The sequence below is a fragment of the Desulfovibrio legallii genome (assembly GCF_900102485.1).
Classification (GTDB): domain Bacteria; phylum Desulfobacterota; class Desulfovibrionia; order Desulfovibrionales; family Desulfovibrionaceae; genus Desulfovibrio; species Desulfovibrio legallii_A.
Window position 1 is genome coordinate 1 of record NZ_FNBX01000014.1, and the last position, 56,282, is coordinate 56,282.

Consider the following 56,282-nt stretch of genomic DNA (forward strand, 5'->3'; position numbering starts at 1 on the left):
CCTTGCGCATGATAACCGGCTGTTTATAAATGCAGTCTTTTGGATAATGCGTACAGGTGCGCCGTGGCGAGATTTACCGCCGGACTTCGGCGGCTGGAGCAACACGCACCGTCGCTTCATCCGCTGGCGTGACAAGGGAGTATGGGAGCGATTACTCGAAATTTTGATTGATGAGCCTGATTTTGAATGGCTGATGATCAACGCCAGCCATTGCAAGGTCCATCCCCATGCGGCAGGTGCAAAAGGTGGTAATCAGGACATGAGCCGCACAAAAGGGGGCTCAACACAAAATTGCATTTGGCCGTGGATGCGCATGGTATGCCGCTCAGGGCCATTGTTACACAAGGTACAGTGGCAGATTGTGCGCAAACAATTGCTTTAATTAGCTTGGTTACCGCAGAAAACCTTTTGGCTGACAATAGTTATGATACAGATACACGTCTTGATCAGGCTGAAAGGCAAGGAATGCTGCCGGTTATGCCTCCAAAAAAGAGTCGCAAAAAGCAGCGCTATTATGGCAAGGAACTTTATAAGGCGCGCACTTGATAGAAAATGCATTTCTTCATCTGAAGCGGTGGCGCGGAATAGCCACTAGGTACACAAAGAATACGGCATCATTTCTTGCCGTCGTCCACATCAGGTGTATCTTTCTATGGGCCTCTATCTCGTGACTACACTATCTAGAATATAGACCTGAAATGACACGTGAGCGGCTGTTGAAAATCGCTAAGGAAGGCGATGCGGCTGTTCAACAAGAAATGTACGATAAGCTGTGCAACAAACTAGAAATACATACTAAAACGGCCCAAAAACGGCTAGTAAGCCCACAGATGTTTCGATTAGAGGAAATCGCTTTGTTACTGCTCACGTCAGCAAAATTACAAGCTTACGGAAGACATCCAAGCTTCAAATGCAAAAATGCTTGAGAAGAACAAAAAATCCTTAACAGATGTAGATAAACAGCACCTTATGAATGCTTTTCAAAAGATGCGTGAAGTCATTGAAATGTCGATGCAGCAAATAGCAGAATACAATGAATCACAAATTTTGCCAGATACGGCCCCAAATCAGTTTCCTTAAAGCTCTATTTCACTACCATTTCGTTATTAAAAGATAATAACAAAAGGTGGATGAGTTCAAGCAAGGAGAAAATCCGTGGAAATATTTTGGGTAATTGCGATTGTTCTAGGCGTTTTCTTATTCTTCTACTCCGTGACTTGCGCTGCAAAAAAAAATGTTGATAGCGCGGATCTGCTAAAAGCGACAATTGATGAACTGAAAAAACTTGGCTTTACCCCTTCTCTGCAAGAAATTTTTATTGCGGACAAAACCTTTGAAGATCACCTTGCTAAGACAGGCAAATCTGATTGTCTGGTAAAAGTTTGTGGCATTGCCTGTGACAGCGAAGCTAAAAAAATAGCTACTATCTCTAGTGCGGGCTTGTCTATTCATGGCTTCGATGAATTGCTCTCATGCTCTACCATTATTGACAACGAAACGATGACAAGCACTTCTAGAGGCAGCCAAGTCGCTGGAGCCATTGTTGGTGGAGTACTACTTGGAGGTGTTGGTGCGTTAGTTGGCGCACTCACATCACAGAAAAAATCGCAGACCACAATAAAAAATGTCCAGATAAAGCTGGTGTTCAACAGTTTAGACAATCCAACATTTACACTCCCACTAATGCCTCCTCATCTTGCGAAAGATGCTGTGAGCAAAGCAACAAAGATTGAAGATTACTTTGCAGTAGTCCTTAGGCAGAATCAAAATGAAGAAGGAACGAAAAAGGACACTAAGATTTGCCCATTTTGCGCAGAAGAGGTAAAACTGGCCGCTATTGTCTGCAAACACTGCGGTAAAGATTTGCCAACAAAAGAGGCGTGACAGCTAATCCTTAGATTCAATGGAGAGGGCCCAGTAAAACCCGCATTGCCTTTGAACGTATACTTTTTGGAGCTCGTTCGCCGAAAAGTGCATATTTGTTCCCCTCAGAGGCTGAACCTTATCCAGTCGCAATAGGCGGGTTTGACCGACATTCAGCTCCTCTTAAGGCATCAGCGAGCCACTACGACAGACATTTACCTAAAAAGCGTATCGCCAGACATCAACCATTTGGCGGCTGTCATTGAAAATGCGGTTCAGCCAGCAGCTAGCCGTACGCACGAGGTTGAAGCCGACGGATAACTCTGGATGGCCATAACGCTTAAGGGCGGGTTGCTTCACTGCAACCCGCCCTTTTCTTGTACTCAATGACACTGACGACAACACTGTGCCCAACGCCAGATAAATTTTATCACCTCGGGAAGATAAACAAAGCCGGTACAATCCTTTTTTTGTCTTTGGAAATGCCCACAAACAAACAGCAGCAAAATTGATATAGCAACCAACTTTCGAGCAAAACGTAAAAACGTCTTGACGCAAACCACTGATTTTATGATATATTGTTGCAATATAATACTCAGTGTGCTATAGAAATTAGTGATCCATGAACGACATGGCAACCATAACCGGTCAGGAGGTAAAATCATGGCCACAAACTTTATTATGGCATTACAAATGCCAGACCACATCCAACAAACATTTAACTTTCTTTATGATGAGGATTATCCATATGACCATTGATTATTTCAAAATTTTAAAAACGGCTGAGACCTTCTATATGATATTCAACATTATTCACCAGAAAGGATGTAATCCATTAATTAACATTATAATTCCACTCGATATGAACGTAAACTTTGCAATTTGTCCGAACATATTGTCATTTATTGACTCATGGACGTGGTTTCAAGGCTTCATCACGGCGTTTTTGCAATAACACTTGTAATCCCTTAGCGCGAAAGCACTCAAAACTGGAAAACTGGAAAATTGGTGAAACTGACATGGCTGGCTGCGCTCACAACATGCAAAGGGCTGATAGAAAATTTATCAGCCCTTTGCATGTGCTTGCCTCTGGCGCAAAGTCACAAACATGTATACCATAGAAGGTGAAATCACTTTATTTGCTTCTCGTGTAAGGAAAATACTATGGCTGGCCAAATTATTTGCATCTCATGTATGCAGCGCATGGATCGTTTTCGCTACACCGCGATTCACCTCCTCTTATTTACCTCAATTTTATTTTACGGGTGTGCATCACAGGACTATCATCTAACAAAATTTAGGCCGACGACTCAAGATGAACAGTATCAATACTATTTATATGAATCTTTTGCAGATGCAGCATATCCAGTAGACTCTGACGATGCTGAAAAGATACGCCTTCAATGGCTAAAAAAATGGATTTCAGAGAACAACATTACAAATAAATTTGATATTACTTCTAGACGCACAGTTAAGAAGAGTTCTGGATTGTTTGGCGATATCTACGATATTTATTATGAAGTGAGAGTTCACAACGACATTAATTGAAAAATATAAAGGGTTTATCATGGCAAACATAGAAGATAGTAAATTGCTTTCAAAAAGAATTCATACTGAAGATAACAACTTCTTAGATGGTAGAAAATGTTTTCAGCTTGACAGAGATAGAATCATTCACTCACGCGCATTTCGGCGACTGATGCATAAGACTCAAATTTTTAACGCCAACAAAGGCGACCATTATCGCAACAGACTTACACACACCATTGAAGTTTCCCAAATTGCACGCACTATCGCCAGACTGTTAAGTGCAAATGAAGACCTTGTTGAAGCTATTGCATTGGGTCACGACCTTGGACACACCCCATTTGGTCATATTGGTGAAAGAACCATAAGAGAACTACTCGATAAAGAGACAGTACAAGATAGAACTTCCGAGTTCAAATTGGGCTTTAAACACAATTTTCAATCTGTGCATATTGTTGCTAACATTGAAGAACGCTGTGATGAATACAAAGGATTAAATCTCACAACTGCTACAAAAGAAGGTATTCTGAAGCATACAAGCATTAATCACCATGACTACAGCGATGTACTTTCAAAAGAAACATTATTTTTGGACAAAAATAATTCAATCACTATTGAAGGACAAATTGTAGCCATTGCAGATGAAATAGCGCAAGTGACACACGACATAGAAGACGGAATACGCAGCAATATAATTGACTTTAACGATTTCATAAAGTTGGAATTAGTGGCAAAATATGCAAAGACAAAACATTTTTTCAAAGGCGAATGTACAGAGTGCAAGAGATTTGAAGTCTCTTACAACAACAAAAATCGCATAATAAAAGGGCTAGTTGGATGTTTCATTAATGATGTTCATCAGAATTCCAACAAACTAATTTCAGAGTACCATAAAAACCATACAGAACCTGATTTTATGACAGAATCCAATATCTATCATGAAAAATGTGTATGTTTTTCAGATGAGTACACTAATGGAATTGAGGAAATATCAAAATTTAGAAATTCTGCAATTCTTTCATCCCAAGAGATATCACAATCTGATTCAAAGTCTGAATTTTTTATTAAACAAATATTCAATGCTTACAAAGCACACCCTATGCAATTACCAGATTACATTTTAAAAAGATTCACCGGCTTTGAAAAACGACCACAAAACCAACAAGAGCTAGGTAATTTTAGCCGAAACAAATTGTATCGATGCATCGCAGACCATATTGCCGGAATGACCGACCAATTTGCTTGTCGAGAGTACATTCGCTTGTATATGCCGGATGCCCAACTAATTGGCGGTTAATTTTCTCCACAGATCGAGCCAAAGTATGCATGACGGTATGCATGATAGTCGCGCACTCGCTAAAAACATACCCTTTTTGAACGCGAAAACGGCGTGTTGCAATCTAAAGCAACACGCCGTTTTTATTACGTATTAATGGCGGAGAGGGTGGGATTCGAACCCACGTAGGAGCTATTAACCCCTAACTCGATTTCGAGTCGAGCGCGTTACGGCCGCTTCGCTACCTCTCCGCAGGCTTACGGCATACGGGCAAGCCGAGGGCGTTGTATAGCCCATGCGGGGCGAAAAAGCAATGGCGCGGGGCGCGGGGCAGCGTCGTCCGCGGGGCGGGTCTGTCGCCGACCGGCTGTCGGCCGTTGGGCCGCCATTACACCGCATCCAGCAGAAAGTTGTCGCGGTGGATCACTTCCGGGTAGTGGGCGTCGCCCAGGATGGCGGCCACCTCGTGGCGCTTCAGGCCCATGATTTTTTTGAGGTCCGCGGCGCTGTAATTGCTCAGGCCCACGCCCAGGCTGCGGCCCTGGTGCAGCACGCGCACCAGCGCGCCTTGCTGAAAACTCCCTTCCACCCCATGCACGCCGCCGGGCAGCAGGCTGCCGCCCTGCTGGCGCAGGGCCCTGGCCGCGCCCGCATCCACCTGCACGCTGCCCGCCGGGTCGGATTGGTAGGCCAGCCAGAACTTGCGCCGGGGAATGGGCTGCCGCCCGGCCCGCACCCAGGTGCCGCAGGCCAGGGGGTCATAGCCCGCGGGCGTGGGGCAGACCCCGGCGGCCGCCAGCGCGCGGGAGATGACCTGGGGTTCGCGCCCCGGCAGAATATAGGTGGGCACGCCGATCTGCGCCGCACGCCGCGCGCCCAGGAGTTTGGAATACATGCCGCCCGTGCCCACTGAGGTTTTGCCGCCACAGAGCTGGGCCAGATCCAGGGCCGCCACGTCGTCGATGCGCTCCAGCACCGGCGCGTGGGGATTGCGCTCCGGATTGGCGGCCAGCACGCCCGGCGAAGAAGTGAGATTGATGCAGAGGTCCGCGCCCGTCAGGTTGGCCAGCAAACTGGCCAGGCAGTCGTTATCGCCGAACTTGAGCTCGCTGACGGAGACTGTGTCGTTTTCATTGACCACGGGCAGCACGCCCCAGTGCAGCAGCTCCGCAAAGGTATTGCTGGCGTTGAGGAAACGCTGCCGGGCGCGCAGGTCGTCGCGCGTGAGCAGCACTTGCGCCGTGGGCACCCCGTGGACGTAAAAAGCCTTGTCCCAGGCGCGCACCAGCTGCCCCTGCCCCACAGCGGCAGCGGCCTGCCTGGCGGCCAGGCCCACGGTTTCCACGGTCTGCCCGTGGGCTGCCAGGGCCGCACGACCCGCAGCCACCGCGCCGGAGGATACCAGCACCACGCGCCGCGGCTCCGTCTGCCCAGGCACGGGCAGGGCCCGCAGGGCCGCCAGCTGTGCGGCCAGACCGGTGAGCACTGCGGCGTTGAGCCCCTGGGCGTCGGTCAGCACGGCGCTGCCCACCTTGACCACCACCACCCTGGCCTGCGCAAGAATGCGGGCGCGTTCCTCCCGCCAGTCGTCAACGTGCGTCATGCGGCTTTCCTTTACGGGCGCTCCCAGCGCCGCGGGCGGGTCACTCCCTGGTGTAGATGACCTCAATTTCAGGAAATTCCTCATCCTCCACCTGCACAGGCTCCTGCGCGCGCACCAAAGGCGCGTGGGGTTCCGCGGCGTCGCGCAGTCGCCACAGCTCGGCCGTCAGGGGCTCCAGGCCCAGGCCATCGCGGGCGGAAATGAAAAAAATTTGCCGCCCGTCGGCCTTGGCACGGGCCTCCAGGGCCGCCAGCCGCTCCGGCGGGAGCAGGTCGATCTTGTTGACCACCTCCACCTGACGGCGCTGGGCCAGATCGGGATCAAAGCGGCGCAGCTCTTCATTGATAAGGCCGAAACCCGCCCAAGGGTCCGCGTCGTTGACGTCCTCGGCGCTGAGGATATGGACCAGGAAGCGGGTGCGCTCCACATGCTTGAGAAAGCGCAGGCCCAGGCCCTGGCCCTGGTGCGCGCCTTCGATCAGGCCGGGAATGTCGGCCAGCACCAGGCGCTTACCCGGATCGGCGTCGTCGATCATAACCCCCAGGTTGGGCGTGAGGGTGGTGAAGGGATAGGCGGCGATTTTGGGCCGGGCCGCGGAAACGCGGCTGATGAAGGTGGATTTGCCCGCATTGGGCAGGCCGATAAGCCCGGCGTCGGCCAGGATTTTCAGCTCCAGCCGCAACTGGCGGATTTCGCCCGGTTCGCCGGGCTGGGCAAAACGCGGGGCACGCATGGTGGAGGACTTGAAATGCTCGTTGCCCTTGCCGCCGCGGCCGCCCTGGGCCACAGTCACCACGGCCTGAGGGTCGCTGAGGTCGGCCAGCAGACGCTCGCCTTCCGCGTCCTCCACAAAAACCAGGGTGCCCACGGGCAGGTGCAGCGCCAGATCTTCGCCCTTGCGGCCGTCGCACTGGCTGCCCTGGCCGGGGCGGCCGTTCTGGGCCTCGTACAGACGCTTGAGGCGAAAGTCGTACAAAGAAAGCAGCCGACCGTCGGCCTTGAGCAGCACGCTGCCGCCATCGCCGCCGTTGCCGCCATCCGGGCCGCCGCGGGGCACGAATTTCTCGCGCCGGAAGGAAACGCAGCCGTGGCCGCCCTTGCCCGCGCGCACTTCAATGCGCGCTTCGTCAACAAAACGCATAAAAATATCCTTTGCCGGGCAGGGCCGACAGACGCTTGACAGGGCGAACAGCCGGACGCGGACGGGCAACGGACGCCGCGCGGCCGCGCCGCATGTTCTGGGCGCAAGCGCCCGAACCCGTGGGGAGAGGGGCTGGCGAGCGGGGGCCGCCGCCGGCGCTGCAGCGCCAACGCCGAAAGGGAAGAGGCTGTGCGGCCCCTTCCCTGTAACGGCGCATAAAAGCGTGACGCGAAGAAGGGCTAGCCTTCGGGCGCGTCCACATGCACGCGGGTGAGCACGCGGCGCTTGCGCAGATATTTTTCAAAGCGCACCACGCCGTCCACCTTGGCGAACAGGGTGAAATCCCTGCCCATGCCCACGTTGGCACCGGGGTACACCGTGGTGCCCAGCTGCCGGACCAGAATGCTGCCGGCGAGCACGGGCTGGCCGCCGAAACGCTTAACGCCGCGCCGTTGACCGGCGCTGTCGCGGCCGTTGCGCGAAGAGCCGCCTGCTTTTTTATGAGCCATGAGAGCCTCCCAGAAAAGCCGACCCGGAGTCGGCAAGGGGCACGGCCATGCCGCACAGGCCCCGCCCGCGCCGCAGAGAAAGCGCGACGCGGCAAAGGAGCCGGATCCGCCCCGAAAAGTTAGCCGTTGATGCTTTTGACGCGCAGGGTGGTGCACTCCTGCCGGTGCCCGCGCAGCTTGCGCGAATCGTTGCGCCGCCAGCGCTTAAACACCTTGATCTTGGGGCCGCGCCCTTGCTCCACCACCTCGGCGGTGACGGCCGCGCCGTCCACATAGGGGGCGCCCACCTTGCAGGCATCGCCGCCCAGCAGCAGCACCTTGTCCAGGGAAATCTCGCTGCCGCTCTGGGCCGCGAGCTTTTCCACAACAATCTTGGAACCTTCTTCGACGCGGTACTGTTTGCCGCCGGTCTCGATAATCGCGTACATGGTCAACCTCCAAAACGGGAAAAGTTTATTTGCCCCAGGAAGCCCCAAAAGTCAAGCCCGTAACCCGATTTTTCCGCATCCGTCCCAAACGGCAGGCCCAATCGGCCTGGAGCGGACAAATCCCCCGGCAGGAACCTTCACGCCGCCGTGCCCGGAGCGGACCCTTATAAAAAGGAAGGGCAAGGCTGCGCCGCTCCGCGAGCAAGGGGCGGCCAGGCATCTTACGCAGCTTCGCGGAGGACGAAGCGCCCTCCAGTCCGCGCGGGAGGAACGGCCCGCAACGGGTAGCAATCTTGCTGCAGGCCGGGGTGGGCCGCGCTGCCGGCCAGGCCTCGCGCAGCGGCCGTTTCCCAGGGCTTCGGGGCAGTTGCCTGCGCCGCCGGCCGCGCCGCCCGCGCGTATTGTTTTCTTCCGGCTTTCGTGTAGCGTGGCGACATGGACAAGAAAAAGATCCTTCTCGTATCCCTGGGGCACCTTTCCTGCGACATCAACGGCGGCGCGCTGCCGGCGGTGCTGCCCTTTCTGCGTTCGGCCTACGGCCTGAGCTACCAGGCCACGGGCGGGCTCATGTTCGCCTACTCCTGCCTCTCCTCCCTTATTCAGCCACTGTTCGGCCTGCTGGCCGACCGTTTTTCCAAGCCCTGGTTCATCCCGCTGGGCGTGCTGCTGGCGGGCGGCGGGCTGGCCCTGGTGGGCTTCATGACCGGCTATTGGGCCATCTTCTGCGCCATTGTGGTCAGCGGGGTGGGCGCGGCCCTCTTTCACCCCGAGGGCGCGCGCTTTGCCAACAAAGTCTCCGGCCGGCAAAAGGGCACGGGCCTGAGCCTTTTTTCCATCGGCGGCAACAGCGGCTTTGTGCTTGGCCCGCTGCTGGCCACGGCCGTGCTGAGCGTCTTCGGCCTGCACGGCACGGCTATTTTTGCCGCCATTGCCCTGACCATGGCCTCCCTGCTGCTCACGCTCATCTGGCGCATGCGCGCCCCGGCCGGAGAAGGCGGCGGGGCCATAGTCGCGGAAGCGCCGGGGGTTAACAACTGGCCGGAATTTTCCAAGCTGACCATGGCCATTGTGGCCCGCTCCATCCTGTTTGCGGGCTTCAACACCTTTGTGCCCCTTTACTGGGTCAACGTGCTGGGCCAGTCGCGCACGGCCGGGGCCCTGGCCCTGACCTTCTTCTGCACCTGCGGCGTGATCAGCAACTTCTTCGGCGGGCTGCTCTCGGACAAATACGGCTACCGCACCATCATCCGCCTGGCCTACGCCCTGGTGGCCCCTGTGGTGCTGGCCTTCAGCCTGGCGGACAACGTCTACGCCGCCTGGGCCGTGCTGCCCTTCCTGGGCTTTACCCTCTACGCGCCTTTCAGCTCCCTGGTGGTGCTGGGCCAGCAGTATCTGGCCAAGAACATCGGCTTTGCCTCAGGCGTCACCCTGGGCCTGGCCACCAGCCTGGGCGGCGTCATGGCCCCGCTGCTGGGCTGGATAGCCGACCACCAGGGCCTGCCCCGCGCCTTCCAGTGTCTGGCGGCGGTGGCCCTGCTGGGCGCGGTTTTTGCGTATGCCCTCAAACCTGTGGCTAAGGAGGGGCAGACGGAATGACGTATGCTCTCGTCCGTCGCCTGCCGCTCCTGGGGCGGGTACGCCTTGTGGAGGCGGACAGCGCCCTTGTCCGACTGGATCTGGAAGGCAAGGGGGCGCTCCCGCCCCTGCCGCAGGCGGAAGAACGCGCCACGCCCCTGCTGGAGGCGGCCGCAGCCCAGCTTGCGGATTACCTGGCGGGCGCACGCCGCGCCTTTGACCTGCCCCTGGCCCCCAAGGGCACGGATTTTCAAAAAAAAGTCTGGCGGGCGCTGCTGGCTATTCCCTACGGCGAAACCCGCGCCTACAAAGCGATCGCCGCGGCCGTGGGCTCCCCGCGCGCCTGCCGGGCCGTGGGCCTGGCCAACAACCGCAACCCCATTGCCGTGATCATCCCCTGCCACCGCGTCATCGGCGCGGACGGCCGCCTGGGGGGCTACGGCGGCGGTCTGGAACTCAAGGCGGCGCTGCTGCGGCTGGAACAGGAGGCTGCGGGCCGCGGCTGAACGCGCCCCGCAGCATCGCGCCCCTGTGCCGCCCGGCCCAATGCCGCGCACCCTGCGGCACGTCCTGTCGCCGGCCCGCACGCTCCGTCCCGCCCTGACACGGCCCCTTCGCGCCCCGTTGCCGGGCCGTTGGCGCCCCCAAAACGTCCGCCGCCCCACGCGCAGCGCCCCCAGGATGCAGGAAAACCGCAGCTGCCGCCGCGCCGCCCACCCTTGCCGGGAGGGCGGGAACATGGTACCCGCTTCTATGCTCAACTTCGACCTGACCCATGCCCTGAATCTTCTGGCCGTAGCCGCCGTGCCCGCCCTGCTGGGCATCATTCTGCACGAGGTGGCCCACGGCTGGGTTGCGGCCCGCTGCGGCGACCCCACCGCGCGCATGCTGGGGCGGCTCACGCTCAACCCCCTGCCGCACATTGATCCTGTAGGCCTCCTGGTCTTTGGCCTCACCAGCCTCACGGGCAGTTTTGTCTTCGGCTGGGCCAAGCCCGTGCCCGTCAACCCGCGCTACTTCCGCAAGCCCGCCCGCGACATGATGCTGGTGGCCCTGGCCGGGCCCATGACCAACTTTCTGCTGGCCGGGCTCTGCGGCCTGCTGCTCTGGCTCACGCTCACCCTGCTGCCGCCCCTGCAGTGGCAGCACAGCACGGGCTACATCTTTGCCCTCAAAACCCTCCAGGCCGGGGTGATCATCAACTTTGGCCTGGCCTGGCTCAACCTGCTGCCCATTCCGCCGCTGGACGGCAGCAAGGTTGTGGCCTATTTTCTGCCCATGAAGGCGGCCCTGCGCTACCTGAGCGTGGAGCGCTACGGCTTTGTGATCCTCCTGGCCCTGCTCTTTACCGGGCTGCTGGGCCAGGTGCTCGGCCCTCTGGTAAGCGGCAGCGCCGTGGGCCTTTTGTCCCTGCTGGGTATTCTGTAAGGAAAGGAATCTGCTGATGAACGGCAAACCGCGCACTGTTTCCGGCATGCGGCCCACGGGCCCTCTGCACCTCGGCCACTACTTCGGCGTGCTCAAAAACTGGGTGGAACTGCAACACACGGAAGAAGCCTACTTCTTTGTGGCCGACTGGCACGCCCTGACCAGCGACTACGCCGACCCTTCCAAAATCCGCCGCAATATCCATGAAATGGTCAAAGACTGGATCGGTGCCGGCCTGAACCCGGAAAAGTGCGTCATCTTCCGCCAGTCTCACGTCAAGCAGCATGCGGAGCTTTCTCTGCTGCTCTCCATGATCACCTCCGTCTCCTGGCTGGAGCGCAACCCCACCTACAAAGAGCAGCAGCAGCAGATCAGCAACAAAGACCTGGGCAACGCGGGCTTCCTCTGCTATCCCGTGCTCATGGCCGCGGATATCCTCATGTACCGGCCCCACGGCGTGCCAGTGGGCGAAGACCAGCTGCCCCACATGGAGCTGACCCGCGAGATCGCCCGGCGCTTCAACAATTTTTACGGCGAGCTTTTCCCCGAACCCCAGGCCATGCTCACCCCGGCGGCCAAATGCCCCGGCCTGGACGGCCGCAAGATGTCCAAAAGCTACAATAACGGCATCTTCCTCTCGGACCGCATGGACGACATCACCGAAAAAGTGCGCGGCATGTTTACGGATAAAGCCCGCCTGCGCCGCGCAGACCCCGGCAACCCCGACGTCTGCAACCTCTTCCCCTACCATGTGCTGCTGAGCAGCGCCGAAGAGCAGGCCCAGATCCGCCAGGGCTGTACCAGCGCGCAACTGGGCTGCGTGGACTGCAAAAAAATATTCCTCAAAAATCTCGCCACGTTCCTGGAGCCTCTGCAGGAACGTCGCAATGCCGTGGAGGCCCGGCCCGGCGCTGTGGAAGAAATCCTGGAGCGCGGCAATGCCCGCGCCCGCGAGTTTGCGGAACAGACCATGGAACTGGCGCGCGAAAAAATGGGGCTCTGATGTGAAGCTGGTGGCCGTGGACTACGGCCTGGCCCGCACAGGCCTAGCCGTGTCCGACCCGGAAGAGCGGCTGGCCTTTCCCCTGCGCACCCTGCGCCTGGCCGACCACCCCGACCGCAAGGCCCTGCTGGACGCCCTGGCCGAGGCCATTGCCGCAACCGGGGCCCAGGCCGTGGTTATGGGCCTGCCCCTCTTGCCCGACGGGGAGGAAAGCCTGACCACCAGGCAGGTGCGCAACGTGACCAGACGCCTGCAGCGCCGCGTGCCCCTGCCCTTCTACTTTATGCCCGAGGAGCTGAGCTCTGAGGAGGCCTGGGCCGACCTGCGGGAGGCCGGGCTTGACGCGCGGCGCCGCAAAGCTGTGCTGGACCAGCAGGCCGCCGTGCGCATTCTGGAATCTTTTCTGGCCCTTGCGCCGCAACAGCGGAGACCGGCATGAAAACCTTTCTGCGTCTTGTGGGCGTGATCCTGCTGCTGGCCGTGGCCGGCGGCGGCTGGCTGGCCTGGGAGGCCCACACCTTTCTGACTACCCCGCCCGCCACGCCGGGCAAGGAAGCCTTTTTTGACGTGGCCCCCGGCGCGCGCCTGGATCAGGTGGCCGCCAACCTGGCCCGCGAGGGCCTGGTGACCGACGCCCGCCGCTTTGGCTACCTGGCCCGCTATAAAAAATGGGAGAACCGCCTCCAGGCCGGGCGCTTTGCCCTCAATACCGGCTGGACGCCCGACAAGGTGCTGGATACCCTGGTCAACGGGCAGCCCGTGCTCTTCCGCGTCACCGTGCCCGAAGGCCTTACCTGGTGGCAGACGGGCCGCCTGCTGGAAGAAGCCGGCCTGGCGCGCTTCGAGGACTTCCGCAAGGTGATCATGGACCCGGACTTCCTGCGCCACTACGGCATCCCCTTTGCCACGGCCGAGGGCTTTCTTATGCCCGACACCTACCTGCTGAAAAAAGGCGACGCGCTGGACCTGGCCCAGGCCAGGGCCGTAGCCGGACGCATGGTGGACAACTTCTGGCGCAAAACCGCCGCCGTCTGGCCCGGAGGCAAAAAACCCGCCGCGGCCGACCTTAAAACCTGGGTCGTCCTGGCCTCAGTGGTGGAAAAGGAAACCGCCGTGGAAGCCGAACGCCCCCGCGTGGCCGGCGTGTACCAGAACCGCCTGCAAAAGGGCATGCTCCTCCAGGCCGACCCCACCGTCATCTACGGCCTGGGCCCGGCCTTTGACGGCAACCTGCGCCGCAGCCAGCTGGACGACCCCGCCAATCCCTACAATACCTACCAGCGGCCTGGCCTGCCGCCAGGGCCCATCTGCTCCTTCGGCCTCACGGCCCTTGCCGCCGCCGTGCAGCCCGAAGCCCACAACTACCTCTACTTTGTCGCCAAAACCGACGGCGGGGAACACGTCTTCAGCACGAACCTCAACGACCACAACAAGGCCGTGCGCCAATACCTGCAAAACCGGCGCAAACGCTGATTCCCCCGCAACGTCACAAGGAGGCCACTGTGAAGTACCTGATCGTTGAAGATTTCTCCGGCCAGGCCGTGCCCTTCATCTTCCCCCGCCGCGTGGACCACAGCGACATGCGCGAGCAACTCCCCTACAGCCGCGTCATCGCCGCCGGCTTTGTGGAGCTGGGCCCCCAGGGCTTTATCTGCTCCGGCAGCAACCCGGAACTGGGCCTTGCCTCCCGCCCCGCAGAAGACGCCGCCATCATAGCCGAAGCCCTGCGCCAACGCTGACCCAGCGGGCGGCGTTGGGGAATTTTTTTGGGTGGGGGGAAGGGAACTTTTGTGAACAAAAGTTCCCTTCCCCCCACACCCCCCATCCTTCAAAAAACTTTTCTTCCCCCAGGCCCGCGCAGGCATCTCCAGCGGGCATGATGGAGCGCGCCTTACGCCTTGCCGCGGGTGACGGCCTCCCGGCGGCGGCGGGCCAGGGCGCGCAGGTCTTCCACATTGTCGCTCTCGTCCACAATCTCGCTGCCGAGGATCTCTTCCAGCACGTCTTCCAGCGAAACCACCCCTGAAAGCCCGCCGTACTCGTCCAGCACGGCAAAAAGATGCTCGTGGGCCTCCAGCATCTCGCGCAGGAGCACGTCCAGGGTCTGATTTTCCAGAATAAAATTGATGGGCCGCATAACGGCGGCGAGCTGCGCGCCGCCCTGGCCGTCGTGCAAGCTGCGGGCCAGGGCGCGGCGCTCCACAAAGCCCACGATGTCTTCGTTGTTGTCGCCGTACACGGGCACGCGGCTGAAATGCCAGATGCGCGGATCCTTGTAGGCGTCTTCCACGGTTTCGGTTTCCGGCAAAGAAAAGACCACGGTGCGCGGGGTCATAATGTCGTAGACGCGCTTCTGGTCCAGGGCCAGCACGTTGCGGATAAAGGCTTCCTCATAGGGCTTGATGCGCCCGGCCTGGCGCGAAAGGCTGGCCACGGCGCGGATGTCGTCTTCCGAAACCACCGGCCCGGCCGCGCGGGGCCGCACCACCAGCCGACTGATGCCGTCGGTAATCCAGAGAACCGGGGTCAGCAGCCGGGTGACCACCGCCAGGGGCCGGGCCATGGCCACGGCAATGGCTTCCGTGTGGGCCACGCCCAGGCTTTTGGGCAGAATTTCGCCCATCACCAGCACCAGGCCCGTAAAGCCCACGGCAAACAGGGCGGTGAAATCCGGGCCGAATGCGGCCAGAAAAGCCGCGCCGGCCACCGTGGCCCCGGCCGTGTTGGCAATGGTGTTGAGGGTAAGGATGGCGGCAATGGGCCGGTTGACGTCCAGCCGCAGCTTATAGAGCGCCGCCCCTGCCGGGCGGCCGGAACGCCGCAGCCGTTCAATGGCGGACCAGGGCAGGGAATAGAGCACCGATTCCGCCAGCGAGCACAAAAAAGATACGGCAATGGCCAAGGTGATGGAGAGCACAAGGGTCAGCATGTGGGGTTCCTGCAAGGAAGTCCGGGGCCGCAGGCCCCGGCAGGGCCAGCATAAGCCGTGCGGGGGCCGCTGGCAACGGCTGCGTGCAACGTTCGGGGAGGGGCCGCGCCCCTGAAGCGTTGCGGCCCCCACGGCCCTGCCGTCTCCCAGGGTACGGCCCTGCGTCCCCTGAGGAGAGCAAAATTTTTTGAAGGGGTTGGGGGCGTGTGGGGGAAGGGGGGACTTTTGTTCACAAAAGTTCCCCCTCCCCCCGCAGAAACGTTCCCCTCCCTTTGCTTCCCCTTAATAACAGGCGATATTGCTGTCTGTGCGGGGTTCTGTCGCGCCTACCAGCACGTTGTTGTCCAGGCGCAGGATCATCTGCCCGCGGCCAAAGGAGACGCTTTGGAGGGCCACTTCCGTCTCATGGCCGCGAGCGGCCAGCTGGCGGGCGGTTTCTATGGGGAAGGAGGGTTCCACCAGAAAACGGCGGTCGCCCACCCACTGCCAGCGGGGCGCGTCCAGGGCCTGTTGCGGATTGAGCTTGTAGTCCACAAGGTTGCACATGACCTGCACATGGCCCTGCGGCTGCATATAGGCCCCCATGACGCCCATGGGGCCCACGGGCCGTCCGCCCTGGGTGATGAAGGCGGGGATGATGGTGTGGTAGGTTTTTTTGCCGGGCCTGAGACAGTTGGCATGGCTGGGATCGAGGGAGAAATCCGCCCCGCGGTTCTGCAGGGCAATGCCCGTATCGCGCACCACGATGCCGGAGCCAAAGCCCATATAGTTGCTTTGGATATAGGAGACCATGTTGCCGTGCCCGTCGGCGGCGCAGAGGTAGACCGTGCCGCCCCGGGGCAGTTCCACGGGCGCGGGCAGGGCGGCGCGGTCTGTAATCTGGCGGGCGCGGGCCGCGCCGAAGGCCGGGTCGAGAAAAGCATGGTAGTCCACGCTCATGTGGCGGCTGTCCGTCACATAGCGGCGGCTGTCGGCAAAGGCCAGCTTCATGGCTTCCCACTGCAGGTGCCGGGCCTCCGCCTCAGGGAGGGTTCCCAGGGGAAATTCCTTGAGAATGTTGAGCGCCATAAGGGCCGTGATGCCCTGGCCGTTGGGCGGGATTTCCCACAGCTCATAGCCGCGGTAGGCCACGCTGATGGGCTCCACCCACTGGGGCTGGAAGGCCGCCAGATCCGCGGCCGTCAGGAAGCCGTGGAAGGCGGCGCTTTCCGCAGCTATGCGCGCGGCCAGATCGCCGCGGTAAAAATCTTCGCCCTGGCTTTGGGCAATGGCCGTGAGGCTGCGGGCGTGATCGGGCAGGCGCACGATTGCACCCGCCTGCGGAGGCTGCCCCTGCGGGACAAAGGTGCTGTACCAGGCGGCAAATTCCGGGCCGGTGCAGTGGGCGCGCAGCTTCTGAAAGGCTTCGTTCCACAGAAAGGCCAGCATGGGCGGCACGGGGTAGCCTTCTGCGGCATAGGTTATGGCCGGTTCCAGCAGGGTGGGGAAAGGCAGCTTGCCGAAGCGGGCGGAAAGGGCGGCCCAGGCCGCCACGGCTCCGGGCACGGTGACGGGCGTCCAGCCGTAGCGCGGCATGGCTGCGCCGCCGTGGCGGGCCAGGACTTTTTCTATGGAAATGGCCTGGGGCGCGGGGCCGCTGGCGTTGAGGCCGTGCAGGGCTTCGCCGTGCCAGACCAGGGCGAAGGCGTCGCTGCCCAGCCCGTTGGAGGTGGGCTCCAGCACGGTAAGGGCCGCGGCCGTGGCCACGATGGCGTCCACGGCGTTGCCGCCCTGGCGCAGCATGGCAAGGCCCGCCGCGGCGGCCAGCGCCGAGGAGGAGGCCACCATGCCGTTGCGGGCGTAGACGGGAATGCGTCGGGAGGGATAGGGCGCGTAGAGCGGGTCGAAATCAAAGGGCTGGCGCATGGCGGGCTCCAGAGCGGGGGGCCCCGGCGCGCAGCGGCGTCAGGGCCCTCCCGTGGGCGATGTTGGGCGATGGCCTTGCGGTGCGGTTACCGCACTTCCACGCACTGCCAGGGCAGGCCGTAGCGGTTGAGGTCTTCCATGAAGGGGTCTGGGTCCATCTGTTCCATATTCCAGACGCCGGGCTTGCGCCACAGGCCGGAGGCCACCATCTTTGCGCCGATCATGGCGGGCACGCCTGTGGTATAGGAAATGGCCTGGGAGCCCACCTCGGCATAGCAGGCTTCATGGTCGCAGATGTTGTAGATGTAGACGGTTTTTTCCTTGCCGCCCTTGACGCCGCGCAGCACGTCGCCAATGCAGGTCTTGCCCTTGGTGAGGGGGCCGAGGGAGGCCGGGTCGGGCAGCAGTTTGGCCAGGAACTGAATGGGCACAATGTCCTGGCCCTGGAATTTGACGGGATCAATGCGGGTCATGCCCACGTTGCCCAGCACCTTGAGGTGGTTCAGGTAGTTGTCCGAAAAAGTCATCCAGAAGCGGGCCCGGCGAATGCCCTTGAGGTTGCGCACCAGGGATTCCAGCTCCTCGTGGTACATAAGATAGCACTTTTTGGGGCCGATGCCGTCGGGGAAGTCGTAGGTCATGGACCAGGAGAGGGGGTCGGTTTCCACCCATTCGCCGCGTTCCCAGTAGCGGCCCCGGGCCGTGACCTCGCGGATGTTGATTTCCGGATTGAAGTTGGTGGCAAAGGGCTGGCCGTGGTCGCCCGCGTTGCAGTCGATGATGTCCAGCACCTGCACTTCGTCCAGCTGGTGCTTGAGGGCCCAGGCCGCGTAGACGTTGGTCACGCCGGGGTCGAAGCCGGAACCCAGCAGGGCGGTGAGCCCGGCCTCGCGGAAGCGTTCGCCGTAGGCCCACTGCCATTTGTATTCAAATTTGGCCGTATCCAGGGGTTCGTAGTTGGCGGTATCCACATAGTGCACGCCGCATTCCAGGCAGGCGTCCATAATGTGCAGGTCCTGGTAGGGCAGGGCCACGTTGCAGACCAGGTCGGGCTTCAGATCCCGCAGCAGGGCGCAGAGCTCCGGCACGTTGTCCGCGTCCACCTGCGCGGTGCTGAGGTCCGCATCCAGGCGTTTTTTAACGCTTTGGGCGATGGCGTCGCACTTGGCGCGGGTGCGGCTGGCCAGGGTGATATGGCTGAAGGCCTGTTCGTACTTGGCGGCCTGGGCGCACTTGTGGGCCACCACGCTGCCCACGCCGCCCGCGCCGATGATGAGAAGATTGGCCATGATGTCTATAACCTCGTCTGTTGCAGGCGTGGAGGCCTTTTTCAAAAAGGGCCTCCCTCACAAAATGCCCCTACCGCGGCCGCCGTCTGGTTCTGTCCAGCCGTTCCTGCATGAGGAAGCGGCCCGTAACGGAGTTGGGGTCGGCCACGATGGCTTCGGGCGTGCCCGCGGCCACGATGCGGCCGCCGTTTTCTCCGCCGCCGGGGCCCATATCCAGCACATAGTCCGCGGCCAGGATCATGTCCGTATTGTGCTCGATGACCACCACGCTGGCGCCGCGGTCCACCAGGGCGTGGAGCACCTTGATGAGCTTGCCCACCTCGTGCATGTGCAGGCCGGTGGTGGGTTCGTCCAGGATGTACATGGTGCCGGGCAGGGAGCGCTTGCCCAGCTCGCGCGAGATTTTGATGCGCTGGGCTTCGCCGCCGGAGAGGGTGGTGGCGGGCTGGCCCAGGCGCAGGTATTCCAGGCCCACTTCCTCCAGCACGGCCAGGCGGCGTTCCAGGGCGGGATAGCTGCTGAAGAGCTCGCGGGCCTGGCGCACGGTGAGCTCCAGCACGTCGGCGATGTTCAGGCCTTTGTAGCGCACTTCCAGGGTTTCGTGGTTGTAGCGGCGGCCCTTGCACACGTCGCAGGTGACGTAAATATCTGGCAGAAAGTGCATTTCCACCCGAATCTGGCCGTCGCCGCCGCAGGCTTCGCAGCGGCCGCCGCGCACGTTGAAGCTGAAGCGGCCGGGTTTGTAGCCGCGCTTGCGGGCGTCGGGCGTCATGGCGAAAATATTGCGGATTTCGTCAAAAATCTTGGTGTAGGTGGCCGGGTTGGAGCGCGGGGTGCGGCCGATGGGGGTCTGGTCAATGGCCACGATGCGCTCCACGGGCGCGGCGTCATTGGTATAGCTCAGGCCGGCGATGCTGCCGGGCTGGTCCACGCGCTGCCCCAGGTTCAGGGCCAGGTGCTTGTAGAGGGTATCCACCACCAGGGAGCTTTTGCCGGAGCCGGAAACGCCCGTGACGCAGGTAAGCACGCCCAGGGGGATGCGGCAATCAATGTTCTGCAGATTATTGGTGGCGATGCCGTGGAGCAGCAGCGCGCCCTTGCCCTCGCGGCGCTGGTCGGGCAGGGGGATGCTGGCGTCCCCGCGCAGGTAGCGGGCCGTGAGGGTATCGGCCCGCAGGAGCTGATCCACGGAGCCCTGAAACATGATCTGCCCGCCCTGCGCCCCGGAGCCGGGGCCCAGCTCAATGACCGTATCCGCCGCGCAGATGGTGGCCTCGTCGTGCTCCACCACCAGCACGGTGTTGCCGCGGGCCTGGAGGGAGCGCAGGGTGCCCAGAAGGCGTTCGTTGTCGCGGGGGTGCAGGCCGATGGAGGGTTCGTCCAGCACATAGGTGACGCCCACCAGGCCGGAGCCCAGTTGGGAGGCCAGGCGGATGCGCTGGGCCTCGCCGCCGGAAAGGGTGGCCATGGAGCGGCCCAGGGAGAGGTACTCCAGCCCCACGTTGCGCATGAAGGACAAACGGTGGGTAAGCTCCTTGAGCAGGGGTTCGGCGATCAGGGCATGGCGGCCCGTGAAGCTGCGGCGCGCCAGCCAGTCCAGGGCGCGCTCCACGGAAAGAGCGCAGAACTGGGCGATATTCAGATCGTCCACCCGCACGGCCAGGGCGCTGGGGTTGAGGCGCGCGCCGCGGCAGTCCGGGCAGTCCATGGTCTGGCGGAAGCGCGAGAGCGCCTCGCGCCAGGCTTCGCCGTACTGCATGCCGCTTTCCAGCAGGGGGATGACGCCGGGCCAGCGCGTCGCGTCCGCACGCACCTGGCTTTGCGCCTTCATGGCCTGGACAAAGTGTTCGCTCTGATAGTCGCCCGCTGCGCCCAGGGCCACGCTGCCGCCCATCCAGTTGCGGCGCAGGCCCAGGGAGGCGCGCGCCGGGCGGCCGTGTTCATCCTCGCCGTAAAACAGGGCGGCCAGGGCGTCTTCGGAAAATTTTTCCAACGGGGTGGAGAGGCTGAACTTGAAGCGGGTGCCCAGGGCCTTGAGGGCCGCCTCATAGCGGGCAAAGGCCTTGCCCGTCCAGGGCAGCAGCGCCCCTGTGCTGAGCGAAAGCCCCATGTTGGGCGCGATGAGGCGCGGTTCAAAGTAGTCCACGCCGCCCAGGCCCACGCAGCGGGGGCAGGCCCCCTGGGGGCCGTTGAAGGAAAAGAGCTGCGGGCTCAGGGCCGGGAGGGAAATGTGGCAGTGCGGGCAGACCGAAGTGGTGGACTGCACCGCGTCCTGTTCCCCCTGGGGCAGGTCGGGCCGGTGCACCACCAGCCGCCCGTCGCCGAAGCGCAGGGCCAGCTCCACGGAATCGGCCAGCCGCCCGCGGATGCCCTCCTTGTTGACCAGGCGGTCCACCACCAGGTCGATGCTGTGCTTTTTGTTTTTATCCAGCTCAGGCAGGGCGTCCAGGGTATGAAAGGCGCCGTCCACGCGCACGCGGGCAAAGCCTTCGGCCTTGAGCTTTTTGAATTTGTCCTGATGCGTGCCTTTTTGCAGCTCCACCAGCGGGGCCAGAACCATGAACTTTGCGCCCTGGGGCAGGGCCAGAATGTCCGCAATGATTTCGTCCGTGGCGCGGGCTTCAATGGGCCGTCCGCACTGGGGACAGTACATGCGGCCCAGGCGGGCGTAGAACACGCGCAGAAAGTCGTAGATTTCCGTTACCGTGCCCACGGTGGAGCGCGGGTTGCGCGAGACGCTCTGCTGCTCCAGGGAGATGGCCGGGGAAAGGCCCTCAATCTTCTCCACGTCGGGCTTGTCCATCTGGGGCAGGAACTGGCGGGCGTAGGTGGAAAGGGATTCCACATAGCGCCGCTGGCCTTCGGCGTAGACGATGTCAAAGGCCAGGGTGGACTTGCCGGAACCCGAAGGCCCGCAGACCACTACCAGCTCGTCCCTGGGGATATCCAGGCTGATGTCGCGCAGGTTGTGCTGCCGGGCCTTGACGATGTGGATGCAGGGCTTTTTGCCGTCGCTCATAGGGAAAGACGCTGCCGCCAGGATTGCACGGTATTGGACAGGAGCATGGCAATGGTCATGGGCCCCACGCCGCCGGGCACCGGGGTGATGGCCCGGGCTTTCTGACTTACGGCGGCAAAGTCCGCATCGCCGCAAAGGCCCTGGGGCGTGCGGTTGATGCCCACGTCAACAACCACCGCGCCTTCGCGCACCATGTCGGCGGTAATGCTGCGCGGCCGGCCCATAGCCAGGAACAGAAAATCCGCCTGACGGCACTGCGCCGCCAGGTCCGGCGTGCGGGAGTGGCACACGGTTACCGTGGCGTCGCCGTAGGGGCCGGGCTGGGTAAGCAGCATGGCCAGGGGCTTGCCCACAATGTTGGAGCGCCCCACCACCACGGCCCGGCAGCCCGCCGTGGGCAGCTCGTAACGCCGCAACAGCTCCATGACCCCGGCAGGCGTGCAGGAAACAAAGCCCGGCAGGCCTACGGAAAGCCGCCCCACGTTCATGGGGTGGAAGCCGTCCACGTCCTTGTCCGGATCGATGGCCAGCAGGCAGGCCTGAGCGTCCAGGCCGCCCGGCAGGGGCAGCTGCAGCAGGATGCCGTCCACGGCCGGATCCGCATTGCAGGCGCGGATCAGGGCCAGCAGATCCGCCTGGCTGGTGCCTGCGGGCAGATGGTGCGGAAAGGACACGATGCCCGCTTCGGCGCAGGCCCGTTCCTTGTTGCGCACATAGACCTGCGAGGCCGGATCCTCGCCCACCAGAATCACCGCCAGGCCCGGCGCGCGCGCGCCCTCGGCCCGCGCGGCGGCCACGGCCTCGGCCAGCTCGGCCCGCAGGGCCGCGGCCGTTGCTTTGCCGTCGATCAGAAGCATGTTTTCTCCACAGGTAGAAGGGGGGAAATTTTGTGGGGGAGGGCCCCTGATGCAAAAGGGTTTCCTCCCCCACGCCTTTTCCCGATAACGTCAGGGCACTGCACCCTGGCAATGCCCAGGCGGCAGTGCGGGCAGACGCTCGCCGCGCAGGCGCGGGTACGCGCCGGAATGCGCGGGTACGCGCCGGAATGCGCGTCCGCCTGCCCTTGCGAACGTGCGTTCCCACGGGCAGCGCGCACGGCTCCGGCATCAGAGGCAGGCCGGAAGCCGCACCGGGCCCGAAGGCGCGTTATTGGTCCGAGCCTTCCTGCAGGTAATACTCCGCCATAATGGGGCCGAAGAATTCGGCGTCCTCGTCCAGCTCTTCTTCAATGCGCAGCAGCTGATTATACTTGGCCATGCGCTCCGAGCGGCAGAGGGAGCCGGTTTTGATCTGCCCGGCATTGAGGCCCACGGCCAGGTCAGCGATGAAGCTGTCTTCCGTTTCGCCGGAACGGTGCGAGATGACCGTGCTGTAGGAGGCTTCCTTGGCCATTTCCACGGTATCGAGGGTTTCGGTGACCGTGCCGATCTGGTTCAGCTTGATAAGGATGGCGTTGGCCACGCCCGCGTCAATGCCCTCGGCCAGGATGGCCGGATTGGTGACGAAGACGTCGTCGCCCACCAGCTGGATGCGGTCGCCCAGCGCGCCCGTGAGCATGCCCCAGCCGTCCCAGTCGCCCTCGGCCATGCCGTCCTCAATGGAGATGAGGGGGTATTTGTCCGCAAATTCGGCCAGCCACTGGCTCATTTCAGCGTTGTTGAAGGTTTTGCCCTCGCCCGCCAGCACATAGGAGCCGTCCTTATAAAATTCCGAGGCCGCCGCATCAATGGCCAGGGCCACCTCGCGGCCGGGATTGTAGCCCGCCTCTTCGATGGCCTTGATGATGTAGCTGAAGGCTTCGTCGTGGTTCTTGAGGTTGGGGGCAAAGCCGCCCTCGTCGCCCACGCTGGTCACGTGGCCGTCCTTTTTGAGGATGGCCTGCAGGGTGTGGAAGATCTCCGCGCCCATGCGCAGGGAATCGGCAAAGGTCATGGCCCCCACGGGCATGATCATGAACTCCTGAATATCCAGGTTGTTGGGGGCGTGCGCGCCGCCGTTGACGATGTTCATCATGGGCACGGGCAGCACCTTGGCGTTGATGCCGCCCAGATACTTGTAGAGGGGCAGGCCCAGGTACTCAGCAGCCACGCGGGCGCAGGCCATGCTGACCCCCAGCATGGCGTTGGCCCCCAGACGGGACTTGTTGTCCGTGCCGTCCAGGTCAATAAGGGTATTGTCGATCTGCACCTGGCGCAGCACGTCCATGCCCGTGAGGGCGTCGGCGATTTCGCTGTTGACGTGCTCCACGGCCTTGGTCACCCCTTTGCCGCCATAGCGCTTTTTGTCGCCGTCGCGCATTTCCAGCGCCTCGCGGCTGCCGGTGGAAGCGCCGGAAGGCACAGCGGCCCTGGCGCTGTGGCCCGACTCCAGCGTCACTTCCACCTCCACGGTGGGATTGCCGCGCGAATCAAGAATCTCACGGCCGAAAACCGAGGCAATGCTGCTCATGGATAGCTCCTTTTGCCCTGCGGGCGATGATTGCGAAAAAAGTGCGCCGGACGGCGCGGCGTCAGCGGTCCAGCGTATCCCGCTGCTCGTAGTACAGGCGGCGTAGACCTTCAAGCAGCAGCATGGGCGTCACCTGGTCAAATACCGGGCTCACCCTGGCGATGGCGTCGGCAAAGCCGCCCGTGCCCAGCACCTTTGTGGGGCCGGGCAGCTGGCGCTTGAGCCGCTGGGCCAGGCCCTCCACCATGCTGGCAAAACCGAAAACCAGCCCGTGGCGCATGCTGGTGCTGGTGTTGCGGCCCGGAGAGGGCTCTGTGGCGCGCACGTCCAGATTAATGCGCGGCAGCTTGGCCGCCGCGCCGGAAAGCGCCGCCAGCGCCGTGCGCGGGCCGGGAAATATCAGGCCGCCCAGGTAGGCGTCGCCGCTCACGCAATCCAGGGTGACAGCCGTGCCGAAATCCACCACCAGAATGGACGGGGCCTCAGGGCAGAGCCGCCGCGCCGCATAGGCCCCCACCAAGCGATCGGCCCCCACTTCGCAGGGGCGCTCGTAGCGGTTTTCCAGGGGCACGGGCAGATCCTTGCCCACCCGGTGCAAGGGGCAGTTCAGATACCGGGCCACGGATTCGCGCAGCAGGGGGTCAAAGCCCGGCACCACCGAGGAGGCCACGCAGCCGGCCAGTTGCCCAGGCGTTACGCCCGCATGGCGCAACAGCGCAAGCAGGGTAAGCCCCAGGTTGTCCGCCGTCTGCCCTATATCCGTGTGCAGGGTGTAGGAGGTCAGCACCCGGCGCGCGTCCGCCAGGCCGATTTTGACCGAAGTGTTGCCGATGTCAAACAACAGAAGATCGCACTCCATACCTGCCCCCCCCTGACGGCCGTTCTTACGCGCAGCCGCAGTATGCCCCATCCCTGGCCGGGAAGCAAGGCGCGCCCCGGCCCTTCAGCGGCGGCGCGCGCCCAGGACGTTGGGCAGCAGGGCCCGCAGGTCGCCGGTCACCAGCAGGCCCGCGGCGCTTTTGCCCGCAAGCTCTCTGGTCAACGCCGGAGAGCGCACCAGCAGCCCGGCCTGGCCGCCGCCTTCCACATACATGACCGTGCGCACATTAAGGGGTAGGTGCAGCAATTGCTGGGCAAAGGCGTAGGCCTCCACGGGCTGACGGCAGTGCAGAAAAAGGATCTGCCCGTCCCCGTCCACGGCCACGGCCGAAATGGAGTAGAGCGGCCCCCCAGGCGACCAGAGGATGCGCCGGTCCGCGCTGGTCATGCGGTAGTTCTGCACCACCAGGCGGTAGTGGTTGAGCTGGTCCTGCCAGTCGGGGGCGTCCTTATCCAGGATAGTGGCCCGCGGCAGAGCGTCGTTATCGGGGCCGGCCACAAAAAAGGCCCCGAAGCGCTGCACCAGGCGGCCGTTATTGACGTGCGCGCCCTCCCGCATATAGCCCGTGCTGGTCAGCCCGTCGGGCAGGTACATGCTGGCGTTGATGGCGGCGGCAAGGTTGTACTGCTCGCCCCACTGGCTCAGGGCCCGCGGCGGGCCGCCGTCCAGCGAGCGCGCGCAGAGGACAAAATCAAAGCGTTGGGGATCAATGCGCAGGGCCGTGAGCAGGGCTTCGCTCTCGTGGAGCTGAAATTCGCCGAACAGCAAACCCGGCTCCAGTTCCCGCCAGGCGGCGCGGCCCGCGCTGTCCACCCCGCCCTGGGGCGGTCCGCCCTGCCCGCCGGGCGCGGCCGCGCCATCGGAAGGGGCAACGCCCAGGCCTTCGGCCGGGGAGGCCGGGCTTTCCGGGGCAAGGCTTGCGGCTGGCGCGGGGGCGAAAAACGGCACAGCCCCCGCGTCCCGGATCGCAGCTGCGGCACCAGCCCCGGCAGCGGGCGGGGCCGTCGGAAGGGCTGGCGCGGCCGGGGCGGTTGCCGCCTCCGGCGGCAGGGCCGGCGCAGCGGATGCGGCGCGCCCTGAATCGGGCTCCGGAGCGGCGCTGCGGGCCGGGCCGGGGGCAGCGGGCGCAGCAAACGCCGGGGGCGCGGCATCGTCCGGCAGGGCGCGGGCAAGGCCCACGGCAATCCAGGCCCACAGCGCGGCGCAGCACAGCCCGGCCGCGAGCCCGAAGGCCCGCCGCCCATGCCGCCCTCCCGCGCGGGGAGGCCCCCCGGCCGAAGCCGCACCTGCTGCTGGAATCTTTTTTGTTGTCATAGTGCGCCTGCTGCCCCTGAATTACGACCAGTTGCGGCTTTTGGCAAGATTGCCCGCCAGGGGCAGGCGCGGACGGCGCAGCTACCTGGGCGACAGACTTGACATATCAACTTATCTTGATATTGTTATTAAGTGGATTGACCACGCTCCTGCGCGTATCATTATCAAAGAGGATGGCAGTATGAACATTGGCCGCAAGATCCGCGCCGTTGGCGCGCCCTTTTGCTCCCTGGAATTTTTCCCGCCTGCCGATGCGGCCCAGCTGCCGGCGTTTTACGCCACAGTGGAGCGGCTGCGCGCGCTGGACCCCCTCTTTGTTTCCGTGACCTACGGCGCGGGCGGGGCCCGACAGCAGAACACCCTGACCGTCACCGCGGAGCTGGCCCGCCGGGGTTTCACGGCTATGGCCCACCTCACCTGCGTGGGGGCGGAGCCGGAATCCATTGCGGGCTTTCTGCAGGCCCTGCGCGCCGCCGGGGTGGACAATGTGCTGGCCCTGCGCGGTGATCCGCCCGCGAACCGGCCTGAGGACAAGCCCTGGGACTGGAGCCGGGCGCATTTTCACCACGCTGCGGATCTAGTGGCCTTTGCCCGCCAGCGCGAGCCCGGCATGGGCATCGGCGTGGCGGCCTACCCTGCGCCGCACCCGGAATCCCCCTCCTTTGCCGAAGACCGCCGCCGCACGGCGGAAAAGCTCCGCGCCGGCGCGGATTTCGCCCTGACCCAGCTTTTTTTTGACGCCCGCGAGTATGAGGATCTGGTGGCCCGGCTGCGCGCCCAGGGCATTGCCATCCCCATTGTGCCCGGCATTCTGCCCATCCAGAGCTTCGATTCCCTGCGTCGGGTGCTTGCCCTGTGCGGGGCCAACATTCCCGGCAAGCTCTACCTTGATCTGGAAGCCGCCGACGCCAGGGGCGGCGCGCAGGCCGTGCGGGAAGTGGGCCTGGCCTTTGCCGTGCGCCAGATCCGTCGTCTGCTGGAAAGCGGCGCGCCGGGCGTGCACCTTTACACCCTCAACAAGGCCGACCTCTGCCTGCGTCTGGCGCAGGAGACGGGGCTGAGCCACGACAAGGCATGCGCCCCTTCGTCCTGAGCCTGTTTGCAGCCCTGCTGCTGGCCTGTGCAGGGGTGGCCTGGCTGGCGCCGGAAATGGCCCGCTAGGGCCTTCCCGTCAGCGCTGAGCCCACCCAGCGCGAAAGCGTCTGCACCCTGCTGGCGCACGAAACGCAGCGTCGCCTGACGCCGCGCTTCAGCCCGGCAGGGCACTTTTTTGCGGCCCCCATCCGCGTAACCTTGACCACGGAACAGCCCGAAGCCCGCATCCACTATACGCTGGACGGTTCAGAGCCCACGGCGCAAAGCCCCCTTTATACGGAGCCCATCAGACTCGGCCCCGCAAAGAACACGACCTGCGTGGTGGTCAAGGCCAGGGCCGTGGCAGGGGACCGGACCAGCGCCGCCAGCGTGCACAGCTATTTTTTTGATCCCCACATTGCGGCGCGGTTCTCCTCCTACGTCTTTTCCCTTTCCACAAACCCGGACAACCTTTACGGCCACGAACGCGGCATTCTGGTGCCCGGCAGGCTGCGCGCCCTTTCCGAAGCGCAGCATCCCTATCTCGACGCCACCGCGCACAACGCCAACTACAAAGGCCGCGGGCGGGAGTGGGAACGCCCCGTCGCGGTAGAGGTTTTCAGCCCGGAAGGCACGCGCATCCTGGAGCAGGCGGCCGGGCTGCGGGTTTTTGGCGGGGTTTCGCGGCACGCGCTGCAAAAATCCCTGCGGCTTATTGCGCGCAAAAGCTACGAAAAAGGCCACGGCAAATTCGACTATCCTTTTTTCCCGGAATTGGCCCTCCCGACTGCGCCGCGCCCTATGTTGGCCTTTGACGGACTGGTGCTCAGCAACGGCGGCCAGGATCTGGAAGACGCGCAGCTGCGCACGCCCCTGCTCACCCGGCTGGCCGCCAAGGCCGGCTATCTCTGGGTGGCCCCGTCCCATTCCGCGGCGGTGTTTCTCAACGGCGCGTACTACGGGCACGCCTTTTTGACCACGCGCGTGGACGACAGCTTTCTGGCCGATGCGCTGCACGTGTCCAAAGGGGACATCACCGTTCTAGACGGCGGCGTGCGCGAGTTGCGTTCTTCCCCCAAGTACCCGCATCTGCTGCATTTAAGGGAAATTACGGACTTCCGCAGGCTTGCCGAAGCCTGTGCAGACCGCCCCATGGACGCCGCGCTGCTTACGGCCGTTGCCCGGCAGGTGGATGTGGACAACCTGCTCTCCTACTACGTCGCTGAAATTTATGTGGACAACCGGGACTGGCCCGATGACCAGAACAACGTCAGAGTCTGGCGCTACAGCGGCGACACGACGCTCCCCCTGCCGGAGCTGGACGGCCGCTGGCGTTATGTGCTCTATGATCTGGACGCTACGGCCATGAGCCTGTGGCACGGCATGCAAGGGGCAGACGCCCCTTCTCTTGCCCGGGTTATGAAAAAGAGCCCCATCTTTGCCGCCCTGCTCACGCGGCCGGAGCTGGCGGCGCAATTTGCCAACAACCTGTGCGACATGGCCTTTGCCCACTTTACCCCGGACAAAGTGCGCGCCGCCATGGCGGCCCTGGACGCCGTCAGCCTGAAGGAAATCCGCTACGCGGCCGCACACGGCGCGTACAGCCCGCCGGGGCTGGGGCAGAAAATTATGGCCGGGCGGCAAAACATTCTGCGTTTTTTTGAAGAGCGCCCGGCGCATATGCTGCACGAGCTGCGAGAAACTTTCGGATATACTGAGCTTTATGAAGTTTCTGTACAGGGCCGGGCCCGCTGCGGCACCATCGCTGGCGAGAACCCTGTGGGCTGGTATTTTGTGGAAAATCCAGTTATAGTTGCTCCTTTACTGACGCCCACCGTCGCCTTTGACCACTGGGAGGTCAACGGCGTTGTCCGCCGCGGGCCGACCCTGGCGGTTTCCGCCCAGGACGCGGTAGACGGGCGCGTGCGGGTTGTCCTGGCGACGCGGCCGCATCCCGTGCCTTTCGCGCTGGAAGAAGCCTACGACCAGGGCGCCCTGTGCGGTTTTACCCTGCGCAACGTGAGCGACGCGCCCCAGAGTGCGGACGGCCTGTATCTGAGTGACCGCCTGGATAAACCGCGCAAATATCGCTTAAAAGATTTGACGCTGCAGCCCGGCGAGTTCGCCCAGTTTGTGGGCAAGGGCCACCGGCATGCCAAGGCGCTGTTGCGGCGCAACGTCAACTTCAACCCCAGAAAGGGCGAGACCGTCTACCTGCGGGACGCGGCGGGAAACATCCTGTCCTCCATCCCGGTGCGGTAGTCCGCTCCAGTTTTGGGCAGCCTGGTGCACCATGACCGAAGAACTCCGCAAACTGCTGCTTCTGCTCTCGCAGCAGGAAAGCCTCAGTTTTGTCTCCCTCGCCACCACCATGACCGTGGCCCTGGGCTGCGGCCTGGCTATCTATCTGCTCTATAAATATTTTTACCGCGGCGTGATCTACAGCGAAAATTTCGGCGTGCTGCTGCTTCTGGTCAGCGGCGTCACGGCTTTCATCATCATTACCATCGGCACCAACTTCGTGCTTTCGCTGGGCATGGTGGGCGCGCTGTCCATTGTCCGCTTCCGCGCGCCGATCAAGGATCCCCTGGACGTGGGCTTCCTGTACTGGAGCATCGCGGCCGGACTTACGGCCGGGGCGCGTCTCTACATGGTGGCGGTATTCGGCACGGCCGTGCTGGGGCTGGTCTACATTCTCATGCACGCCGTGCACAAGGGCCGGCGCGTCTTCCTGCTCATCCTGCGCTACGCCGCCGAGGCCGAGACGGCCGTGGTCGGTCTGCTTGCGCCCCTCAAGGGCAAGCTGAAGAACAAGAGCGTCAGCGGCGGCCTGACGGAGCTGACTCTGGAAGTCCGCGTCAAAGACGGCCGGACGGCCTTCATAGAGCCCTTAACCGCCGTTCCCGGCGTGGAAAGCGCCACCCTGGTGGAATATAACGGCGATTATGTTTAGAGCAGATCAACTTTGAGAATATGCATTCTCAAAGTTCAAGGCACGCTTGTTTCGGCGCTTAACAGCGCAATAAATTGCGCTTACGCCTCCACAACGGGCGTCTGCTTTAGCTGAAGCCGTGCTCCATAAGGCAGAACCGGGCCATGACGTACTTGGAAATGGCCAGCTGCGTCATCTCCATGCCGGAAAACAGCCGGGCCGCCGCATCGGGCAGGAAACCGTCGTATTTCAGCTCCAGAATCGTGAGCCCGTCTGTCTGCACGGGCAAGAGAACCGCGCTCCCTGGTCGGGCGGCGCGCAGGCCGCTGTCAAAGGTCACGCGCACGTTGCCGGGCGCATAGCTGAAGGCCTCCCGGTCATAGTCCACCTGCACCACGGGGCGCAGCCCCGCCCGCAGCCAGGCGGCGTAAAAAGCCCGCCACACCGGTGCCTGCTCCCCCGCCGCGCAGCCGAAATCGCCCCGGCACAGCCGCCGGAACTGCTCCGGCGCGAGCCAGACCTGGTCCTTGCGGGAAAGATCGCCGCATTTGTGCTTGCGCTCCAGCCGCGCCTTCTCCGTCGCCCCGTCGTACCAGCGCAGCCGCCATTTGTCCCGCACCAGGGCCCCGCACTGCTTCTGGCGCAACGCCGTATCGTAAAGGTCGTCAAAATACAGGCTGCTGATGTGGTAAGGGCCGTTCTGCGCATGCCTGTCCGGGCGCAGCAGCCAAGCCACGCGCTGTCGCAACGTCAGCGCGTCCCCAGGCGTGAGGTAGTATTTGCGTTCGCAGCGGAATCCGCGCTGTACGGATGTGGCCCGCGCAGGCACTGGCAGTGAGAAGAGGGGCATTATTGTATGTTACCCTTTGATGACGCCGAAGTAAAGCGGCGCTTCCGGGCCGTGCGCCGTATTGACCGCCTTCCCCTCTCCACGGTAGGTTGTGCGCCATGACAGGTTCCATCCAAAAAGGCCACGGCAGCCTGCTGCTGGCCGTCTGCGCCTCCCTCTTCTGCATGCCCTTCATGATGGCGGGGGTCAACGCCGTGCTGCCCCCCCTGGGGCACAGCCTGCACGCCAGCGCGCGCGAGCTGGGCCTTATGGGGGCCTTCTATTCCATGGGGCTGGCCGTGTTCCAGCTGGCGGGCGGCAGCCTGGGCGACATCTGGGGCTACCGCCGCGTTTTCCTCTGGGGCGTAGGCATTTTTGCCCTTACGGGCGCGCTGCTCGGCTTTGTCACCTCTGTGCCCGTTTTTCTGGCCCTGCGTTTTGTTCAGGGGCTGGGCGGGGCCATGTTCAACGCCTGCGGCCTGGCCCTGCTGGCCTCGGCCGCGCCCGACGGCAAGCGCGCCTCCTACCTGGGCTACAGCGGCTCGGCCGTATACGCGGGCATTGCCTGCGGCCCGCCCCTGGCCGGGCTGGTGGCCGGCAACCTGAGCTGGCGCTGGCTCTTCTGGGGCAATGCCCTGGCCTGTGTGGGCGTCTTTCTGCTCATGCGCTGCGCCGTGCGCCTGGACTGGAGCCCCGCCAAAGAGCGCTCCTTTGACTGGCGGGGCTGCGGCGTCTACGCCATGGCCATGACCGCCCTGACCTTCGGCTCCTCCGAGCTGGCCGACGCCCCCCTCCTGGCCGGGGGACTGCTGGCGGCCTTCGTTCTGCTGCTGGCCCTGTTCTGCCGCCTGGAGCTCAACAGCCCGCACCCCCTTCTGGATCTGCGCCTGCTGGCCCGCAACAGGGTTTTTGCCCTCTCCTCCCTGGCGGCCTTCATCAACTACAGTTCCTTTTTCGGGGTCATGTTCTTTTTCAGCCTCTATCTGCAGCTGGGCCGGGGGCTCAGCGTGCAGCAGGCCGGGCTCTTTCTGGCCGTGCAATCGCTGGTCCAGGCCATGACCACCCCCCTGGCCGCCCGGCTCTGCGCCGCGTTTCCGCCGGGCAGGGTCAGCGCCGTGGGCGTGGGCCTCTGCGGCCTGGGGCTGCTGGTCTGCGGCTTTCTGCGGCTTGATTCGCCCTTCTGGCTGCTGTTCGGGGCCATGGGCCTGCTGGGATCGGGCATCAGCCTGTTTGCCCTGCCCAACACCACCATCATCCTGGAAAGCGCGGGCCGGGACCATGTGGGCCAGGCATCGGGCCTCACCGGCGCGGTGCGCACGGGCGGCCAGCTCATCAACATGGCCTGCATCACCCTGACCCTGGGCTTCTTCCTGGGCGACAAACCCGCCAACGTCCAGAACATCGACGCCTTCATGGCCGCCATGCGCACGGACCTCATCATCTTCGGCCTGCTCAACCTCCTGGCCGTGGGCTGCGTGCTGGCCCGCAACCGCAGCTGAGAAGAATTTGGAGAGGCTTTGCGGGGGACGAGAACTTTTGAGCGCTGCACTGTCTTTGCCCGTAACTAGCGCTGCTGTCTTTGCCCGTAACTTCCTTCGTCGTAACGGGCTAAGCTGCCCCCCAATTCCCCCCCCCATACCCCCTCATCCTTCAAAAAACTTTTTCCCCCAGATAACGCGACAGGCGTACTCAGGATGAGGGTGGGGAGTTTTTTGGGGGAGAAATGCGGGCGCAGCTGACGGCGGGGCGTAAAAGACTCTAAAGTTTTTTTGCAGTCTGCCGAAAAAATGGGGTGAGGACGGTACACGCCATGGCCGACGCCACTACCGCACGTCTGCGCACCATGCTGCAGGGTTACGAGCAGCAGCTCCTGGCGGCCCGCAGATTGGCGCGCTTCCGCGCCCGCCGTCGGCTGGCCGTGGGCGAAGACCCGCGCGAACCGGACCCGACGCCCAAGCGGCGCGCCACCGTGGAACAGGTGGCCAGAGAGCTTTACGACATGCTGCTCTACACGGGCAGCGACAACCCGGTGGTGGAAGACATCCGCCGGGAACTGAGCAAGGAGGTGGGGCGCGAGGTGCGCTTCACCTATCCGCCGGGCGGCAGCCTGTGCGTGGTGGCCCAGGGGCCCGACGCCGCTGAAGCCCTTACTGCGGAACAACAGCGCGCCGCGCGCCGCGCCCTGTGGGGCATCACGCGCCGCCGGGTGGACGCCGGCGTGCTGGACCCCGCCGCCGGCAAGCCGGCGGACGATTCCCAAAGCAAGATCTGAGTTTCCCGCGCGGCCTGCTTCTGACCGTGCCCGAGGGAGATCCCCATGAAGATAGAAAATAACGTCCAAACATTTTTTGATCCCTATGCCGCCTCCTCGGCGACGGACAAGGCCACGCAGGCCCGGGCAGCGGATGCCGCCGCCCCCCAGACCGAAGGCGGCGATACGGTCAGCGTCTCGCAGGACGCCCTGCTCCTGACCGAAGCCCGCCGCACAGCCCAGAACACCCCCGACGTGCGCGCCGACAAGGTGGCAACGCTGCGCCAGGAGGTGGCTGACGGAACCTACGCTGTGGACAGCCGCCGCATCGCGCAGAGCCTGATCCGCGAGGAGCCGGGCCTCTTCCAGCTGTAATCCCCACCCCGCCGTAAGGCCCCCCGGCAGAAGGACGCGGCCCGTCGCCCGCATGACAGGCCGCCCGCCTTGCGTTATGCTGCGGCCATGAGCGAACCGAGCATGGAACGGCGGGCCTTTGTGGCCTGCGGGCAGGTGCAGGGCGTGGGCTTTCGCCCCTTTGTCTACCGTCTGGCCCGCGAAGAAGGCCTCACGGGCAGCGTGGGCAACACCTCAGAAGGCGTGCGCATGGAGGTGCAGGGCCCGGCCCCGGCCGTGTCCGCCTTTGGCCGCCGCCTGCGAGCCGAGCTGCCCCCCCTGGCCCGCCTCACGGGGGTGCGGGAAGAACCGCTGCCCCTGCAGGCGGATGAGGCCGCCTTCCGCATTGTGCCCAGCCAGGGGCACAGCGGGCACAGCGTGCTGGTCAGCCCGGACATGGGCCTCTGCGACCAGTGCCTGGCCGAGATGCGCGATCCGGCCAACCCCCGCCATGCCTACCCTTTTACCAACTGCACCAACTGCGGCCCGCGTTATACCATCACCCGCGCCATTCCTTATGATAGGGCCGTGACCAGCATGGCCTGCTTCCCCCTCTGCCCGCGCTGCGCCGCGGAGTACGCCGACCCCCTGGACCGGCGCTTCCACGCCCAGCCCATTGCCTGCCCGGACTGCGGCCCCCGGCTCTGGTTCGTCAGCCGGGCGGACAAGGCGGCCTGCCGCACGGCCGCGCCCACCGCCGCGCCGGGGCGGGATGCGGCCGCCGCCGCGCAGCAGGCCCTGCGCGACGCCGCGGCTCTGCTCCTGGCGGGCGGCATTCTGGCCCTCAAGGGCCTGGGCGGCTTTCAGCTGGCCTGTGACGCCCGTCGGGCGGATGCGGTGCGCGCGCTGCGGCAGCGCAAACAGCGCCCGCACAAGCCCCTGGCCCTCATGACGGCGGACCTGGCGGGGGCGCGCAGCCTGTGCGCCCTCACGCCGGAGCACGAGGCCCTGCTGCAGAGTCCGGAAAAGCCCATTGTGCTCTGCCCCTGCCGGGCGGATGCGGCCCTGCCGCCGGAAATCGCCCCGGATACGGGGCAGGTGGGCCTGATGCTGCCCTACACCCCCCTGCACGCCGCGCTTTTTGATCTGCTGGCCGCCCGCGCAGCCCTGCCGCCCGTCCTGGTCATGACCTCGGCCAACGCAAGCGGCGAACCCATCTGCCTGGGCAACCGCGAGGCCCTTGACCGCCTGGAACGCCTGGCCGACGCCTGGCTGCTCCACGATCGGGACATTCTGGTCCGGGTGGACGACAGCGTGGTGACCCTGCAGCCCGGCCCGGCCGGGACCAGCGCGGCCCAGCCCCTCTTTTATCGCCGGGCGCGCGGCTATGTGCCGCGTCCGGTCTTTCTGCCGCCCCAGGAGGCCCACGGCCCCTGCGTGCTGGGAACCGGCGCTGAGCTCAAAGCCACCTTCTGCCTCACGCGCGGGCGGGAGGCCTTTGTGGGGCAGCACATCGGCGATCTGGAAAACCCGGCCACCCTGAATTTTTATGAAGAAGCGGCCGCCCACCTGGAGGCCCTGCTGGAAGTGCGCCCGGCGGCCCTGGTCTGCGATCTGCACCCCGACTTTCTCTCCACCCGCTACGCGCGGGAACGCGCCGCGCGCCAGGGCCTGCCCCTCTGGTCCCTGCAGCACCACGCGGCCCACGCCGCCGCCGTGCTGGCGGAAAACGGCCGGTACGCTCCGGCCCTGGCCCTCTGCCTGGACGGCACGGGCCTGGGGGAGGACGGCACGGTCTGGGGCGGCGAGCTGCTGCTGCTGGAGCTGGACGCGCCGCGCTGGCAACGGCTGGGGCGGCTTGCCCCCTTTGCCCTGCCCGGCGGGGACGCGGCCGTGCGCGAACCCTGGCGCATCGCCCTGAGCCTTGCCCAGCGCGCCGGCCTGGAGGACGCGGACTGGGTGACGCACGATGGGGGAGCGCAGGACGCGGCCATTGCCGCAGTAAAAGAAATGCTGCGCCGCAAGGTCAACTGCCCCCTGACCTCCAGCTGCGGCCGTCTGTTCGACGCTGCGGCCGCGGCCCTGGGGCTCTGCGCCCGCACCACCTATGAAGGACAGGCGGCCATCCGCCTGGAGGACGCCGCGGTCCGCCCGGAAGGCGGACTGGAGCGGGCCACGGCCGCGGCCCTGCGGGGGGAGACCCCGCCGCCCGCCGCCTGGGGGACCGTGGAGCCTGTCTGGCGGGACGGCCTGTGGGAAGTGGACAGCGCCCGCCTGTTCGGCCTGACGGCCACGGCCCGGCGGGAGGGCCTGCCCGTGGGGGAAGCGGCGGCCCGCTTCCATCTGCGTCTGGCCGCCAGCCTGGCGCGGATGGCGGCCCAGGCCGCGGGCCAGCACGGCGTTGACGCTGTGGGCCTTTCCGGCGGGGTTCTGCAGAACGCCCTGCTGGCCCGGCTGCTGCCGCTGGCCCTGCGCGCGCACGGGCTGACGCCGCTCACCCACCACGAACTGCCCCCAGGGGACGGCGGCCTTTCCCTGGGCCAGGCCGTGTGGGGGCGTCGCCTGCTGGCGACGGGGAAATAAACAGTCAGAGGGGCGGGAGCCTGCCCAGACCTTATAACCCGCACCGCCCAGCGCGCCTTGGGGCGGCGGAGCGCAGGAAGGCGCCCCTCGGCGGATACCCGTTTGCGGCCGCAGGCCCTTGCAAGGCGCAGCGCGTCGGGCGGGGCTACCGCAGCACGCAGCCGCCGCTTTCCAGCTTCTTGTACAGCCAGGCGTAGTCCAGCTTGCCTTCGCGGGCGATGCGCGCCAGTTTGGCCTGGCCGTCCTCGGCCAGCCCTCGCGCCCTGTCCGCCGCTTCTTGCGCCTCTTGGGGCCGCACGGCCACCAGACCGTCTGCGTCGCCCAGGATGATGTCGCCGGGATTGATGACCGCATTGCCCATGGCCACGGGCACGTTCACAGCGCCGCACGCGCCCTTGTACGGCCCGTTGGGCGAAACGGCGCGGGCGTAAACGGGAAAATCCAGCTGCCGCAGGGCGGCCGCGTCGCGCACGGCTCCGTCGATGACAAAGCCCGCGAGCCCCCGGCGCAGAGCTAGGTTGGCCATAATCTCGCCGGTGACGGCGCGCTCCGTATATCCGGCGCAGGAAACCACCAGCACATCGCCGGGCAGGGCGTTGTCCACAGCATAGTAAAGCAGAAGGTTTTCACTGGCGGGCAGGTTGACGGTGTAGGCTGTGCCCAGCAGTTGGTCGCGGCCCAGAGGCTTGAGGGCCGAGGGCAAGGCGGCGTTGCGGCCCAGAACGTCGCAGACGTCGGCCACGGCCAGATCGGCAAACAAGGCCGTCAGTTCGGGATCGGGACGAACAATTTCACGGTTGATGGCGTAACGCATGGGCTATCCTTTTCCGCGCGTGCCGTACGCGCCCTCAAGCGGTATAAAAAAACGTGGAGTTGGCGTGGGTGAGAATGCCCACTTTTGCTGCCGGGCATTGGGCAAGCCAGGCCTGCAGCACGGTTTGCGCGTCGCCTTTGCGCAGCAGACAACGGGCCACATCAGCCTCCGGAAGGTCCGTATGCAGCACCAGCTCGTGGTTCGAGGCCACGCGGCCGAACAAAAAGGCTTTGTGCGCCCCCATCTGGAAGTCGCGCTGCGCAAAGTCCCGCATCAGGTCTTCCTGGGTATGGAAACGGGCCACATAGCTCTCGTAGCGATCATCGCCGATGCCCTGGGCGCACTGGGCCGCCAGCAGAATCTTTCCGCCGGGGGCGGCGCAGTGGCGGGCGGCGTCCAGGGCCTTTTGCGCCTGATACAGGCAGATATCCTTGGGCGCGCCGCCGCATGAGGCCACGACAATATCGAAATTTTCCTTCAGCTCATGGCCGTAAAGTCTGCTGGTCTCCCTGGCGGCCTGGCGCAACACCGAGGGCGGATCTCCCACAAACAGCGCCGCCACCTCCTTGCCGGAGGTCAGGGCCACATTGACCGCCAGTCGGACGCCCGCCAGCACGCCGGCCTCATTAAGGTCTTCGCGTACGGGGTTGCCCTCTATATTGCCCGCAAAGGCCCCATCCCGGCAGAGCATGCTGTGGTTGCGCGCAATCATGGCGGCAGAGGCGCAGCCCACCACCACGCCTTTGGCCCCGCCCGTGAACCCGGCAAACTGATGGGCGTCCACCATGCCCATGACGATTTTTAATTCCGCATCGGCGTAAGCGGCGTTGATCTCCACCGGCGTGCCCCTGCTGGTGACGCCCATTCGCCGCATGGGCGAATTTTGGGCATCGTGGGCCACCACAGTGCAGCCGAGCAGGTCTTCCGGCAGAATGCGCGCCAGCTGGGCCGCATCCGGAGGTTCGTGCAGGCCGCCGCCCACCACGATGCGCACACGGTCATGCGGCAGCAGGGGAAAGGCTTTGAACAGCCGTTCCAGCAGCGGGGGCAACAGAAGTTTTATGGGGAAAGGCCGCGTTTCATCCGGCACCGCAATGGCAACAGTGACGGGCGCGGCCATTTCCTCAAGGCGCGGGCAGCCTACCGGCGCATCCAGGGCCGCGGCAAATGCGGCAACAGGGTCACGCAAAGGCGGCACATGCCGCGGTGTGACAACGGTGACCGGTTGTGTGTCCGGCAGGTCGACACAAAGACTGCCTGTGCCATATTTAATGGGATACTGCATCGCTGTACCTCAGTACGGCGGCGACGGCACGCCGTCGCCGCCTCCAGAATTAAAACAGCAGGCCTGTGGGCGTAGGAACGTTGAGCAACTTGACGAAACAGACCCAGAGCAAGGCGCAGAATACCACGCTGTACAGCGCGCTGACCTTGAACAAGTGCCCCATGCCGTGCGCCTTATCGCCCAGGATGAGCGCCGCGCAGATAAGAAAGGCCAGCGTGCTGCTGAAAAAGCCCAGAATGCTGATGAGCACTGCGTACACCAGACCGAGCGCCGCAATAATGCCCACCTTGGGCCAGGCTACGGGCTCTTGTTCGCCCTCGGCGAGGGCCTCTTTGCGGCGCAGCCAGAAGCCTTTGCCCACAAACCAGAAGCCGCCCAGGACGATGACCACCAGCAAAGCCTGTGGAAAGACGCGGCTGACGCCTTCCAGTTCCGCCATCTGTATGGCAAAGGCCGCGCCAATGCCAAGGAAACTCAAGCCGCAAAGGATGTCGGTGCTGCTTTTACGCATGGTCGTTCTCCTTGGCGCGATCCTCATTGCAGCGGCACTGGGCCTCGCGTTCCTGCTCGCGCAGTTTTTTCAGGTGCAGCAGGTAGGGCGTCGCCAGCGAAAGGGCCAGGGCCACAATCAGCACCTTGTTGATGGCCCCTTCAAACATGATGGCCGGCAGGCCGCCCTCTACGGAATGCGCCAGGTCAAGGCACTTGCCGAGGTTTTCTTCAATCATGGGCCCGAGAATGACGCCTAGAGCCATGGCCCCGGTGTCCATACCCAGCTTGCCGCCAAAAAAGCCCACAAAGCCAAAGGCCAGCACCACCCAGATATCTACCACGCTGTTGGCGATGGCATAGGCGCCGATGTAGGAAAGCACCACAATGCTGATGGCCACGAAGGTCAGGCGGATGGTCAGCAGCTTGGCCATGCAGCGGCAGAGCACAAAGCCGATGGGCACCATAAGCAGGTTTACGGCAAACTGCGAGAAGATGAAGGTGTAGGCCAGCTCGCCGGTGGCGGTAAAAATCTTGAAGCCCGGCTGGATGCCGTGAGCCATGAGCGCGCCCAGAATGACGGCGGCCACGGCGCTGCCGGGAATGCCCAAAGTCAGCATGGGGATCAGCGAGCCGCCGATGACGGCGTTGTTGGCGCTTTCCGACGAGGCCACGCCCTCAAGGCAGCCCGTGCCGTACTTAGCAGGATCCTTGGACCAGCGTTTGCTTTCGTTATAGGCGATGATGGAGGCTATCTCGCCGCCCGCGCCGGGCAGCATGCCCACCCAGGTGCCGATGAGCGAAGAGCGCAGCAGCACTTTTTTGCAGCGCCCGGCCAGATAATTGAACGTGCGGCGGAAGGTGCCCTTGCGGGGATTGTATTCCGCCACAAAAGTTTTGTCCGTACCGATGAGATACAGCACCTGCGAAAAGGAAAACAGGCCGATCATGCAGGGAATAACCGAAACGCCCTGCATGAGGGAATAGCTGCCAAAGGTAAAGCGCGGCACGCCCGTATTGGGGTCCAGCCCGATGGTGGAAACCAGCAGGCCGATGGCCCCGGAAACAATGCCCTTGCCCATGTTGCCGGGGCTCATGACGGCAATGGTGCTCAAGCCGAACAGGCAGAGCCAGAAGTTTTCCGGCCCGCCGAAGCGCAGGGCGAAACGGGCCAGGGCCCCGGCGAGAAAGAGGAGGAAAAATACCCCCACAATGCCGCCGAAGGCCGAAGAGAGCAAAGAAGTGTACAGGGCGGCGTCGGCCTCGCCGCGTTTGGTCAGGGGCCAGCCGTCAAAGGTGGTGGCCACGGAAGAAGGTGTGCCCGGCGTACAGATGAGAATGGCGGAGTTGGTGCCGCCGTAAATGGCGCCCACATAAATGGCCCCCAGCATGACCAGACCGGACGTGGGGGACATGGCAAAGGTTACCGGCACCATGAGGGCCACGCCCATGGTGGCGGAAAGCCCCGGCAGCGCCCCGATGATAATGCCGCCCGCCAGCCCCAGAATCATGAGCACGATGTTGAAAGGGTCCAGAAGGTTGAGCAGGGAAGGAACAATAAATTCTGTCATTGGGGGTTCCTTGATCTTCAGGGCGGCGGGCAAAGCCGCCCCGACTGCGGTTTGGGCTGGTCCCGCTGCGGAACCGGCGGAGAAAAAGCTGGGCTGCGCCGCGCGGGTGCGGAGCGGTTGTGCCGCCGCCATGCTGTACTGACGGCGAACCGCCCCGCCCGTATGAGGGGAAAGAGCGCGGCCAGGCTTATTTCAGCAGCCCGGCTTCCTGCAGCAGTTTCTTGTCGGCCGCTTCCACCGAACGGATATAGGCGGCAGTGGCTTCGCCATCCAGGTATTCCGCCGGCTGGCCGGCTTTTTTCATATCAGACAGATAATTGGGGTCGCTGCAAATTTTTTTAAAGGTCTCCCGCAAAAAAGCGAGCGCTTCGGGCGAGGTGCCTTTGGGCGCGGCAAAGATGCGACGGATGTCCGAAACAAGGTTGATGCCCTGCTCTTTCAGGGTCGGCACATCGGGCAGAAAACCATTGCGTTTTTCCGCCGCCACATTCAGGACGTTAAACTCCTCAATGGAGCGCATCACGTCGTTAATGTTGCCGAAGATAAGGTCCACTTCGCCGCCCAGCAGGGCGGCGTTCTGGTCCGCTGCGCCTTTATAGAAAACACGGCTCAGCTTCACATCGGGGAAAAGTTTGCAAAATTCCAGAAACATCAGGTGGTGCCCGCTGAGCGGCCCCACGAGCCCCACTTTAAGTTTGTTGGGATTTTTTTTGGCGTAGTCGAGAATTGCGGCAAACGATTTGAACTTACTGTCTTTTAAAACGACAACGCACTGAGGATCGTTGACCACCTGGGCGATGTACTCAAAGCTCTCGGCGTTGAAGGCGGCGCGTTGCGCCAGGGACTGCAGCACAAGGTGAGGCACGTTGAGGCCGCCGATGGCGTAACCATCGGGTGCGGACTTGGCTATTTCCGTAAAACCAATAATGCCGCCTGCGCCTGGCTTGTACACAAAGACCCAGGGTTCCTTCACATACTTGTCCCAATACTTCTGCATAATGCGGGCCTGCACGTCGCTGGAGCCGCCCGCCGTAAACGCGATGATCATGCTGACAGGTTTTTCCGGATAGGCCGCGGCGGCCGGCAGGGCGGCCAGCAGCAGCGCCAGGGCCAGGGCAAAGCTGGAAAATGCGGTGTTGGGTTTCATCCGTGCCTCCTAAGTAAGGGGGGAAGGGTTTTTGGTCAGGGGCCCGCGCCCCTGACCAAAAACCCTGACAAAGCGCTCTACGCGCTTTCGTACAGACGGGTCATGATGAACTCACGGTGCCCCAGAGCCTCGGCAGAGGTGTTGCGGCCGTTGCAGGTGCGGAAGAGCATGTCCAGCAGCTTGTCGCCGGCCTGATCCAGGTTGATCTCGCGGCGCAGAATGCCGGAAACGTCCACGTCAATATGCTCGTTCATGGTGCGCACGGTGCGCGGGTTGGCGGAGAGCTTGATCACCGGCAGAATGGGGTTGCCGATGATGTTGCCCTGGCCCGTGGGGAAGAAGTGGGCCACAAAGCCGGAGGCGGCGCAGAGGGTCACCATCTCGGCGGCGGCGGAAGAGGAATCCATAAACCACAGGCCGGGGCCGGTGGGGGATTCGGCCTTGTCCAGGCAGCCGATGACCGGAGCCTTGCGGCCGATCTTCTGGATGTTGCCCAGGGCTTTTTCCTCAATGGTGGTCAGGCCGCCCTCAATATTGCCCTTGGTGGGCTGGGAATCACAGAGGTCGTTGGTCTTGTGGTCGTCCACCACCTTGGCGTAGCGGTCAAAAAAGGCCTTGAACTTAGCACGCACTTCGTCGTTGGCGCAGCGGGCCATGACCAGATGTTCGCCGCCGGTGATCTCCGTGGTTTCGCCGAACAGGGTGGTGGCCCCGGCTTCCCAGAGTTTGTCAAAGGCGTTGCCCACAGTGGGGTTGGCCGCAATGCCGGACGTGGTGTCGGATTCGCCGCACTTGGTGGAAACCCACAGCTCGTCCACGCGGCACTCGGTGCGCTGCAGCTCCGTGGCGTAGTGCACAAATTCCTTGGCCTTGAGCGAAGCGGCGCGGATGGTCTCCAGGTCGCCGTGCTGCTCAATGCCAAAGCCCGCCACAGGCTTGCCGGTTTTGGCGATGCCGTCAACCACGCGCTGGGTCCACTGGGGCTCAATGCCGATAACCACCACAGCGGCCACGTTGGGGTTGCAGCCCACGCCGATGAGGGTGCGGAAGTGCAGGTCAAGGTCTTCGCCGAACTGCAGCCGGCCATAGGCGTGGGGCAGGGCCAGGGTGCCCTTCACGTTGTTGCCCACGGCCTCGCAGGAGGCGTTGGAAAGGTCGTCCAGAGGCAGGATAATGACGTGATTGCGAATGCCTACCCGGCCGTTATCGCGGCGATAGCCCATAAAAGTCTTTTGCATTGGATTACCACCTCTTGGTTTTGACATTGTGCACATGCAGGTGTTCGCCGCGCTTGATGGGCTTGACCACCTTGCCGATGTCCGTGCCGTACTTGATGACGGTATCGCCTTCGGCCAGATCTTTAAGGGCAATCTTGTGCCCGATGGGGATATTGTCGAGGGTCGTCATTTCCACGCTGGAATCGCCGTCCATGATCCAGCCGTTGAGCTTCTCGCCTTTTTTCACCCCTTCGACCACAACCACGCCGACGCTGTCGCCGGGTTCGTGCACTACAAAATGGGTTACCATGCCGTTCTCCTTCATAGCACTGTTGGTAATACGCTTTTGTTAAAACAAAGCGGACCTTAGTTTTGTTGCTTGAAAATGTAGAAGCGCAGCTTTATTATATCGTTTATATGCTCCCCCCTTCCAGGCAATTTAATAGTTTATATTCAGCAAAAACTCCTACTCTGCGCTTTCTATAGCAAGCGGCATGCCAATACCGGCTTACCCTGAAAACCGGCGAGAGCTCTACACTTTTTTTCACATTCATGGTTGGTCAACCAATCAACACATTGACTTTTTTGGCAAATTTGTTGAAATATGGGCAACGCAACGCCCATATCTGGGCAGGAGACAGCCATGCCCTATCAGGTTACGCCCAATGGTCTCAGCAATCCGTCCCTCACCGTAGGGCAGGTGCTGCACCATCTTTCACGCCTGGTGACGGAAAAAATGGACCGCAACGCCTTCTTCCGGATCCTGGCCAAACAGCTTCGTGTTTTATTTCACTATGACCGCTTCTGCATCAACCTTTATGACGCCGAGCGCGAGTTTCTGAATCTTTTTACCGCCGCCGACGGCACGGTGGTGGAATCTCTCTCCAACACCCGCATTGCCAGCAACACCGTGGCGGGCCTGGCCATCGCCTCGCGCAAGCCCGTGGTCATCAACGACCTGGCCTCGCAGGATTTCGGCATGGCGCCCCTTTCCCTGGCCACGGTGGGCCTCAACGCCACTATTGCCCTGCCCCTGATCATCAACCGCGAAGTCATCGGCACCCTGCACGTCTCCTTTGCCCGCCAGCCGGAAAACGTGGTGGAGATCCTCAACTTTCTGCTGGAGCTGAGCCCGGTGCTCACCACCTTTCTCTTTGCCGTGCTGGCCGAGGAACGTGCGGCCAACGCCCGCGCCGCGCAGACGCCGCAGCTTGAGGCCGGCGAAAGCGAGGCCGACAAATCCGGCCTGGAAAGCCGCCTGCTGGAAACCCCGGACATGGTTCGCATTATGGGCACGGCGCGCAAGGTGGCCAAACTGCACATCCCCGTGCTCATTACCGGCGAAACGGGCACGGGCAAGAGCATGCTGGCCCGCTGGCTGCACCGCCACAGCCCGCGCCGCGCCCACAGCTTCGTCAAGGTCAACTGTCCATCCCTGGCCCCCACTCTGTTTGAAAGCGAGATGTTCGGCTATGCCAAGGGGGCCTTTACCGGGGCCACCGCTAAACGCACAGGCCGCATAGAAATAGCCCAGCACGGCACCCTCTTTCTGGATGAAATCGGGGATCTGGTCCCGGAGATGCAAAGCAAGCTCCTGCAGGTGCTGGAGGAAAATTCTTTTGAACGGGTGGGCGAGGCCACGCCTATAGGGGTGGATATCCGCGTGCTTTCAGCCACCAATGTGAACCTGGCCGAAGCCATGACTGAGGGCAGGCTGCGCCGCGACCTTTACTACCGTCTCGGCTCTGTGGTGCTGCACATGCCTGCTCTGCGGGAGCGCAAGGCCGATATCCCCATGTTTGTGGACCACTTCCTCCGACAGTTCGCCACGGAATACGAGCTGCGGCCGCCCCGGCTGCCCCGCAGCGCGGTCCAGGCCCTTTACGAACACGCCTGGCCCGGCAATATCCGCGAGCTGCGCAACGTGGTGAGCCGCATCCTGCTCCACTCCCTGGATGCGGCCGTAACGGACGCCTTCGTGCGCGAAACCCTGCACCTCTGGGTGGCCGCCGATGGTTCCGCAGCCCAGGCCGTTGCGGAAAGCCCTGCGGCTCCGGTTCGCGCCGCGCCGCAACCGGCCGCCGCGCCCCCGGCCGCGCTGCCCACGCTGGAGGAAAATGAACGCGCCCACATTTGCCGCGCCCTGGCGCTCACGGGCGGCAAAGTCTCCGGGTCGCGCGGGGCGGCGGCCCTGCTGGGCGTGCCGCGCAGCACCCTGCAGCACCGCATGCGCAAGCTGGGCATCACGGAAACGCCCTGAACACTGCCGGGCGGTCAGGCCGCCGGCCTGATGGCCGGGCAGCGCCGTCACGCCCCGCACCCGCGCATTTTCGTTCCAGCCGGGGCGGGCCCGCGCGTACGGCTTGAATTTCGCGGGCAGTGGGCATATCATGCCCTCTTGCGTAACAGAAATCAGCGCTTTTCGGAGTCCGCATGCTTGAGTATATCCGTTCCAATGCCCAGTCCTTCGGCGTCAAACTGGTGTTCGGCGTCATCATCCTCGTGTTCGTGTTCTGGGGCGTGGGCAGCTTCAGCGACAAAGGCGGCCGCAATCTGGCAGCCACGGTCAACGGGGAGCCCATCACGGCGCGGGATTTTGAGATGGCTTACCGCAACGCGGAGGAATCCCTGCTGCGCAACAATCCCGGCCTCACCCGCGAGCAGCTCAAGGCGCAACAGCTGGGGCGTCAGGTGCTGCGCGACCTGGTGGCCCAGAGCCTGCTGCGGCAGGAGGCCGCCCGCATGGGCATCAGCGTGAGCCCTCTGGAGCTGCGCCTGGCCGTGGGCAAAATCAAAGCCTTCCAGAACAGCAAGGGCGAATTCGACCCGGCGGCCTACAAGCGCGTGCTGCAGGCCCAGCGCCTCAGCCCCGCCGACTTTGAGCAGGAAACCAGCGCGGACCTTTTGCGGCAAAAGGTGTTCGCCCTGGTTACGGCCGGCGCGTGGGCGGACCCCGCCGAGGCGCAGAACCGGTATAATTTTTTGCGGGAAAAACGCACGGTGGACTACATCTTCTTGCCCGCCGCCTCCTATAAAGACAGCGTCAAGCCCGCTGAGGCCCAGGCGCAGGCCTATTACGACGCCCACAAGGCCGCCTTCGCCGTTCCGGCCAAAGTCAAAGTGGCCTACATCTCCGTGCGGCCCCAGGACCTGATCAGGCCCGAAAGCATCGACGAAGCCGCGGCCCGGAAGTGGTACGAGGCCAATGCCGCCCGTTTTACGGAAGAGGAGCAGGTCAAGGCCGCCCACATTCTGGTGCCCCTGGCCGAAGATGCCCCGGAGGCCGACGTGCACAAGGCGCAGGAAACCGCGGCCGCCATTGAAAAGGAACTGGCCACGGGCAAAAATTTCGCCGCCGTGGCCGACGCCCACAACGGCCCCAACGCCGCCGGTCCTGGCGGGGAGCTGGGCTGGCTCAAACGCGGCGCAACGGTCAAACCCTTTGAAGACGCGGCCTTTGCCCTGGCCCCCGGCCAGGTTTCCAAGCCCGTGCGCAGCCCCTTCGGCCTGCACATCATCAAGGTGGAGGCAAAGAAGCCCGGCGGCGTCACGCCCTTTGAAAAAGCCCTGCCCGACGTGCGCGCCTCCATGGCCGCCGAACAGGGCGCGGACAAGCTCCACGACGTGCTGGACAGCCTGATTGAAGACAACATCCTGGGCAAGCCCCTGAAGGCCAGCGCCCAGCGCTTCGGCCTTACGGCCGCCGTTACGGACCTGGCCTCCGCGGCGGAACTGGAAAAAACCCTGGGCGTCAAGGCCGAGGCGGCCCGAACCCTTGTGAACACCCCGGCGAACGCGCCGCTGGACACGGCCCTGGAAGCCGGCGACGCCTATGTGGTGGCCAGGGTGCTGGAGGCCGAGCCCGCCGCCACGGAATCCTTCGCCAAGGTCAAGGACAGGATTTTCGCCGCCCTCACGGAGGAGCAGGCCCTGGCCGCCGCCCTGGCCGCCGCGGCGGAGCGCCGCAAGGAACTGCAGGACGGCCCCCTCAACCCCGCCCTCAAGCAGGGGCTTGGCGTGCGCACCCCGGCCCCTCTGGAGCGCGGTGGCGCGCTGGAAGGCTTTGCGCCGGATCCGGCCCTGGCCGCGGCCGCGTTCAACGCCCCCGTAGGCGCGTGGCTGCCTACGGCCTTTGCCGTGCAGAGCCTCAAGGACGGCAAAGGCGCGCTGCTGGCCCACGTCAGCGCTGTGCTGCCGCCGGACGCCAAGGAGTGGGAAACGGTCAAGGACATCATGCAGAGCGCCGTAACCCGCGAGCGGGCCGAGGGCCTGTTTGAAATCTTTATGCAACGCCTTCTGGTGGACGCCAAAATAGAAGTGAACAACCCCGACCTGGTGGACAGAAAGAACATGTGACCACAGGGCCGGGCTTTGCCCGGCCCTTTCCCTTATATTCCCTGCGGAAGGATTCCCTTCCCTCCCCCCCGAAAAATATGCTCCGGCTCAACCGGAATGGACTTCAAGGAGATACGGCCATGTGCGGCATTATCGGCTATGCGGGCCACCGGCCCGCCGTTCCCGTTGTGGTGGAAGGTCTGCGGCGGCTGGAATACCGCGGCTATGACTCCGCAGGCGTGGCTTTTATGCGCCAGGGCGCGCTGGCGGTGGTGCGGGCCACGGGCAAGCTGGCCGCACTGGAAGAAAAACTGGCCCACGAGGAAGGCGTGGCCACGCCCACCTGCGCCATGGGCCACACCCGCTGGGCCACCCACGGCGTGCCCGCGGAGCGCAACGCCCATCCCCACCGCTCCAACGACGGGGCCCTTGCCCTGGTGCACAACGGCATCATTGAAAATTATCAGGAAATCAAGGCCGCCCTCGCGGCCAAGGGCTATACCTTCAGCTCGGAGACGGATACCGAGGTGCTGGTCAACCTCATCGCCGAGCGCCGCAAGACCGAGCCGGACCTGCTGCACGCCTTTGCCGCGGCCCTGCGCGAGGCCCACGGGGCTTACGCCGTGTGCCTCATGAGCCGAGAAGAGCCCGGCGTCGTCTACGCCGCGCGCCTGTCCGCGCCGCTCATCTTCGGCCTGGGCACGGGCGAACACTTTGTGGCTTCGGACATCCCGGCCTTTCTGCCCTACACCCGGCAGGTGGTCTTTCTGGAGGACGGCGAGCTGGTGCGGGCCACAGCCTCAGACTACGCCATCCTCAAGCTGGCGGACCTGCGCCCGGTGCAGCATGAGGTCCAGACCATCCAGTGGGACATGCAGGCCGCGCAGAAGGGCGGCTATCGCCACTTTATGCTTAAGGAAATTTTTGAGCAGCCCCGCGTGATCACCGACGGCCTTACCGGCCGGGCAACAGCAGACCACAGCGCCGTGCGCCTGGAGGAGCTGGACCCCCTGCCCCTGCCGCGCCGCCTGCACATCGTGGCCTGCGGCACCTCCTACCACTCCGGGCTCTGGGCGCGGCACCTGCTGGAACCCTGGGCCGGGGTGCCCGTGCAGGTGGAAATCGCCTCGGAATTTCGCTACCGCGAAAGCCTGATCCTGGATAAGGACGATATGGTGCTGGTCATCAGCCAGAGCGGCGAAACCGCGGATACCCTGGCCGCCCTGCGCCGCGCGCGGGACTGCGGGGCCACTGTGCTGGGGCTTTGCAACGTGGTGGGGTCCTCCATCGCGCGGGAGGCCTCGGCCGTGCTCTACACCCAGGCCGGGCCGGAGATCAGCGTGGCCTCCACCAAGGCCATGTGCAGCCAGATGCTCATGCTGGCCCTTATGGCCCTCTACTGGGGCCAGCGCCGCCAGATCCTGCCGGAGGCCCAGCGCCGGGATCTGCTGCGTCAGCTGGAAAACCTGCCCGCCCTGCTGGACGACGCCCTGCCCGCCATGCACGCCACAGCGCGCGAGCTGGCCCGCAAGTACGCCCAGGCGCGCAACTTCTTTTATCTGGGGCGGGGCCACTGCTATCCCCTGGCTCTGGAAGGGGCGCTCAAGCTCAAGGAGCTCTCCTACATCCACGCCGAAGGGTACGCCGCCGGCGAAATGAAGCACGGCCCCATTGCCCTTATCGACCCCAGCTTCCCCACCTTTGCCCTGGCCCTGAACGACGGGCTGCTGCCCAAAGTAGTTTCCAACATGGTGGAAGTGCAGGCCCGGCAGGGCAAGGTCATTGCCCTGACCAACCCCGGCGTGGAGCTGGAGGCTGAGGACGTCTGGCGCATTCCGGCCCTGCCCGCGCCCCTGGCCGGGTTTGTGGCCCTGCCCGCGCTGCAGCTCTTCAGCTACGAAATGGCCGATTACCTGGGCAAGGATGTGGACCAACCCCGAAATCTGGCCAAGAGCGTCACCGTGGAGTAGCCCGCGCCGCGCGCCGGATGCAAAAACGCCTTTCCCCTGGCACAGGGGAAAGGCGTTTTGCTTTTTTGCTGGTGCGCCCGGCGAGATTCGAACTCACGACCTTTGGCTCCGGAGGCCAACGCTCTATCCAACTGAGCTACGAGCGCGCGATATGTGTTGTTATGCTCTGCGTGCCCGGCTGTCAAGGGCGGCGGGCGGCCATTTTCGGCCCTGCCGCCAAAAGGGACGAGGACGCGCAGCGGGAATGCGCGCGCCCTTGTCCTTGGCTGCAGAGCCATTTTTTCGGCGGGCCGCTATGCCCCGGTCCTTGGTGTAGCCCCCTGAAAGCCCCTGCCCCGGTCTTTGGTGTAGACCCCCAAAATGCCGACGCCCGCGCTGCACTGGGCAGGACGGGCGTCGCAAAACACAGGGAGAAATTTGCTGGGGCGAAAGATGGGACTCGAACCCACGGCCACCTGGGCCACAACCAGGTGCTCTACCAACTGAGCTACTTCCGCCGCACGGGAAAGCATTTATACGCAGCTTCTTCCCCTTTGGCAAGTTTTTTTCTCCGCGGATACTCTGGATTTTGTCTAGAATACCGGCTATGCTTGCTCATCATTCACGCGCGCGGCAGGTTCGCGCCCATCACGGAGACGGCATGGACAAACTGGTTATCGAAGGCGGCGTGCCCCTTACGGGCGGCATAGACATCAGCGGCTCCAAAAACGCGGCCCTGCCCATCCTGTTCGCGTCCATCCTGCTCTCCGAGCCGGCCCGCATCGCCAACGTGCCGGACCTGCGCGACATCCACACCACCCTCAAGCTCCTGAACGTGCTGGGCTGCGCCTGCGCCTACGACGACCACGAGGTGCGCACGCAGCCCGGCAAACTTTTGCCCGAAGCCCCCTACGACCTGGTGCGCACCATGCGCGCCTCCGTACTTTGCCTGGGCCCCCTGCTGGCCCGCATCGGCCAGGCCCGCGTGGCCCTGCCCGGCGGCTGCGCCATCGGCGCGCGCCCCGTGGACCAGCACCTCAAGGGCCTGGAATGCATGGGCGCCAGCTTCCAGCTGGAGGAAGGCTACATCCTCGGCCGCTGCCGCCGCCTCACGGGCGCGCGCATTACCTTTGACATGCCCACCGTGGGCGGCACGGAAAATCTGCTCATGGCCGCTGTGCTGGCCGAGGGCGAAACCCTGCTGGAAAACGCCGCCCGCGAACCCGAAGTGGTGGACCTGGCCAACTTTCTGCGGGCCTGCGGCGCCAACATCGAAGGCCACGGCACAGACGTCATCCGCATCCAGGGCGTAGCGGCCCTCCACGGCGCAGATTACGCCGTCATGCCCGACCGTATCGAGGCGGGCACCTTTCTGGTGGCCGCGGGCATCACCGGCGGCGAGCTTCTGCTCCGCCACTGCCCCTTTGACGCCCTGGAAGCCGTGATCCGCAAGCTGTGCCATATGGGCATGGAAATAACCCAGACCCCCCAGGGCGTGCTGGCCCGCTGCGCCGGGCCCCTGCACGGCACGGACGTGAAAACCCAGCCCTACCCCGGCTTTCCCACTGACATGCAGGCGCAGATCATGGCCCTCATGTGCCTGGCGGACGGCGCCAGCGTGGTGGAGGAAAGCATCTTTGAAAACCGCTACATGCATGTGCTGGAACTGGTGCGCCTGGGCGCGCAGATCAAGGTCTCCGGTCACACGGCCATGGTGCGCGGCGTGCAGGGCCTGACGGGCGCGCCTGTCATGGCCTCTGACCTGCGGGCCAGCGCCTCCCTCGTCCTGGCCGGCCTGGCCGCGCGCGGCCGCACCGAAGTACGCCGCATCTACCACCTGGATCGCGGCTACGAACACATTGAACACAAACTTACGGCCGTGGGCGCGCGCATCCGCCGCGAACAGGAATAGCCGCGCCCCCAACGGAGGTCCATATGCCGCGCCTGGCCTTGCTTCTGCTCCTGCTTCTGCTGCCCTGCCTCAACGGCTGCGCCGCCTACGGCGTCTATGACGACCCGCGCCTGGCCGGCACCATCTCAGAGGATACCCAGCTGGCCGCCAAAATCAAAACCGCCCTCATGGACGAGAGCTTCACCGGCGGCTGGTCCGTGGCCGTCTACAGCTTCTACAACCACGTCTTCCTGGTGGGCGAAGTGCCCGCGGACATGCAGGCCAAGGCCGTAACCATAGCCCGCCGCTACAAGCCCCGCTCCGTCACGCCCCACTGGTTCGCCCCCAAGACCAGCAGCGAAAGCAATATGGCCCTGGCCACCAAGCTGCGCACGGAATTCATCGGCGCCAAAGGCCTCTCCTCCACCCGGGTGGAAACGGAAGTCAACGCCGGGCGCGTGGTGCTTCTGGGCGTGGTCAAAGACAATGCCGAACGCCAGCTTGCCATCCGCACCGCCCGCCGCGTTTCGGGCGTCACCTCTGTGACCAGCTACCTTATGCTGCCCCAGAAGGCCGGACAGCTGGACGACATCCAGCCCCAGCACGCCGCAGGCGCGGCCAAGCCCGAAACCGCCGCCGAACCCCAGGCCGCCGATGCGGCAGCAGGCGCAGCCGCCGATGAGGCCAAGAGCCCGGAAAGCCGCGACCTGCCGTAAAAAACGGCTTTCGTGGGGGAAAGGGAACTTTTGAGCGCGGCCGTCTTCGCCCGTAACTAGCACGGCTGTCTTCGCCCGTAACTTCCTTTGTCGTAACGGGCTAAGCTCCTTTGTCGTAATGGGCTGAGCTGACTAAACGTTTCCCCCCTCCCCATTCTTTTCAAAAAACCTTTCTCACTTCAGGGGGCGCGCAAGGCGCCCCTCCCGATACGGGGGTGCGCAGGTCTCCTGTCGCGTCTCCCGGTCGAAATTCCCCACATTGCTCCTGGCCGCAGCCCTGAAACCGGGGGCAGCCTCCTGCCGCGTCGCTTTTGTGCGCACTGTGCGTATTGTTCCCTCTGCGCCTTCTGTGCGCAGACGAGGGGAGCGAAATGTTCTTATCTTTTATAACTATACAAAATAATTTAAATTTTTAAGTAACATTCTGAGAACAAAGCCTGCCGCATTGCACCCCGGCACGCTCTGTGTCACAACCAGATCTGGCGTGCGGCGGCAAACCCGGAAGCCGCACTCGCGCGGCCGGAATACGCCCCACCGGGCTCGCGCCCGCCGGGATACGCCCTGCGCGTCCCCTGCGCAAAAACTTTTTCCCCAACCACCGCTCCCAGTGGAGGCTTGCCATGTTGAGCGTTTTTGAGTTGTTCAAGATTGGCATTGGGCCGTCCAGTTCCCACACCATGGGGCCCATGCTGGCGGGACGGTGCTTTGCCGGGGAGCTGGCGGGCCTGGGGCTGCTGGGCATGACGGCGCGGGTGCGGGTGGAGCTGTTCGGTTCTCTGGCGCTCACCGGTCGGGGGCACGGCACGGACGCGGCCGTGCTGGCGGGTCTGGAAAATGAAGACCCGGAGCATGTGGACCCGGCCCGGCTTCCTGCCCGTGCGGCGGCGCTGCGCCAAGGGGGCGACCTTATGCTGGCGGGGGTGCAGCCCGTGCCCTTTGCCTATGATCAAGACCTGCTGGAACACAAAGGACTGTTTTTGCCCCGCCACGCCAACGCCCTGACCCTCACGGCCCTGGGCCCGGACGGCAGCGTGCTGCACGCGCGCACCTACTATTCCATAGGCGGCGGGGCCATCCGCACGGATACGAACTTTGACAGCCCGGACGAGGATTATCCCGCCCCGCCCTACCCTTATGAAACCGCCGCGGAGCTTTTTGCCCACTGCGCGGCGCAGCGCATGAGCGTGGCCCAGGTGGTGCGGGCCAATGAGGTCTTCTGGCGTTCGGAAGAGGAAGTGGACGCCCGGCTGGACGCCATTATGGCTGTGATGAAGGAAGCCGTGGAACGGGGCTGCTGCACGGACGGCGTGCTGCCCGGCGGCTATCGGGTGCGCCGCCGCGCGCCCAACCTGCTGCGCAAGGTCAGCGCCCTGCAGGCGGCGGGGCGGCGGGATCTGAGCCTCTGGCCCATGCTCTACGCCTTTGCCGTGGCGGAAGAAAACGCCTCCGGCGGGCGGGTGGTCACCGCGCCCACCAACGGATCGGCGGGCGTGGTGCCGGCGGTGCTGCTCTATTACCAGAACTTCTACCCCCACGCCACGGAAGAAGGCGCACGCGACTTCCTGCTCACGGCCGGGGCCATCGGCCTGTTCTACAAGTGCAAGGCCTCCATTTCAGGCGCGCAGGTGGGCTGCCAGGGCGAAGTGGGGGCGGCCTGCTCCATGGCGGCCGGGGCTTACTGCGCCGTCACCGGCGGCAGCGTCAAACAGGTGGAAGTGGCGGCCGAAATCGGCATGGAGCACAACCTGGGCCTGACCTGCGACCCCGTGGGCGGCCTGGTGCAGATACCCTGCATTGAGCGCAACGGCGTGGCCGCCGAACGCGCCGTTAACTGCGCCCAGCTTTCCCGCCTGGAAGACGGGCGCGAGCGCGTGGTCTCTCTGGACCAGATCATCGGCGTCATGTACCGCACCGGTCTGGACCTCCAGGCCCGCTACAAGGAAACCTCCCTGGGCGGTCTGGCCCAGGCCGTAAGCGCCGTGCTGGAACAGCGCCCGAACGCCGCCGACTGACCGAAAAGGGCCAGCGCCGCGCCAGCCGCGGAGCTTCTAGAGCAGATTACCTTTGAGAACAGGCATTCTCAAAGTTTACGGCACGCTCGTTTCGGCGCCTAACCGTGCAAATAACTTGCGCTTACGCCTCCACAACGGGCGTCTGCTCACGCAGCAGCCAGGGCCTTTCAAAGTTGAAATGCCCTCCTCCCGCCAGGGAGTCCCGCCGCGCGGCGGCATGAAGCGCCGTCACAGCCGCAGGGGAAAGAAAGGCGGGGGTGGCTCCCACGCTGCGCCGCCAGAGGGCCGCCAAAGCGGCGTGGTCCGCCCTGACGGCGCGGCGCAGACAGCGCAAGGCTTTCTCAGCCAAAGCTGACCGTTTCTCCCACGCCCATCTCCACGCAGGTGCAGGAAAGGTGCTGCTTTTGCAGGGCTTCCTTAAAGGCCGCCGTATTCTGGGCCAGCGCGGGGAAGGTGCCCCAGTGCATGGGGATGACGGCCTTGCAGGCCAGGAGTTTGCAGGCCAGGGCGGCCTGGCGGGCGTCCATGGTGAACACGCCGCCCACGGGCAGCAGGGCCACGTCAATGGAATACAGCCGCCCCCACAGCTCCATGCCGCTGAATACGCAGGTATCGCCCGCGTGGTACACGGTGAGGCCGTCGGGCATGCGCACAATGTAGCCCGCAGGCGCGCCGGAATCGCTGGAGTGGTAGGCCTGGGTCATGGTCACGCTCACGCCCTTGCAGCTCACCGTGCCGCCCATGTTGAAGCCGATGCCGTTCAGCACCTGCGCCTGCGGCACGCCCGCCGCAACCAGTTTGCCCGCCGTGCCCACAATGGCCCCCAGCATGGCCCCGGTGCGGCGGCACACCTCCACCGCTTCCCCCACATGATCGCTGTGGTCGTGGGTCACCAGCACCAGGTCCACTGGGCCGACGGTGGCCGCGCTCATGTCCGAAGGCGGCGCAAAAAAAGGATCAAGGACAACCTGCGCCGCAGGGCAGGCAATTTTAAAGGCCGAATGGCCGTACCAGGTAATGGAGCTCATGCTCATGCCTCCCGCGTCCGAAGCCGGACGCCGCGCTTGCGGCACCGGGCGACGCGCCGCCCGTGTGCCCGTTCTTGGAGCAGACTGCCTTTGAGAACAGGCATTCCCAAAGGTTACGACGCGCTCGTTCCGAGGTCTGCCAGCGCAAATGCCCTGCGCTGGCGCCTCCACGGCGCGCCTCTGCCCACGCAGCCGCCCCGGCATTCCAAAATTGAAATGCCGCATCCGCAAGCAAGAACCTGCGCCGGACGGGCCGTCAGCCCGCCGTCGGCGCGTCCCCCCAGCGCCCCAGCTGGTGCGGCAGCCCCAGCTGGTCAAAAATGCGGCCGCAGGCCTGGCGCAACAGTTCATCCAACGACTGCGGCCGCAGATAAAACCCCGGCGAAAAAGGCATGATCACGGCCCCGGCCTCCTGCAGCGCGAGCATATTGCGCAGATGCACGGCGGAAAGCGGGCTCTCCCGCGTGACCAGCACCAGCGGGAGCCGCTCCTTAAGGGCCACGTCCGCCGCACGCTGCAGCAGATTGCGCGTGGCCCCGCTGGCCAGAGCGCCCAGAGTGCCCATGGAGCAAGGGGCCACCAGCATGGCCGCCGGAACAGGACCGCGCCGCCACCAGGATCCGCTGGCCGGCCCGGCCCCCAGATCCTCCGGGGCATAAACTTCTGCCGCGTGGGCCGTAAGCCGCTCCGGCCCGGCCCCGCATTCGGCCCGCAGCACGGCCCGCGCGCCCTGTGAAACAATGCAGTGCACGCGCACCCCCGCCATGCGGGCCAGCAGCCGCAGCGCGCATTCGGCCAGCGCCATGCCGCTGGCCCCGCTCACGCCCACCACGATGTCGCGCGCGGGCTGCCCTGCGGCCTCAGCGCCGCGTCCATCGCCATGCACACCATATTCGCCCATCACTGTTTTTCCCCGCAGCTTGTGACCGCCCGGCGTTCCCTTGCGCGCCCCTCGTCGCCAGCGGCGTGTTTCTTAGCATAAGCCACAACCCTGTGGGCCGCAAACGCCCGCTCCGGCGCGCAACCGCGCCGCAAAGCCACGCCTGCGCCTTTGCGGCGGGCCTCTGCGCGACAACTGCCAGAGCCTTTCAAGGGTGCAATGTTTCCCCTTTTTTTTCTTTCAGGGCGATTTCGGCCAGAGCGTTGACGCAGGCGGCGGCCAGGGCGGAACCGCCCTTACGGCCCAGGAGGGTGAAGTGGGGCCAGGGGCTTTGGTGGAGCAGGGCCTTGGACTGAGCGGCGTTGACGAAGCCCACGGGCATGCCGACGATCAGGGCGGGAGCGGGCGCGCCCGCGGCCAGGGCGTCCAGCAGGCCCAGAAGGGCGGTGGGGGCATTGCCGATGGCCACGATCTGTCCGCCCATGCGGGGGGCCAGCAGCTCCAGCCCGGCGCGGGTGCGCGTGGTGTCGCGGGTTCTGGCCAGCGCTTCCAGACCGGGCAGGCTCATAATGGGCATGACCCTGACGCCCAGGGGGGTCAGGCGGCGCAAGGGCAGCCCGGCGGCAGCCATGCGGGTATCGGTAAAAACCGTGCAGCCGCGCAGCAGGGCTGCAACGCCATTGCGCAGGCCCTGGGCGCTCAGGCGCAGGTCGGGGAGAATTTCCGTATCGCCCAGGGTGTGGATGCAGCGCCGGGCCACCTGCCAGAGAGGGCCGGAAAAGGGGCGCGGCTCCGGGATTTCGGCGTCG

The 56,282-nt window shown here is 63.8% G+C and carries 48 protein-coding genes, 3 tRNA genes and 1 pseudogene (1 of these 52 running past the window's edge); 26 read left to right on the top strand and 26 right to left on the bottom strand.

The window, feature by feature from the left end:
- The 6 genes and pseudogenes from BLS55_RS08760 to dgt form a co-directional block, all read left to right on the top strand.
- A pseudogene (locus BLS55_RS08760) lies at positions 1-671 on the top strand (IS5 family transposase); the annotation flags it as partial.
- Positions 672-716: 45 nt separating this feature from the next.
- The gene (locus BLS55_RS12115; protein ID WP_180365432.1) at positions 717-926 is read left to right on the top strand and encodes a hypothetical protein; all 210 of its coding nucleotides are present in this window, start codon (positions 717-719) and stop codon (positions 924-926) included.
- Positions 919-1,080, top strand: coding sequence for a hypothetical protein (locus BLS55_RS12120; protein WP_180365433.1), 162 nt, complete (start codon positions 919-921; stop codon positions 1,078-1,080). The genes BLS55_RS12115 and BLS55_RS12120 overlap by 8 nt, the downstream gene beginning before the upstream one ends.
- Before the next feature lie 75 nt (positions 1,081-1,155).
- Positions 1,156-1,884 carry a hypothetical protein gene (locus BLS55_RS11905; protein WP_143339538.1) on the top strand — a complete coding sequence of 243 codons (729 nt, stop codon included), beginning with the start codon at positions 1,156-1,158 and terminating at the stop codon, positions 1,882-1,884.
- Positions 1,885-3,027: 1,143 nt separating this feature from the next.
- Positions 3,028-3,411 carry a hypothetical protein gene (locus tag BLS55_RS11910; RefSeq protein ID WP_143339539.1) on the top strand — a complete coding sequence of 128 codons (384 nt, stop codon included), beginning with the start codon at positions 3,028-3,030 and terminating at the stop codon, positions 3,409-3,411.
- Positions 3,412-3,430: 19 nt separating this feature from the next.
- Entirely contained in the window at positions 3,431-4,687 is a 1,257-nt protein-coding gene (gene dgt, locus BLS55_RS08770; protein ID WP_092154396.1) for a dGTP triphosphohydrolase, read from the top strand.
- Positions 4,688-4,823: 136 nt separating this feature from the next.
- Here the strand turns inward: dgt and BLS55_RS08775 are convergent.
- The 5 genes from BLS55_RS08775 to rplU form a co-directional block, all read right to left on the bottom strand.
- Positions 4,824-4,917 (bottom strand) — tRNA-Ser (locus tag BLS55_RS08775).
- 137 nt (positions 4,918-5,054) lie between these two features.
- Positions 5,055-6,269 carry a glutamate 5-kinase gene (proB, locus tag BLS55_RS08780; protein ID WP_092154398.1) on the bottom strand — a complete coding sequence of 405 codons (1,215 nt, stop codon included), beginning with the start codon at positions 6,267-6,269 and terminating at the stop codon, positions 5,055-5,057.
- Positions 6,270-6,309: 40 nt separating this feature from the next.
- The gene (gene obgE / locus BLS55_RS08785; protein WP_092154400.1) at positions 6,310-7,410 is read right to left on the bottom strand and encodes a GTPase ObgE; all 1,101 of its coding nucleotides are present in this window, start codon (positions 7,408-7,410) and stop codon (positions 6,310-6,312) included.
- 239 nt (positions 7,411-7,649) lie between these two features.
- Entirely contained in the window at positions 7,650-7,919 is a 270-nt protein-coding gene (gene rpmA, locus BLS55_RS08790; RefSeq protein WP_092154402.1) for a 50S ribosomal protein L27, read from the bottom strand.
- A gap of 119 nt (positions 7,920-8,038) precedes the next feature.
- Positions 8,039-8,347 carry a 50S ribosomal protein L21 gene (rplU, locus tag BLS55_RS08795; RefSeq protein WP_092154404.1) on the bottom strand — a complete coding sequence of 103 codons (309 nt, stop codon included), beginning with the start codon at positions 8,345-8,347 and terminating at the stop codon, positions 8,039-8,041.
- A gap of 435 nt (positions 8,348-8,782) precedes the next feature.
- Here rplU and BLS55_RS08800 point away from each other — a divergent pair, with 435 nt between their 5' ends.
- The 7 genes from BLS55_RS08800 to BLS55_RS08830 all read left to right on the top strand — a co-directional run bounded on the left by BLS55_RS08800 (position 8,783) and on the right by BLS55_RS08830 (position 14,092).
- Entirely contained in the window at positions 8,783-9,943 is a 1,161-nt protein-coding gene (locus tag BLS55_RS08800; protein WP_092154406.1) for an MFS transporter, read from the top strand.
- Entirely contained in the window at positions 9,940-10,428 is a 489-nt protein-coding gene (locus BLS55_RS08805; protein ID WP_092154408.1) for a methylated-DNA--[protein]-cysteine S-methyltransferase, read from the top strand. The genes BLS55_RS08800 and BLS55_RS08805 overlap by 4 nt, the downstream gene beginning before the upstream one ends.
- A 247-nt stretch (positions 10,429-10,675) precedes the next feature.
- Complete coding sequence (locus tag BLS55_RS08810; protein WP_092154410.1) at positions 10,676-11,350, top strand: site-2 protease family protein; 675 nt, start codon at positions 10,676-10,678, stop codon at positions 11,348-11,350.
- 16 nt (positions 11,351-11,366) lie between these two features.
- Positions 11,367-12,353, top strand: a complete 987-nt coding sequence (trpS, locus tag BLS55_RS08815; protein WP_092154412.1) for a tryptophan--tRNA ligase — start codon at positions 11,367-11,369, stop codon at positions 12,351-12,353.
- A 1-nt stretch (position 12,354) separates the two neighbouring features.
- Positions 12,355-12,792 carry a Holliday junction resolvase RuvX gene (gene ruvX, locus BLS55_RS08820; RefSeq protein WP_180365434.1) on the top strand — a complete coding sequence of 146 codons (438 nt, stop codon included), beginning with the start codon at positions 12,355-12,357 and terminating at the stop codon, positions 12,790-12,792.
- Positions 12,789-13,826 (top strand): endolytic transglycosylase MltG, encoded by a 1,038-nt coding sequence (mltG, locus tag BLS55_RS08825; protein WP_092154416.1) that lies wholly within the window; start codon positions 12,789-12,791, stop codon positions 13,824-13,826. The genes ruvX and mltG overlap by 4 nt, the downstream gene beginning before the upstream one ends.
- Positions 13,827-13,855: 29 nt before the next feature.
- Positions 13,856-14,092 carry a hypothetical protein gene (locus BLS55_RS08830; RefSeq protein WP_092154418.1) on the top strand — a complete coding sequence of 79 codons (237 nt, stop codon included), beginning with the start codon at positions 13,856-13,858 and terminating at the stop codon, positions 14,090-14,092.
- A 152-nt stretch (positions 14,093-14,244) separates the two neighbouring features.
- Here BLS55_RS08830 and BLS55_RS08835 read toward each other — a convergent pair whose 3' ends face one another.
- The 8 genes from BLS55_RS08835 to BLS55_RS08870 all read right to left on the bottom strand — a co-directional run bounded on the left by BLS55_RS08835 (position 14,245) and on the right by BLS55_RS08870 (position 26,137).
- Complete coding sequence (locus tag BLS55_RS08835; protein WP_092154420.1) at positions 14,245-15,282, bottom strand: hemolysin family protein; 1,038 nt, start codon at positions 15,280-15,282, stop codon at positions 14,245-14,247.
- A gap of 282 nt (positions 15,283-15,564) precedes the next feature.
- Positions 15,565-17,187, bottom strand: a complete 1,623-nt coding sequence (locus tag BLS55_RS08840) for a gamma-glutamyltransferase family protein (protein ID WP_092154421.1) — start codon at positions 17,185-17,187, stop codon at positions 15,565-15,567.
- An 86-nt stretch (positions 17,188-17,273) separates the two neighbouring features.
- The gene (locus BLS55_RS08845) at positions 17,274-18,476 is read right to left on the bottom strand and encodes a saccharopine dehydrogenase family protein (protein WP_092154499.1); all 1,203 of its coding nucleotides are present in this window, start codon (positions 18,474-18,476) and stop codon (positions 17,274-17,276) included.
- Positions 18,477-18,546: 70 nt separating this feature from the next.
- Positions 18,547-21,495 carry an excinuclease ABC subunit UvrA gene (gene uvrA / locus BLS55_RS08850; RefSeq protein ID WP_092154423.1) on the bottom strand — a complete coding sequence of 983 codons (2,949 nt, stop codon included), beginning with the start codon at positions 21,493-21,495 and terminating at the stop codon, positions 18,547-18,549.
- Complete coding sequence (folD, locus tag BLS55_RS08855; RefSeq protein ID WP_092154425.1) at positions 21,492-22,352, bottom strand: bifunctional methylenetetrahydrofolate dehydrogenase/methenyltetrahydrofolate cyclohydrolase FolD; 861 nt, start codon at positions 22,350-22,352, stop codon at positions 21,492-21,494. The genes uvrA and folD overlap by 4 nt, the downstream gene beginning before the upstream one ends.
- A 289-nt stretch (positions 22,353-22,641) precedes the next feature.
- A complete protein-coding gene (eno, locus tag BLS55_RS08860) occupies positions 22,642-23,943 on the bottom strand; it encodes a phosphopyruvate hydratase (protein WP_092154427.1) in 1,302 nt (433 codons plus the stop codon).
- A 61-nt stretch (positions 23,944-24,004) separates the two neighbouring features.
- Positions 24,005-24,802: a type III pantothenate kinase gene (locus tag BLS55_RS08865; RefSeq protein WP_092154429.1), complete on the bottom strand. Its 798-nt coding sequence runs from the start codon at positions 24,800-24,802 to the stop codon at positions 24,005-24,007.
- 84 nt (positions 24,803-24,886) lie between these two features.
- Positions 24,887-26,137, bottom strand: coding sequence for a phosphodiester glycosidase family protein (locus tag BLS55_RS08870; RefSeq protein WP_092154431.1), 1,251 nt, complete (start codon positions 26,135-26,137; stop codon positions 24,887-24,889).
- Positions 26,138-26,318: 181 nt separating this feature from the next.
- On the opposite strand from BLS55_RS08870, the gene BLS55_RS08875 reads away from it, so the two are divergent.
- The 3 genes from BLS55_RS08875 to BLS55_RS08885 all read left to right on the top strand — a co-directional run bounded on the left by BLS55_RS08875 (position 26,319) and on the right by BLS55_RS08885 (position 30,164).
- A complete protein-coding gene (locus BLS55_RS08875; protein WP_092154433.1) occupies positions 26,319-27,230 on the top strand; it encodes a methylenetetrahydrofolate reductase in 912 nt (303 codons plus the stop codon).
- A gap of 143 nt (positions 27,231-27,373) precedes the next feature.
- Positions 27,374-29,473, top strand: coding sequence for a CotH kinase family protein (locus BLS55_RS11915; protein WP_257243196.1), 2,100 nt, complete (start codon positions 27,374-27,376; stop codon positions 29,471-29,473).
- Between the two features lie 31 nt (positions 29,474-29,504).
- A complete protein-coding gene (locus BLS55_RS08885; RefSeq protein ID WP_092154435.1) occupies positions 29,505-30,164 on the top strand; it encodes a hypothetical protein in 660 nt (219 codons plus the stop codon).
- A 106-nt stretch (positions 30,165-30,270) separates the two neighbouring features.
- Here BLS55_RS08885 and BLS55_RS08890 read toward each other — a convergent pair whose 3' ends face one another.
- Positions 30,271-30,993 carry a polyphosphate polymerase domain-containing protein gene (locus BLS55_RS08890; RefSeq protein WP_092154437.1) on the bottom strand — a complete coding sequence of 241 codons (723 nt, stop codon included), beginning with the start codon at positions 30,991-30,993 and terminating at the stop codon, positions 30,271-30,273.
- A 98-nt stretch (positions 30,994-31,091) separates the two neighbouring features.
- Between BLS55_RS08890 and BLS55_RS08895 the strand changes: the two genes are divergently transcribed.
- From BLS55_RS08895 to hypF, 4 genes are all read left to right on the top strand, one after another.
- Positions 31,092-32,471, top strand: coding sequence for an MFS transporter (locus BLS55_RS08895; protein WP_092154439.1), 1,380 nt, complete (start codon positions 31,092-31,094; stop codon positions 32,469-32,471).
- Positions 32,472-32,782: 311 nt separating this feature from the next.
- Positions 32,783-33,244: a DVU0524 family FlgM-associated protein gene (locus BLS55_RS08900; protein ID WP_092154441.1), complete on the top strand. Its 462-nt coding sequence runs from the start codon at positions 32,783-32,785 to the stop codon at positions 33,242-33,244.
- Between the two features lie 45 nt (positions 33,245-33,289).
- A complete protein-coding gene (gene flgM / locus BLS55_RS08905) occupies positions 33,290-33,598 on the top strand; it encodes a flagellar biosynthesis anti-sigma factor FlgM (protein ID WP_092154443.1) in 309 nt (102 codons plus the stop codon).
- 87 nt (positions 33,599-33,685) lie between these two features.
- A complete protein-coding gene (gene hypF / locus BLS55_RS08910) occupies positions 33,686-36,139 on the top strand; it encodes a carbamoyltransferase HypF (RefSeq protein ID WP_092154501.1) in 2,454 nt (817 codons plus the stop codon).
- A 145-nt stretch (positions 36,140-36,284) separates the two neighbouring features.
- Here hypF and BLS55_RS08915 read toward each other — a convergent pair whose 3' ends face one another.
- From BLS55_RS08915 to BLS55_RS08945, 7 genes are all read right to left on the bottom strand, one after another.
- Positions 36,285-36,953, bottom strand: coding sequence for an RraA family protein (locus BLS55_RS08915; protein ID WP_092154445.1), 669 nt, complete (start codon positions 36,951-36,953; stop codon positions 36,285-36,287).
- Positions 36,954-36,987: 34 nt separating this feature from the next.
- On the bottom strand, positions 36,988-38,238 hold the full coding sequence (gene larA, locus BLS55_RS08920; RefSeq protein WP_092154447.1) for a nickel-dependent malate racemase, LarAH5 family: 1,251 nt from the start codon (positions 38,236-38,238) through the stop codon (positions 36,988-36,990).
- A 49-nt stretch (positions 38,239-38,287) separates the two neighbouring features.
- A complete protein-coding gene (locus tag BLS55_RS08925; RefSeq protein ID WP_092154449.1) occupies positions 38,288-38,749 on the bottom strand; it encodes a tripartite tricarboxylate transporter TctB family protein in 462 nt (153 codons plus the stop codon).
- Positions 38,742-40,298: a tripartite tricarboxylate transporter permease gene (locus BLS55_RS08930; protein ID WP_092154451.1), complete on the bottom strand. Its 1,557-nt coding sequence runs from the start codon at positions 40,296-40,298 to the stop codon at positions 38,742-38,744. The genes BLS55_RS08925 and BLS55_RS08930 overlap by 8 nt, the downstream gene beginning before the upstream one ends.
- Positions 40,299-40,485: 187 nt before the next feature.
- Positions 40,486-41,445, bottom strand: coding sequence for a tripartite tricarboxylate transporter substrate binding protein (locus BLS55_RS08935; RefSeq protein WP_092154453.1), 960 nt, complete (start codon positions 41,443-41,445; stop codon positions 40,486-40,488).
- Positions 41,446-41,522: 77 nt separating this feature from the next.
- Positions 41,523-42,683, bottom strand: a complete 1,161-nt coding sequence (locus BLS55_RS08940; RefSeq protein WP_092154455.1) for a UxaA family hydrolase — start codon at positions 42,681-42,683, stop codon at positions 41,523-41,525.
- A gap of 4 nt (positions 42,684-42,687) precedes the next feature.
- Complete coding sequence (locus BLS55_RS08945; protein WP_092154457.1) at positions 42,688-42,972, bottom strand: UxaA family hydrolase; 285 nt, start codon at positions 42,970-42,972, stop codon at positions 42,688-42,690.
- A gap of 333 nt (positions 42,973-43,305) precedes the next feature.
- Here BLS55_RS08945 and BLS55_RS08950 point away from each other — a divergent pair, with 333 nt between their 5' ends.
- From BLS55_RS08950 to glmS, 3 genes are all read left to right on the top strand, one after another.
- Positions 43,306-44,922: a sigma-54-dependent Fis family transcriptional regulator gene (locus tag BLS55_RS08950; protein WP_092154459.1), complete on the top strand. Its 1,617-nt coding sequence runs from the start codon at positions 43,306-43,308 to the stop codon at positions 44,920-44,922.
- Positions 44,923-45,095: 173 nt separating this feature from the next.
- Positions 45,096-47,018 carry a peptidylprolyl isomerase gene (locus BLS55_RS08955; RefSeq protein ID WP_092154461.1) on the top strand — a complete coding sequence of 641 codons (1,923 nt, stop codon included), beginning with the start codon at positions 45,096-45,098 and terminating at the stop codon, positions 47,016-47,018.
- Positions 47,019-47,137: 119 nt separating this feature from the next.
- Positions 47,138-48,967, top strand: coding sequence for a glutamine--fructose-6-phosphate transaminase (isomerizing) (glmS, locus tag BLS55_RS08960; RefSeq protein WP_092154463.1), 1,830 nt, complete (start codon positions 47,138-47,140; stop codon positions 48,965-48,967).
- Positions 48,968-49,036: 69 nt separating this feature from the next.
- Here glmS and BLS55_RS08965 read toward each other — a convergent pair.
- Positions 49,037-49,113 (bottom strand) — tRNA-Arg (locus BLS55_RS08965).
- A gap of 275 nt (positions 49,114-49,388) precedes the next feature.
- Positions 49,389-49,464, bottom strand: a tRNA-His gene (locus BLS55_RS08970).
- 143 nt (positions 49,465-49,607) lie between these two features.
- Between BLS55_RS08970 and murA the strand changes: the two genes are divergently transcribed.
- The 3 genes from murA to BLS55_RS08985 all read left to right on the top strand — a co-directional run bounded on the left by murA (position 49,608) and on the right by BLS55_RS08985 (position 53,565).
- Positions 49,608-50,858, top strand: coding sequence for a UDP-N-acetylglucosamine 1-carboxyvinyltransferase (gene murA / locus BLS55_RS08975; protein WP_180365435.1), 1,251 nt, complete (start codon positions 49,608-49,610; stop codon positions 50,856-50,858).
- 23 nt (positions 50,859-50,881) lie between these two features.
- Positions 50,882-51,553, top strand: coding sequence for a BON domain-containing protein (locus tag BLS55_RS08980; RefSeq protein ID WP_092154467.1), 672 nt, complete (start codon positions 50,882-50,884; stop codon positions 51,551-51,553).
- A 620-nt stretch (positions 51,554-52,173) separates the two neighbouring features.
- Complete coding sequence (locus BLS55_RS08985; RefSeq protein WP_092154469.1) at positions 52,174-53,565, top strand: L-serine ammonia-lyase; 1,392 nt, start codon at positions 52,174-52,176, stop codon at positions 53,563-53,565.
- Between the two features lie 341 nt (positions 53,566-53,906).
- Here the strand turns inward: BLS55_RS08985 and BLS55_RS08995 are convergent, their stop codons facing one another.
- The 3 genes from BLS55_RS08995 to BLS55_RS09005 all read right to left on the bottom strand — a co-directional run.
- The gene (locus tag BLS55_RS08995) at positions 53,907-54,593 is read right to left on the bottom strand and encodes a metal-dependent hydrolase (protein ID WP_092154473.1); all 687 of its coding nucleotides are present in this window, start codon (positions 54,591-54,593) and stop codon (positions 53,907-53,909) included.
- A gap of 256 nt (positions 54,594-54,849) precedes the next feature.
- Positions 54,850-55,494, bottom strand: a complete 645-nt coding sequence (locus BLS55_RS09000; protein WP_092154475.1) for a UbiX family flavin prenyltransferase — start codon at positions 55,492-55,494, stop codon at positions 54,850-54,852.
- Positions 55,495-55,681: 187 nt separating this feature from the next.
- A protein-coding gene (locus BLS55_RS09005; protein WP_092154477.1) for a precorrin-8X methylmutase crosses the window boundary here: on the bottom strand, positions 55,682-56,282 show its 3' portion. Its footprint extends 200 nt past the window's final position; only the last 601 of its 801 coding nucleotides appear in the window; its start codon lies beyond the right edge, outside the window; it ends in the stop codon at positions 55,682-55,684.

What these genes read in the sequence shown, in the direction of transcription:
- BLS55_RS12120 (WP_180365433.1), top strand. Translation starts at nt 919, where the DNA reads ATGCTTGAGAAGAACAAAAAATCCTTAACAGATGTAGATAAACAGCAC.
- BLS55_RS11910 (WP_143339539.1), top strand. Translation starts at nt 3,028, where the DNA reads ATGGCTGGCCAAATTATTTGCATCTCATGTATGCAGCGCATGGATCGT.
- dgt (WP_092154396.1), top strand. Translation starts at nt 3,431, where the DNA reads ATGGCAAACATAGAAGATAGTAAATTGCTTTCAAAAAGAATTCATACT.
- proB (WP_092154398.1), bottom strand. Translation starts at nt 6,269, where the DNA reads ATGACGCACGTTGACGACTGGCGGGAGGAACGCGCCCGCATTCTTGCG.
- obgE (WP_092154400.1), bottom strand. Translation starts at nt 7,410, where the DNA reads ATGCGTTTTGTTGACGAAGCGCGCATTGAAGTGCGCGCGGGCAAGGGC.
- rpmA (WP_092154402.1), bottom strand. Translation starts at nt 7,919, where the DNA reads ATGGCTCATAAAAAAGCAGGCGGCTCTTCGCGCAACGGCCGCGACAGC.
- rplU (WP_092154404.1), bottom strand. Translation starts at nt 8,347, where the DNA reads ATGTACGCGATTATCGAGACCGGCGGCAAACAGTACCGCGTCGAAGAA.
- BLS55_RS08800 (WP_092154406.1), top strand. Translation starts at nt 8,783, where the DNA reads ATGGACAAGAAAAAGATCCTTCTCGTATCCCTGGGGCACCTTTCCTGC.
- BLS55_RS08805 (WP_092154408.1), top strand. Translation starts at nt 9,940, where the DNA reads ATGACGTATGCTCTCGTCCGTCGCCTGCCGCTCCTGGGGCGGGTACGC.
- BLS55_RS08810 (WP_092154410.1), top strand. Translation starts at nt 10,676, where the DNA reads ATGCTCAACTTCGACCTGACCCATGCCCTGAATCTTCTGGCCGTAGCC.
- trpS (WP_092154412.1), top strand. Translation starts at nt 11,367, where the DNA reads ATGAACGGCAAACCGCGCACTGTTTCCGGCATGCGGCCCACGGGCCCT.
- mltG (WP_092154416.1), top strand. Translation starts at nt 12,789, where the DNA reads ATGAAAACCTTTCTGCGTCTTGTGGGCGTGATCCTGCTGCTGGCCGTG.
- BLS55_RS08835 (WP_092154420.1), bottom strand. Translation starts at nt 15,282, where the DNA reads ATGCTGACCCTTGTGCTCTCCATCACCTTGGCCATTGCCGTATCTTTT.
- BLS55_RS08840 (WP_092154421.1), bottom strand. Translation starts at nt 17,187, where the DNA reads ATGCGCCAGCCCTTTGATTTCGACCCGCTCTACGCGCCCTATCCCTCC.
- BLS55_RS08845 (WP_092154499.1), bottom strand. Translation starts at nt 18,476, where the DNA reads ATGGCCAATCTTCTCATCATCGGCGCGGGCGGCGTGGGCAGCGTGGTG.
- uvrA (WP_092154423.1), bottom strand. Translation starts at nt 21,495, where the DNA reads ATGAGCGACGGCAAAAAGCCCTGCATCCACATCGTCAAGGCCCGGCAG.
- folD (WP_092154425.1), bottom strand. Translation starts at nt 22,352, where the DNA reads ATGCTTCTGATCGACGGCAAAGCAACGGCCGCGGCCCTGCGGGCCGAG.
- eno (WP_092154427.1), bottom strand. Translation starts at nt 23,943, where the DNA reads ATGAGCAGCATTGCCTCGGTTTTCGGCCGTGAGATTCTTGATTCGCGC.
- BLS55_RS08865 (WP_092154429.1), bottom strand. Translation starts at nt 24,802, where the DNA reads ATGGAGTGCGATCTTCTGTTGTTTGACATCGGCAACACTTCGGTCAAA.
- BLS55_RS08870 (WP_092154431.1), bottom strand. Translation starts at nt 26,137, where the DNA reads ATGACAACAAAAAAGATTCCAGCAGCAGGTGCGGCTTCGGCCGGGGGG.
- BLS55_RS08875 (WP_092154433.1), top strand. Translation starts at nt 26,319, where the DNA reads ATGAACATTGGCCGCAAGATCCGCGCCGTTGGCGCGCCCTTTTGCTCC.
- BLS55_RS08885 (WP_092154435.1), top strand. Translation starts at nt 29,505, where the DNA reads ATGACCGAAGAACTCCGCAAACTGCTGCTTCTGCTCTCGCAGCAGGAA.
- BLS55_RS08890 (WP_092154437.1), bottom strand. Translation starts at nt 30,993, where the DNA reads ATGCCCCTCTTCTCACTGCCAGTGCCTGCGCGGGCCACATCCGTACAG.
- BLS55_RS08895 (WP_092154439.1), top strand. Translation starts at nt 31,092, where the DNA reads ATGACAGGTTCCATCCAAAAAGGCCACGGCAGCCTGCTGCTGGCCGTC.
- BLS55_RS08900 (WP_092154441.1), top strand. Translation starts at nt 32,783, where the DNA reads ATGGCCGACGCCACTACCGCACGTCTGCGCACCATGCTGCAGGGTTAC.
- flgM (WP_092154443.1), top strand. Translation starts at nt 33,290, where the DNA reads ATGAAGATAGAAAATAACGTCCAAACATTTTTTGATCCCTATGCCGCC.
- hypF (WP_092154501.1), top strand. Translation starts at nt 33,686, where the DNA reads ATGAGCGAACCGAGCATGGAACGGCGGGCCTTTGTGGCCTGCGGGCAG.
- BLS55_RS08915 (WP_092154445.1), bottom strand. Translation starts at nt 36,953, where the DNA reads ATGCGTTACGCCATCAACCGTGAAATTGTTCGTCCCGATCCCGAACTG.
- larA (WP_092154447.1), bottom strand. Translation starts at nt 38,238, where the DNA reads ATGCAGTATCCCATTAAATATGGCACAGGCAGTCTTTGTGTCGACCTG.
- BLS55_RS08925 (WP_092154449.1), bottom strand. Translation starts at nt 38,749, where the DNA reads ATGCGTAAAAGCAGCACCGACATCCTTTGCGGCTTGAGTTTCCTTGGC.
- BLS55_RS08930 (WP_092154451.1), bottom strand. Translation starts at nt 40,298, where the DNA reads ATGACAGAATTTATTGTTCCTTCCCTGCTCAACCTTCTGGACCCTTTC.
- BLS55_RS08935 (WP_092154453.1), bottom strand. Translation starts at nt 41,445, where the DNA reads ATGAAACCCAACACCGCATTTTCCAGCTTTGCCCTGGCCCTGGCGCTG.
- BLS55_RS08940 (WP_092154455.1), bottom strand. Translation starts at nt 42,683, where the DNA reads ATGCAAAAGACTTTTATGGGCTATCGCCGCGATAACGGCCGGGTAGGC.
- BLS55_RS08945 (WP_092154457.1), bottom strand. Translation starts at nt 42,972, where the DNA reads ATGGTAACCCATTTTGTAGTGCACGAACCCGGCGACAGCGTCGGCGTG.
- BLS55_RS08950 (WP_092154459.1), top strand. Translation starts at nt 43,306, where the DNA reads ATGCCCTATCAGGTTACGCCCAATGGTCTCAGCAATCCGTCCCTCACC.
- BLS55_RS08955 (WP_092154461.1), top strand. Translation starts at nt 45,096, where the DNA reads ATGCTTGAGTATATCCGTTCCAATGCCCAGTCCTTCGGCGTCAAACTG.
- glmS (WP_092154463.1), top strand. Translation starts at nt 47,138, where the DNA reads ATGTGCGGCATTATCGGCTATGCGGGCCACCGGCCCGCCGTTCCCGTT.
- murA (WP_180365435.1), top strand. Translation starts at nt 49,608, where the DNA reads ATGGACAAACTGGTTATCGAAGGCGGCGTGCCCCTTACGGGCGGCATA.
- BLS55_RS08980 (WP_092154467.1), top strand. Translation starts at nt 50,882, where the DNA reads ATGCCGCGCCTGGCCTTGCTTCTGCTCCTGCTTCTGCTGCCCTGCCTC.
- BLS55_RS08985 (WP_092154469.1), top strand. Translation starts at nt 52,174, where the DNA reads ATGTTGAGCGTTTTTGAGTTGTTCAAGATTGGCATTGGGCCGTCCAGT.
- BLS55_RS08995 (WP_092154473.1), bottom strand. Translation starts at nt 54,593, where the DNA reads ATGAGCTCCATTACCTGGTACGGCCATTCGGCCTTTAAAATTGCCTGC.
- BLS55_RS09000 (WP_092154475.1), bottom strand. Translation starts at nt 55,494, where the DNA reads ATGGGCGAATATGGTGTGCATGGCGATGGACGCGGCGCTGAGGCCGCA.